A 48,105-nucleotide genomic window follows, 5' to 3' on the forward strand; every position below is an offset into this window, starting at 1 on the left:
GCGATCTACAGCTTCCGCGCGGCCGATCTGCACACGTATCTGGCGGCGCGCGCGCGGGCGAGCGCGTGCTATACGCTCGCGGTCAACCAGCGTTCGACGCCGGCGATCGTCGACGCCTGCAACCGCTTCTTCCTGTCGAACCCGCGCGCGTTCGTGCTCGACGGGCTCGACTATTACCCGGTGCGCGCGGGCACGCGCGTGCGCGCGCCGCTTGCCGACGAGACCGATGCCGGCCAGCCGGGCGACTTCCGGATCTGGACGCTGCCGGGCGGCGACGACGTGTTGAGCAAGCGCGATGCGCAATCGCAGGCCGCGCACGCGTGCGCGGCCGAGATCGCGCGATTGATGCGCGGCGCCCGCGACGGGCGCGCCCGGCTCGGCGACACGCCGCTGTCGCCGGGCGATATCGCGGTGCTCGTGCAGACGCACCGCCAGGGCAGTCTCGTGAAGCGCGTGCTGGCGATGTGGGGCATCGGCAGCGTCGAGCTCGCGCAGGCATCGGTGTTCTCGACCGGCGACGCCGAACAGCTCGAACGCGTGCTCGCGGCGATCGACGCGCCGGGCGACCTGCGGCGCCTGCGTGCGGCGCTCGCGTCCGACTGGTTCGGCCTCGACGCCGGCGCATTGTGGCGGATGGAGCAGGGCGACGGCGACGCGCGCGGCGCGCTTGCCGATGCTGCTGCCGACGGCGCCGATGCGATGAGCTGGGTCGAGCGTTTTTCGCGGTATCGACTGCTGTGGCGCGAACGCGGGTTCGCGGTGATGTGGCGCACGTTCGCGCGCGAGTTGCGGATCGCCGAGCGGTTGATGGCGGGCGCCGACGGTGAGCGCCGCGTGACGGACGTCAATCATCTCGCCGAGCTGACGCAGGCACGCGCATCGGCGCAGCCGGGCATCGCACCGACGCTGCGCTGGCTCGCCGCGCAGCGGCTCGACGGCGGCGGCGAGGAGGCGCAACTGCGCCTCGAATCGGATCGCAACCTCGTCCAGATCGTCACCGTGCACAAGTCGAAGGGCCTCGAATACGCGATCGTGTTCTGCCCGTTCCTGAACGACGGCGGGCTGCGCGAGCCGCCCGCGTCCGGCTTGCCCGATGCGCGCGAGTATCACGACGACGCGGGCGACGCGGTGCTGCACTACGGTTGCGACGACGAGGCTGCCGAGCATGCGGCGCGGCAGGTGATGCGCGAGCAGGCGGCGGAGCGCGCGCGGCTTGTATATGTCGCGCTCACGCGTGCGGTCTATCGGTGCTATCTCGTCGCGGGGCCGTACCAGTCGTCCCGCTCGACGCGCGAATCGCGGCGCAGCGTGCTCAACTGGCTCGTGGCCGGCGCCGGCCATGCATTCGACGCGTGGCTCGACGAGCCGCCCGACGATGCCGCGCTCGACGATGCATGGCGCGCGCTCGCGGACGGCCCGGTGAGCGTCGGGCCGTTGCCGGTGCCGACGCACCGCGAGCGGCTTGCCGCCGGGCATGACGCGACGCAGGCACTGGCGGCGCGTCATGCGTCGCGCGTGCTGCGCGATGCGTGGCGGATGGCGAGCTTCAGCTCGCTGACCGCGTCGATGGCGCGCGAGGAGGTCGGCGTCGCGGCCGTGCCGGACGAAGAGCTGCGGCCCGACCACGATGCGCTCGCCGCGTTCGCGCCCGACGGCGATCCGGGCGCCGAGTGGCCGGCTGCGGTGCCGCCCGACGACGACATCCTCGTGTTTCCGCGCGGCGCGGCGGCCGGCGAGTGCCTGCACCGCCTGTTCGAGCTGAGCGATTTCACCGAACCGTCGTCGTGGCATGCGGCGGCGCTCGGCGCCCTGCACGATCGGCCGGTCGAGGCCGAGCCCGAACTCGGCGAGCGGCTGCCGGCGATGATGGCGCGGCTCGTCGACGACGTCGTGCGCACGGAGCTCGTGCCCGGCTTGCGGCTTGCCGATCTCGATCCGGCGAAGCGGCTCGACGAAATGGGCTTCCTGTTCCCGGCGCCGTCGCTGGACCTCGCCGCGCTGCGCCGGCTGCTGGTCGCGCACGGCTATCCGGACGTCGCACTGGAGGCGGGCGTGCTCGCCGGTTTCATCAAGGGTTTCATCGACATGATCGTCGAGCATGACGGCCGGTTCTGGATCGTCGACTGGAAATCGAACCATCTCGGCAATACGCCGGATGCCTATGGCCCGCGCGCGCTCGACGCGGCGATGGCCGATCACGCGTATCACCTGCAGGCGCTGCTGTATACGGTCGCGCTGCATCGCTACCTGCGCGGCCGGCTGCGCGATTACGACTACGATACGCACATCGCGGGCTATCTATACCTGTTCATACGCGGCGTGCGGCCGGCGTGGCGCAGCGACGGCGCGCCGGCCGGGGTGCATGCGCGGCGGCCCGCGCGCGAACTCGTCGACGCGCTCGACCGGATGATGGAAGGAGCTCGCGCATGAGTACGCGTGACGATACGCTCGAATTTACCGGCGGCCTCGTCGCACGCCTGCCCGAACCGGCCGATTTCGGGATCGCGCTCGCGGAAGGGTTCGCGCGCCGGATCGGCGAACTCGCGCGCCGCGCGGGCGCGCCGGCCGCGGCCGCCCGCTGGGCTGCGCGGGCCGCGTTCGCGTCGAGCCGGGCGACCGCGGGCGGGCATGTCTGCGTGGCGCTCGCCGCGCTCGCGCAGCGATATGAAGAACCGCTCGCCGACGTGCGCGCGGCGCTCGCCGCGAGCGGCGTCGTCGCGTTCGGCGCGCTCGAACGCGGTGACGAGCGGCCGCTGATCGTCGACCGGCACGGCCACCTCTATCTCGCGCGCTATTTCGACTACGAACGGCGGCTCGCCGATGCGCTGGTCGCGCAGGCGGGCGAGGCCGTTGCCGACGACGCGCTGGCGCCCGACGCGCTGCGCGAACGCCTTGCCCGTTACTTCGGGCCGGCGACGGGCGAGCTGGACTGGCAGCGCGTCGCGGCGATCGTCGCGCTGACGGGCCGCGTGACGATCGTCAGCGGCGGCCCCGGCACCGGCAAGACGACGACGGTCGTCGGCGTGCTCGCGTGTCTGCTCGACGCGCATCCGGGCCTGCGCATCGCGCTCGCCGCCCCAACCGGCAAGGCCGCGCAGCGGATGCAGGAAGCGCTGCACGCGCGGGCGGGCGACCTGCCGCCCGAACTCGCCGCGCGCCTGCCGGACACGTCGTATACGCTGCATCGGCTGCTGGGCGGCGGCGGGGCGTCGGGCTTCCGCCATCATCGCGACAACCCGCTGCCTTATGACCTGATCGTCGTCGACGAAGCATCGATGATCGACGTCGCGCTCGCCGCGCACCTGCTCGATGCGCTCGCGCCGGGCGCGCGGCTCGTGTTGCTCGGCGACAAGGACCAGCTTGCCGCAGTCGAGGCCGGCGCCGTGTTCGCCGAACTGAGCGCGCGGCCGTCGTTCAGCGCCACCGCGCGCGCGCGCATCGCACAGGCGCTCGGCATCGACGAAGCGGCGTTCGCCGCGGCGCTGCCGGTGCCGGACCGTGCCGACGCCGCAGCGGCATCGTTTGCAGCGGCAGTTTCGCGGAAGCCGGCTGCGCCCGCGCGTGTGGATGACCGTCAGGCGTCGCTGTTCGACTTGCTGATCGACGACGACGCATCCACGGAGGCGGCCTTCGCAGGCGAAGCCGCGCGCGAGGAGGGCGACGGGGGCGACGCGCCTGCGTGGATCGAAGCCGACGAACTCGCGTGGCTCGATGCGGCCGCAGTTGCGCCGCTCGCTGCCGACGATGCGCAGCGTGCCGCCGCGGCGATTGCGCCGGCGGTCGATGCAACCGAGGCAACCGACGCGGCCGCGACCGCCGGCGCATCGGCGCCGGCGCCGCTTGCCGATTGCGTGGTGTGGCTCGAGCGCAATTACCGCTTCGGGCTCGATTCGCCGATCGGACGCCTGTCGCTGGCGATTCGCCGCGGCGACGTGCAGAACGCGCTCGACGCGTTGCCGGCGAGCGACACGGCCGCCGCGTCGTTCCACGAGGACACGGGCGACACGCTCGCAGCGCCGACGGTCGAACGTCTCGCGCGGCGATTCTCCGCTTATCTCGATGCGTTGCGCGATGCGCTTGCCGCGACCGAGCCGGATCCGCTGCCGCTGTTCGACGCGCTCAACCGTTTCCGGATCCTGTGCGCGACCCGCGGCGGGGCGCGCGGCGCCGAGCACGTGAACGCGCTCGTCGCGTCGCACGTGCGCCGCGCTGCGCGCGTGCCGCTGGCGGTCGGCGCGCACTGGTTCACCGGGCGGCCGATCATGGTGACGCGCAACGATTACGCGCTCGGGCTCTTCAACGGCGACATCGGCATCGCGTTGCCCGATGCGCATGGCGTGCTGCGCGTGTGGTTCAGGCGTGCGGACGGCACGGCGCGCGCGGTGTCGCCGGCAGCGTTGCCGCCGCACGAAACCGCGTTCGCGCTGACCGTCCACAAATCGCAAGGCTCCGAATTCGACGAGGCTGCGCTCGTGCTGCCGGCGACGTTCGGCCGCGTGCTGACGCGCGAGCTGGTGTATACGGCCGTGACGCGTGCGCGCACGCGCGTGCAGGTGATCGGCGCACGGCGCGTGCTCGCGCAGGCCGTCGCGACACGCACGCAGCGCGATTCGGGCCTGTCCGCGCGAATCGACGAGGCGCTTGCGCGGCGCCGCGCGGAGGTGCCGCGATGATGGTTCGCTATACGCTCGATCCGGCTGAAATCGAATGGACCGCGGTGCGCGCGCAGGGCGCGGGCGGGCAGAACGTCAACAAGGTGTCGAGCGCGATTCACCTGCGTTTCGACATCCGTGCGTCGTCGCTGCCCGAACTGCTCAAGGAGCGGCTGCTCGCGCTGTCCGACCAGCGCATCACGCGCGAGGGCATCGTCGTGATCAAGTCGCAGGAACATCGCACCCAGGAGAAGAATCTCGATGCCGCACTGGCGCGGCTCGACGCGTTGATCCGCAGCGTCGCCGTCACGCCGCGCGCACGCGTCGCGACGCGGCCGACCCGTGCATCGAAGGAGCGGCGGCTGGAGCACAAGGCGCGCCGCAGCGTGGTGAAATCCGGGCGCGGGAAGATCGTCGACTGACGCCGTCGCGTCCAACGCGTTCGCGCCGGACGCCGTGCGCGTATCAGCGCATGACCGTTCCCGCGCTGTCGAGCACGAAGTCGACGCAGAACACGACGAGCCGGTCGTTCGCGCGGGTGGCGACGGCGGCCGTGTAGCAGTCGCGGCCTTCCGTCAGCGAGAAGTGCGGCCCCATCAGCGCGACGCGGCCGGGTGCGGCGATCGCGCGCTGGAAATACGGGCGGCGCGACCAGTTGCTGTGCGTTTCCGGAAAGAGCGGCGCGAGGCGCGTGGGGACTGCGTTGTTGTTGTGGGTCGGTGCGCCGATCGACGGCAGGAACTGTTCGCCGATCTCGTCCGTGACGAACACGCGGCGTGCGGACGGTACGACGAGCACGCGCTGCGCGGCGTCCTGCAGGTTGCCGCTCGCCGCGAACGCGGCCGCGCCAGTGAGCACCAGCCGTTCGATTGCGTCGAAGCCCGGTTGCGCGCCATTCGCTGGTGCGGGATGGCGCGCGATGAAGCGCGCCCACGCGGCGTCGAGCATCGCAGGCACCGACGCGCTTGCGCGCGCGATCGACGGATCGGGCTGCCCGAACTGGAAACCCTGCACGAAATCGATGTCCGCTTCCATCAGCGCCTGCAGCGCGTCGTCGCTCTCGACGCCTTCGGCGAGGACCATCGCGCCGGCCTGATGCAGCATCGACACGAGGTGATGGATGATGCGGCGATCGTCGGCGGCCCACGTCGCGCGTTCGACGAGCGAACGATCGAGCTTCACGATGTCGGGCTTCGCACGCCACACGCGGTCGAAATTCGAGAACCCGGTGCCGAAATCGTCGATCGCGATCAGGAAGTCGCGATGCTGGATCATGTCGATCGTGCGGGCGAGCTCGGCTTCGTCGCGCGATGGCTGCTCGACGACTTCGAGCACGATCCGGTTCGGCGGCAGCGCGAAATGATGGCACAGCGACTCGACGAATTCGCGTTGCACGAGACCCGAATCGAGCACCCGCGGCGTCACGTTCAGGAACAGCCAGCCGTCGCCGATCCCTTGTGCGACGAAATTGGCCGTGTGCAGGCAACGGGCGAGCCGGTCGAGCAGGAGCGCTTCCTCTTCACCGCGCGTGCGATCGAACAGCGCACCGGGCGAGATTGCCTGACCGTTCGCGTCGATCACGCGCAGCAGCGCCTCGTAGCCGACGACGCGCTTGTGCGTGATCGACAGCACGGGCTGGAATACGCTGCGCAGCGCCGCGCCGCGAAAGTCGGCGAGCCAGCCGGCCGGCGTGGGCGTCAGGCGTTCGAGCAGGGATTCGAGCGAAAGGTCGAGAGTCTGCGACATGTCAGCAGCGCTCGCAGACGGACGGCAACGCGGCGTCGCGGTGCGTCGCAGCGGCGGCCGCACGCGCAGGCAGGCGCGGAAAAACGTGGCCCATCTTGACCGCCTCCTGCGGATATTTGTTTCGAGTGTAGCGAGATCCCGGTGGATCGCGTATCAGGGTAACTCCACACTCGCTCCGCGTACAGCCTGAACCAGGCGCCGGGCGTGCATCGACGTCAACGTGGATCGACATCGCGCAGACGCAAAAACGCGCCCAATCGGGCGCGTCCGGTTCACGAACAGGCGGGCGGCACGCGAAGCCGGCGTCCGCCGACGCCGTCAGGCTGCTTTGCCGCCGCGCGGCCGCATGCCCGGAATCCGCTTGATCACGCCCGTCGCGAGCGCAGTGCCGACGAGCACGATCGCGCAGCCTTCGATCATCACGGCCGACACGTGCTCGCTCAGGAACAGCGCGCCCCACAACAGGCCGAACACCGGAATCACGAACGTCACGGTGATCGCGCGCGCGGGTCCGATGTGGGCGATCAGGTAGAAGAAGATGAAATACGCGATCCCCGTGCACGCGATGCCCAGCGCGAGCACCGAGCCCCAGGCGTGCGCGCTGATCGGCGCCGCAGGCCACGTCGCGATCGCGAACGGCAGCAGCAGCACGGTCGAGCCGATCATGCTGCCGGTCGCGTTGACGAGCGGGTCGACGCCGGTCAGCTTGCGCTTCGTGTAGTTGGCTGCGATCCCGTACAGCAGCGTCGCGCCGAGCGCCGCGGCGGCGGCGAGCGCGGTCGCGCCGGCGCCCGTGCCGCCGGGCGCGCTCGCGATCTGGTCCCAGACAAGCGTCAGCACGCCCGCGAAGCCGATCACGAGACCGAGCGCACGCGGCAGCGACAGCTTGTCCTTCAGCCACAGGTACGCGACGAGCGCGCCCCACAGCGGCGTCGTCGCGTTGATCACCGACGTCACGCCGGCCGACAGCGTCAGCTCGGCGAACGCGAACAGGCAGAACGGCGCCCCGGAATTGAGCACGCCGACGACGAACAGCGGCCACGCATGACGGCGCAGTTGCGTGCCGAGATCGGCAGGTTTGAAACGGGTGAGCGCGAGACCGGTCAGGAACAGCGCGCCGATGCCGACGCGCAGCGCCATCAGCGGCGCAACGCCGAACTCGGCGACGCCGATGCGGATGAACAGGAACGACGCACCCCACAGGGCAGCGAGCACGGTCAGCAGGGAAGCGTTTTTCGGTGACATCGATCGTGGGCCGGAGGGCCGGGGAGGGGATGCGCTGAATCTTACACTGCGTTAACCGGCCGACGTTTCACGATCGGATGAAACGGCAAGAAACGGTAAGAAGCGGTAAGAAGCGGCAGAACCGCTTGCTGCCGGCGATGTCGGGGGCCATCGGCGACGGCTGGTCTGGCTGGGCGACGTTGCGACGGTGACAGCGATCAGTGATGATGCCAGCCGCCGCCGTGGCCGCCGAAACCGAAATTGAGCGACACAGACGGGCCCCACCAGCCGCCCCAGGCCGGCGCATAGTAGGCGGGTGCCGGATAGGTCGGATAGGCCGGATAGTAATAGGGGGCTGGCGCCACGTATGCCGGCGCCGCCGGAACGGGCGCGGCGGCGTAATAGTCGGACGGATAGTAGCCGTACGGGTAATAGCAGCCGGCAAGCGTCGCGCATGCGAGGGCCGCCGCGACGAGTGTTCTGTTCATGATGTCTCCCCGGCAAGGTGGGCGGTGAGCCGATTCTTAAGCTTACGCCGCGCTGTCGTGACACGATGTGCAAAACGGTAACGGATCATTTCGGGTACCGCTACGGGTACCGCATCCGGATTCCCGAAACGACATGCCGCGAGCGGCATGGCCCGCGGCGCGTCGCAAGCCCCCCGGCGAGCACGCAAAAACGGCGCTCTCCGCATGCGGAAAACGCCGTCTGTCAGAGTCAGGCTGCGCCCCGCACGGGGGCGGCCGGCTTATTTGCCGACCTGGTTGCCGATGATGCCGCCGACGGCTGCGCCGCCGATGGTCGACAGCGCATTGCCGCCGATCGCCGCGCCGGCGACGCCGCCGACGCCCGCGCCGATCGCCGTGTTGCGTTGGCGCGCAGTCATCGAATCGCACGCCGACAGGCTGGCCAGCGTCGCGACGAGCAGCGTGCACATCCCGATACGTCGGATCGTGTTCATGATCTTGTCCTTGATGTTGTGAACGGAGGACGCACGACCGATCGGTGGCCGCGCATGAACCCAATCTACGCGCCACCCCTCGCGGCTGCTGTAAGGACTTGTTAGAGCGTTCGTGCTTTCGTAATCATTTGTTTCCCGTGCGCTCGCGGGCACGCGGCAGGCAGAAAAAAAGCCCGCTCGAAAGCGGGCTTCGTGCATCGCGGAGCGATCCGGCGCTTATTGCCGGTGATGCTTACTGGCGGTGATAGATCTCGGCGCCGGTCTTCACGAACTCGACGGCCTTGACCTCCATGCCCTTCTTCAGCGCCTCGGTTTCGGACACGCCTTGCTGCGCCGCAAACTCGCGCACGTCCTGCGTGATCTTCATCGAGCAGAAGTGCGGGCCGCACATCGAGCAGAAGTGCGCGACCTTCGCCGAATCCTTCGGCAGCGTCTCGTCGTGGAATTCGCGCGCCTTGTCCGGATCGAGGCCGAGGTTGAACTGGTCTTCCCAGCGGAACTCGAAGCGCGCCTTCGACAGCGCGTTGTCGCGCACCTGCGCGCCCGGGTGGCCCTTCGCGAGGTCGGCTGCGTGCGCGGCGAGCTTGTACGTGATGATGCCTTCCTTCACGTCGTCCTTGTTCGGCAGGCCGAGGTGCTCCTTCGGCGTCACGTAGCACAGCATCGCGGTGCCGAACCAGCCGATCATCGCGGCGCCGATGCCCGACGTGATGTGGTCGTAGCCCGGTGCGATGTCGGTCGTCAGCGGCCCGAGCGTGTAGAACGGCGCTTCCTTGCACCAGTCGAGCTGCAGATCCATGTTTTCCTTGATCAGCTGCATCGGCACGTGGCCCGGGCCTTCGATCATCACCTGCACGTCGTGCTTCCACGCGATCTGGGTGAGCTCGCCGAGCGTCTTCAGCTCGCCGAGCTGCGCTTCGTCGTTCGCGTCGTAGATCGAGCCGGGGCGCAGGCCGTCGCCGAGCGAGAAGCTCACGTCGTACGCCTTCATGATCTCGCAGATCTCTTCGAAGTGTTCGTACAGGAAGCTTTCCTTGTGATGCGCGAGGCACCACTTCGCCATGATCGAGCCGCCGCGCGACACGATGCCCGTCATCCGGTTCGCGGTGAGCGGCACGTACTGCAGGCGCACGCCCGCATGGATCGTGAAGTAGTCGACGCCTTGCTCGGCCTGTTCGATCAGCGTGTCGCGGAAGATTTCCCAGGTCAGGTCCTCGGCCTTGCCGTTGACCTTCTCGAGCGCCTGGTAAATCGGCACCGTGCCGATCGGCACCGGGCTGTTGCGGATGATCCACTCGCGCGTTTCATGGATGTGCTTGCCGGTCGACAGGTCCATCACCGTGTCGCCGCCCCAGCGGATCGCCCACGTCATCTTGTCGACTTCCTCGCCGATCGACGACGTGACGGCGGAGTTGCCGATGTTCGCGTTGATCTTCACGAGGAAGTTGCGGCCGATGATCATCGGCTCCGATTCCGGGTGGTTGATGTTGGCGGGGATGATCGCGCGGCCGCACGCCACTTCCGAGCGCACGAATTCCGGCGTGATCTCGGTCAGCGCGTTCGGGCCGAACGCGGCGGCGCCGAATGCCTGGCCCGCGTGCTGGCGGCCCATCATCGCGGCGAGCTTCGCGCCGTTCGGGCCGCTCGCCTTCAGGCTCTCGAGGTACTCGGCGCGGCGCTGGTTCTCGCGGATCGCGATGTATTCCATCTCCGGCGTGATGATGCCCTGGCGCGCATAGTGCATCTGCGTGACGTTCTTGCCTGCCTGCGCGCGGCGCGGGTGGCGGTGCAGGCCCGGGAAGCGCAGGTCGGCCGTGGCCGGGTCGGCCGCGCGCTCGCGGCCGTAGTCGCTCGTGAGGCCCGACAGCGTCTCGGTGTCGCCGCGCGCTTCGATCCAGCGCTGGCGCAGGGCCGGCAGGCCCGCACGGATGTCGATCTTCGCGTCCGGGTCGGTGTACGGGCCCGACGTGTCGTACACGTAGATCGGCGGATTCTTTTCGCCACCGAAGCCGGTCGGCGTGTCGGACTGCGTGATCTCGCGCATCGGCACGCGGATGTCGGGCTGCGAGCCCGTCACGTAGATCTTGCGCGAATTCGGCAGCGGCGCGACGGCCGCGGCGTCGACGTGGGCGTCGGCGGACAGAAACTTCGGATTGGCGTTCATGCAATCTCCTGTATCGGCCCGAGTCGGTGCGTGGCGATGACTCGGGTCCCATGGCGAATGTGGGGCTCGAGCTAAGCAGGAGACGAGGTTCGTGAGGCGGCGGGTTTCGTCAGAAGGATGGCGGCGAAGCCCGTACGCTTCCCTGCGCTGGCATTACCCAGATCAGGTTCAAAGGGTATTTCTCACCCGCAATGCCGGTTTATTGACCGAACGCATTGCAGGACCCCCGCGTTAGCAAGCGCACACAATACACCGGCTTTGCGGCGGTTTCAACCGGGGGCAGATCAGGCGTGTGCCTCGGCGTGCGCGTGCGATGGCGACGTGCGTGCGGGCGGGTTGGCCGGGAGAACGTCGGGCGGGTGTTTCAGGCGGAAACGGCGGGGAAAACCCGGAGGCGTCGAGGCTTGCCCGGGAACGCAGCGGCGAGCGGCCGAGCCGGTCGCGATCATCCGCCGCGAAAACTAAAATGTTTTGTGACGGGGCTGTCATTTCACGTGGCCTCGTCCGACTATTCGACTCCTCAAACCCACCCTGAAGGAGTGATGTCATGAAGAAGAACGTATTGATCGCCGCCTGTCTCGCCGGTTTCGCCTTTGCAGCCACGGGCGCCTACGCACAGAACGATGCGATGTCGAAGGATCAGTCGTCGATGTCGAAGGACCAAGCGCCGATGTCGAAGGACGCGATGGGCCACGACGAGATGGCCAAGGACAGCGGGATGAAGAAAGGTGCCATGGCGAAGCACGACACGAAGAAGAAAGGCGCGATGTCGCACGATTCGATGGGCAAGCCGATGAACGACGACAAGTCGAACAAGATGTCGTACTGAACGCATCGTCCGCGCGCGTGCCGGGAGCGACCGGCCGCCGGCGCATCCGCCGCCGGCCGGGTACCGGTGCCGCACGCCGCGCGCTTCCCGGACGTCGTGCAGGCGGTCGGCCTGCCGTCGTGCGGTTAGCCGACACAATCGAGGAGGTGCGTGATGCCCGCCGTTCCTGTTCCCGAGCACGCGGCCGCCAGGCCGCCCGTGCAAACGATCCATCCGCTGTGGGTGCGCGTGAGCCACTGGCTCAACGCGCTCGCGGCGATCGTGATGGTGCTGTCCGGCTGGCGCATCTACGATGCGTCGCCGATCTATCCGCCGTTCATGTTCCCGCACGGCATCACGCTGGGCGGCTGGCTCGGCGGCGCGCTGCAATGGCATTTCGCGGGGATGTGGCTGCTCGCGGGCAACGGCCTTTTCTACCTGACGATGGCGATCGCGACCGGACGCATCACGCGCAAATTCCTTCCGGTCACGCCGCTGGCGGTGCTGCGCGACTTGGCAGCGGCGCTGCGCGGCAAGCTCGCGCACGATGACCTGAGCGTCTACAACGCGGTGCAGCGCGCCGCGTACCTGACGGCGATCGCTGATCTCGTCGTGCTCGTGCTGTCCGGTCTCGTGATCTGGAAATCGGTGCAGTTTCCGCTGCTGCGCACGCTGCTCGGCGGTTACGACAACGCGCGCGTCGTGCATTTCTGGGCGATGTCGGTGCTCGTCGCGTTCTTCGTCGTGCATGTCGCGATGGCGTTGCTGGTGCCGCGCTCGCTGCTCGCGATGCTGCGCGGGCGCTAGAGGAGATCATCATGTCCGAACCCGAAGACCGGCGCGTGCGCCAGCGCTGGACGCTCGACCGGCAGTCGCTCGCGCTCGATGTGCGGCGCGAGCTCGAGATGCCGTCGCGGCGGCTGTTCAACCGGCGCCTCCTGACGCTCGGCGGCCTGACGATGCTGACCGGCTGCACGCTGCAGGACGACGCATCGGTCAATGCGTTTCTCGAAAAGGTGTCGCGGATGAACGACCGCGTGCAGGCATGGCTGTTCAGCCCGCAGCGTCTCGCGCCGACCTACACGGAAGCCGACCTGACGCGTCCTTTCCCGTTCAACGCTTTCTACGCGATCGACGAGGTGCCGCATGTCGATGCGTCGACGTACAGGCTCGCGCTGTCCGGCCTCGTGACCGGCAAGCGCGTGTGGACGCTCGACGAACTGTACGCGCTGCCGCATGCGGAGCAGATCACGCGGCATATCTGCGTCGAAGGGTGGAGCGCGATCGGTCGCTGGGGCGGCACGCCGTTCGGCGCGTTCCTGCAGCGCGTCGGTGCCGATACGAGCGCGAAGTACGTCGGCTTCAAATGCGCGGACGATTACTACGAGAGCATCGACATGCCGACCGCGCTGCATCCGCAGACGCTGCTGACCTTCGAGTATGACGGGCAACGGCTGCCGGCGGAATTCGGCTTCCCGATGAAGCTGCGGATGCCGACCAAGCTCGGCTACAAGAACCCGAAGCACATCATGGAGATTTTCGTGACCAACACGTATCCGGGCGGGTATTGGGTCGACCAGGGCTACAACTGGTTCGGCGGGTCGTAAGCGGCCCGCACGCGGGCCGCTTGCGCGCGATCAGAACGCTTCCCAGTCATCGCGGCCCGATGAGCTCGCCGTGGCGAGCGCGAGTGCCGGCGCCGTCACTGCGCGCGGCGCGGGGACGCGTGCCGGGGCAGGGCGGCGCGCCGCCTTCGGTGCGCTGCGCGCGGGCGCGGCCGCACCTGCTTCGCCGGCGAGCTTGAATACCGCGACCGCGCGTTTCTGCTCGGCCGCCTGCTGTTCGAGCGATTGCGCGGCCGCCGACGCCTGTTCGACGAGCGCCGCGTTCTGCTGCGTGACTTCGTCCATCTGGCCGACCGCGACGTTGACCTGCTCGATGCCGCGGCTCTGCTCGTCGGACGCGGCCGAGATCTCGGCGTTGATGTCGGCGACGCGGCGGATCGCCTGGCGCACGTCGCCCATCGTGCGGCCGACCGCTTCCGCCTGCTCCGAGCCGTCGCGCACCGTCTCGACCGAGTGCTGGATCAGGTCCTTGATTTCCTTCGCGGCGCTCGACGCGCGCTGCGCGAGACTGCGCACCTCGCCCGCGACGACCGCGAAGCCGCGCCCTTGTTCACCGGCGCGCGCGGCTTCGACCGCCGGGTTCAGCGCGAGGATGTTGGTCTGGAACGCGATGCTCTCGATGAGACCGGTGATGTCGGCGATCTTCGTCGAACTCGTGGTGATGTCGTGCATCGTCGACAGCATCCGTTCGACGACTTCGCTGCCGGTGTCGGCGACGTCCGACGCGTTGGTCGCGAGCGTCGTCGCCTGGCGCGCGTTCTCCGAGTTCTGCTTGACCGTCGCGGTCAGCTCTTCCATGCTCGCGGCGGTTTCCTCGAGCGACGCGGCCTGTTCCTCGGTGCGCGACGACAGGTCCATGTTGCCTGCGGCAATTTCGCTCGATGCGGTCAGGATCGATTCGCTCGACGTCTTGATCCCGCGCACGACGCTCGCGAGCTGCGCGTCCATCTGGCGCAGCGTGTCCAGCAGGCGGCCGAACTCGTCGTTCGAGCGGACCTCGATCGTGTTCTCGAGGTGGCCGTCGGCGATGCGCTGCGCGGTGTTCATCGCGATGCCGAGCGGCTGCGTGATCGCGCGCTGCAGGTACCGCCATGCGCCGGTCGCGGCAGCCACGCCGATCGCGAGCGTGCCGAGCGATGCCCACAGCAGCGTATGGAACGTGTCGTTGCCCTGGTCGGCCGCGTCCTTGACCTGCTTCGCGTTGATCGCGATGTCCTCGTCGATGCTGTCGGCGAGCGTGCTGCCGAGCGGACGGATCTTGTCCAGCGCCGCCGCCGTCGCTTCGGCGTTGCCCGATTCCGCCGCGCCGAGCGCGGTCGACACGAGCGCGCGGAATTCGCCGAGCTGGCCGGCGATCCGGTCCGCGACCTTGCGCTCGTCGTCGGCCGTCACCTTCGCAGGGTAGTAGTCGTTCCACGCCGACAGCATCTTCTTCTCGCGGTCGCGGATGCGCTCGGCGTTGGTCTTTGCTTCGGCCGCGTCATGCGTCGTGACGAGCCGCTCCAGGTTGACGCGCATCTGCAGCGCATTCGCCTGGGTGCTCGCCAGATCCTCGATCGGCACCGTGCTGTCCGTGTACATCGAACCCATGTCGGAACTCAGCGTTGCAAGCCCCCGTATTCCTTCCAGCCCGATCGCGATCATCACGATCACGCATGCGCAGAATGCGACCGCGATCTTGAACTTGATGGTGCCTGTCAGCTTGTTCATACCCCGCTACCCATGTGAGAAAAAACGGTCACGTCCCGACCCGCATCGATGCATTCTTCAGATAAAAACCATCATGCAAGCAGGGTTGATGGCCGGGTATACGGCAGCGAGACTCGCGACATTAGGGAAAATGGACCAATCGGATCAAATATTCGATGCCGCGAGAAAACATCAGTGGACAGCCTTTCAGACAAGTCCCAAACGGCTTTCGAATAACGGGTTCGGCGGGTCGTGTCGCGCCATGGGGAAGGGCCGGGCTGGCGCGCGCGTCAGCCCGATTCCTGCACCCGCATCTCGATGCGCAAGCCGGCCGCCGTCGCCATGTTGACGAGCGTGTCGAGCGCGCATCGTTGGCCGAACGGCAGAGGTTGGAGTTCGGCGGTCGTCGTTCCGCGAGTGGGCGGTGCGGTTCCTGTCGTCCGGATTCCGGACGACGTTTCGGCGCGACCGGGATGAAACTGTCGCGCCGAAACGTCAGTCGGCCACCTTTCAGCCAGGTCTGAAGATCCTTTCGAATCCGTGATGCCATAATGCCGAGACGTGCGCGTCCGTTGCGGTTGCGCACGTTTTCATGTCCCTCTGCCGCCGGCCCTGCCGGTTCACCTCGTCGCCGTTCGCACTGTCATGTCGTTCCGCACGTTTGCTCTCGCCGTTCCGGCCCCATCCGGGCCGTTTGCCGGTTCTTCCGGCGTCTTTCAACGGGGCACGCGGCGCACCGTGCGGGCAGGCTGAACGATGACTCCGCTCGACCGGCTCCTCGATTTCTTCGCCCGTCATCCGATCCGCCTGCCGCAAAGCCGCGGCGGACGCGTTGCGCTGGCGCTCGTGTTCATCTATTTCGTCTGGGGCTCGACCTACAGCGGCCTGCACTTCGCGCTGCAGTCGTTCCCGCCGCTGCTGCTGTCGGGGCTGCGCAACCTGCTCGGCGGGATCGGCCTGTTCATCTTCGCGCTGCGGCGCAAGCCGGAATGGCCGTCGCTCGTCGAGATCCGCAATTCGGCAATCATCGGCACGATGCTCGTCGCGCTGTCGTCCGGCACGATCGCGCTCGGGATGCGGACCGTCAGCAGCGGCTCGGCCGCGGTGATGGTCGCGACGGTGCCGCTGTTCGCGACCGTGATCGCCGCCGTCGCGGGGCGGCCCGTGACCAAAGGCGAATGGGCGGCCGTCGCGCTCGGGATGGTCGGCATCATCGTGCTGAACGCGGGCGGCGCGGCCGCCGCGAATTCGGCGCTCGGCACGATTTCCGTGCTGGCGGGTGCGCTGTTCTGGGCGGGTGGCGCGCATCTGTCGACGCGGCTCAAGCTGCCGTCCGACCTGTTCCTGTCCACGTCGCTGCAGATCGGCCTCGGCGGCCTGATGTCGACGCTCGTCGCATGGCTGCTCGGCGAGCGCGTCGAGCATCTCGCGGTGGCGCCCGTGTTCGCGTTCGTGTACCTGATGGTGTTCTGCACGATGGCCGCCTACGTCGCGTACGGCTATCTGATCCGCCACACGAGCCCGATCATCTCGAGCAGCTGCATGTACGTGAACCCGATCGTCGCGGTCGCGCTCGGCGCACTGATGCTCGGCGAACCCGTGACGATGGCGACGGTGGTCGCGACGCTCGCGATCCTCGGCAGCGTCGGGCTGTCGTTCGTGTTCGATCCGGCGCGCAGGGGCGTGGCGCGGACGGCGGCCGCGAGCGTTTCGACGTCTGCGACTTCCGCTGGGGCGGCGTCCGCAGCGGCGTCGACGTCGGCGCTCGCAGCGTCGCCGGTGTCGGCGTCCGCGCCGACGCCGTCGACCACATCCATGTCGGAGTCGGCGCCGACGCTTGCCACGACGTCTGCGCCGGCATCCGTACCGACGCCGTCAACGTCGTCCATCCCGGCGGCAGCATCGACGTCGGCAGCGTCGTCCATCTCGGCGGCGGCATCGACGTCGTTAACGTCGTCCATCCCGGCGGCGGCATCGACGTCGGCAGCGTCGTCCATCTCGGTAGCCGCACCGACGCCGTCAACGTCACCCATTTCGGTGCCGCCCCCGGCGCCGACGATCACATCCGCGCCTGCGCCGATCTCCACGTCAGCCCCCGTTCCGACGCCTCCTGCGGCGTCCCCGTCGACATCCGCGTTCCCGACGACCGACGCCTGACCGCGCCACGCGCGGCGGACGCTCAGCCGCCGCGCTTCGCGCCGCGATAGTGGCACCACCCCGCGAGCGCGGAGAACACGAGTCCCGCCGCGCACATCCCGGTCCAGCCGAACATGCGCCACGCGGCGACGCCGACTGACGAGCCGAGCGCGCCGCCGATGAAATAGCACACCATGTACACCGTGTTCACGCGGCTGCGCGCCTCGGGCTTCAGCGCGTAGATGCGCGACTGGTTCGAGATCTGCGCGGCCTGCACGCCGACGTCGAGCACGATCACGCCGACCACGAGCCCCGCGATGCTCGCGCCGGACAGCGCGAAGATCACGAACGACAGCGCGAGCAGCACGATCGCGAGCGAGATGATCGCGCGCGGCCCGCGCTTGTCGGCGAAGCGGCCCGCGTACGGCGCCGCGAGCGCGCCGGCCGCGCCGACGATGCCGAACAGGCCGGCCGCCTGTGGCCCGAGATGGAACGGTGCGCCGGCGAGCAGCAGCGTCAGCACGGGCCAGAACGCGCTGAACGCCGCAAAGACCGCCGCGCCCGTGAGCGATGCCTCGCGCAGCCCGCGCAGTTCGACCGCGAGATGCCACATCGAGCCGAGCAGCTTGCCGTACGGCAGTGTCGACGTCGGCGAGCTCTTCGGCAGGCGCAGCACGATCACCGCGGCGAGCGCGACGAGTGCCGCGACCGACGCGCCGAACACTGCGCGCCAGCCGAAGTATTCGGCGACGAAACCGGCCGCCGTGCGCGCGAGCAGGATCCCGAGCAACAGGCCGCTCATCACGGTGCCGACCGCCTGCCCGCGCGCGGCGGGCGGCGCGATTTCGGCGGCGAACGGCACCGCCTGCTGCGCGATGGTCGCGAGCACGCCGATCGCGAGGCTCGCGGCCGCGAGTACGGCGAGCGACGGCGCGGCGGCCGCCGCGATCAGCGCAACCGACAGGCCGGCGATCTGCAGCAGGATCAGCAGGCGCCGGTCGAAGCGGTCGCCGAGCGGCGCGAGCAGGAACATGCCGGCCGCATAGCCGAGCTGCGTCGCGGTCGGCACGGCGCCGATCCACGATGCGTGGTCGGGAAACGCTTCGCGGAAGCTGTCGAGGAGCGGCTGGTTGTAGTAGATGTTCGCGACCGACACGCCTGCGATCGTCGCGAGCAGCAACAGCAGGCTGCGCGAGTAGTGCGGCGAGGTGGCGCCGTCGGTCGGACGGTTGGTGGAGGCGGTGGACATGGCGGTACCGGGCAGTCGGGAGCGGCGAGGCCCGCACGGGCGCGGCGGCTGGCGGCCGCGCGCGCCGGGCATCGTTCGAGGGTGCCGATCATACCGGAGCACCGTGAACCCTGCCGGGCGCACCCTGCTTCCGGCGCGCGGCCCCGTCAGTCGACGAGTTCGCCGGTCGGCTCGTAGAACGGATACGGTCCGTCGCCTTCGTCGACGTACACGTGATGCGTGATCACGCCCGCTTCGGGCGTGTATTGATGCACGGCGAACGCGGGCGGCTCGAGCCGGAACGCCGACGGCGCGCCGTCGCGCAGGTCGAACGCGACCTGGTGCGCGGGCGCCGGCACGGTCGATGCGATCGTGCCGCCGAAGCGCGCGAACATCGTCCGGTGCACGTGGCCGCACAGCACGCGCTCGACGTTCGGATGCCGGCGCAGCAGCGCGTCGAGCTTTGCCGCGGCGGCCGGCGCGAGCCGCAGCGCGTCCATGTGGCCGATCCCCGACGCGAACGGCGGGTGATGCAGCGCGACGATCACGGGCCGGTCGCGCGCCGCGTCGAGTTCGCGGGCGAGCCACGCGAGCCGCGCATCGCACAGGTCGCCCGCGCTCGCGCCCGGCACCTGCGAATCGAGCGCGAGCACGCGCACCGCGCCGATGTCGAGCGCGTACTGCACGAACGCGCCGTCCTGCCCGCCGTCCTGCCATTCGGGCCGGTCGGCGAACCCGCGGCGCAGCCCCGCGCGGTCGTCGTGGTTGCCGACCATCAGGTAGTACGGAATCTCGAGCGGTGCGAGCAGGTCGCGCAGATGGCGGTATTCGTCGTCGTTGCCGAAATCGGTCAGGTCGCCGGTGACGAGCACGGCGTCGGGGCGCGGCTCGAGTGCGTTCAGGCGTGCGATGCAGCGCGCGAGCGCGGCGGCCGTGTCGACGCGCCGGTACGCGAGCTGGCCCGGCCGCTTGATGTGGAGATCGCTGATTTGTGCAAGCAGCATCGTCGTTCCTCGGATCGAATGGTTATCGTGGGGCACATCACTTCACGTCACATCACGTGAAGTGAAGTGACCTGAAGTGACGTCACGCACCGAGCGCGATCAGCCCCTCGGGCGCGATCGCGATGCCGACGGCCGTGCCGCGCGCAAGCTCGACGCGGCCCGGCACGTCGATCACGAGCGCGTCGGGCGCCGCGTGCTCGATCGTGAGCCGGGTGCGCTCGCCGAGGAACGCGCACGCGCCGACCGCGCCGCGCAACGGCGCGTGCGCGGGGTCGGCGAGATGCGCGTCCTCGGGACGGAAGAACCATTCGTCGGCGGCGTGCGGCGTGACGAGCGCGCCGCCCGTCGTCACGAGCGCACCGTCTCTCCATTGTCCCGCAACCCGGTTCAGCGTGCCGATGAACTGCGCGACCGCGCGGTTCGCGGGCCGGTAGTAGATGTCGCGCGGCGTCCCGATCTGCTCGATGCGGCCCGCGCTCATCACGACGATGCGGTCGCCGAGCTCCATCGCCTCGGCCTGGTCGTGCGTCACGTAGACGGTCGTCACCCCCAGTTCGCGCAACAGCGCGTTCATTTCGCGGCGCAGCGCGTCACGCAGTTTCGCGTCGAGCGCGGTCAGCGGCTCGTCGAGCAGCAGCACGCGCGGCCGTACCGCCAGCGCGCGCGCGAGCGCGACCCGCTGGCGCTGGCCGCCCGACAGCTGGTCGATCGGCTTGTCCGCGTGGGCGTCGAGCCGCATCATTGCGAGCAGGTCGTCGACGCGCTCGCGCAGCACGCGTGGCTCGGTCTTGCGGATCTTCAGTCCGTAGCCGACGTTGCCGCGCACCGTCAGGTTCGGAAACAGCGCGTAGTTCTGGAACACCATGCCGACCTGCCTGCGTTCGATCGGAAGCGGGGTGACGTCGTCATCGCCGAACGCGATCGTGCCGCCGGCGTCCGGCGTGTCGAGGCCGGCGATCAGGCGCAGCGTGGTCGTCTTGCCGCAGCCCGACGGGCCGAGCAGCACGAGCGTTTCGCCCGCGCCGATCGACAGGTCGAGCGGCTCGAGTACGCGGGTGCCGCGGAACGTCTTCGCGCAGCGGGTCAGGGTGATCGGAATGGAATCGAGTTTCATCGAGAAGGCCGGAATCAGCGCTTGCCGCGCCTGGTCGCGCGCGTGCCGGTCGGATCGACGCCGAGCCATTGCATTGCGACGAGCAGCGGCAGCGTCATCAGCAGGAACAGGATCGTGTACGCGCTGCCGACTTCGAGGCGCAGCGACGCGTAGGTATCGGCGAGGCCGACGGGCAGCGTCTTCGTGTCGGGCGTGTGCAGCATCCACGTGAGGTTGAATTCGCCGATCGACAGCGTGAGCACCGCGAGCGCGCCCGCGACGATACCGGGGCGCAGGTTGGGCAGCACGATCGTGACGAAGCGCGTGACGAACGACGCACCGAGGCTTGCCGCGCCTTCCTCGAGCGTGCGCAGGTCGGCGCCCGCGGCGACTGCCGCGACCGCGCGCACCATGAACGGCAGCGTGAACACGACGTGGCCGGCGACGATGAACCACAGGCTCATCCGGAACGCGGTGAAGCCGCCGTAGACGACGAGCAGCGCGAGCGCCGATGCGAGCCCCGGCAGCGCGACCGGCAGCACGAGCGCTTCCTCGATCGCGCGTGCGACGCGGCTCTTGCTGCGCGCGAGCGCATAGCCTGCCGGCACGCCGACGGCGAGCACGATCGCGAGCGTCGCGAACGCGACGTAGAGCGACAGCGCGACCGAGCCGTGATACTGCTGCCACACTTGTTCGAGCCAGCGCAGCGTGAGGCCGCTCGACACGCCGCGGAAATAGTTGACCGTCAGCCCCGCGAGTACCGACATCACGACCGGCACGATCAGGAATGCGCACAGCAGCAGCGTGACGAGCCATTGCAGCGCGGCGATCGCACGCGCGCCGGTCACGCGCGGCGTGCGCCGCACGGCGCCGTTCGCGCGCGCGGGAGCGGGCGACGGCGCGGGAGAATCGGAAAGCGAATGCATCGGATGAACCTCAGGCGGCCGCAGCCGCGGTGTGGCCGGTGAACTGGCGCGCGAGCGCGAGCACGGCCCACGTGACGACGCCCAGCACGATCGACAGGCCGGCGGCCGTCGCGATGTTCGCGTTCAGCGTGAATTCGGTGTAGATCGTCATCGGCAGCACGTTCAGGTCGGTCGCGAGCGTGAACGCGGTGCCGAACGCGCCCATCGCGGTCGCGAAGCAGATCGCACCGGCCGCGATCAGGCCCGGCGCAAGGGCCGGCAGCACGATGTCGCACAGGATCCGCCACGGCGATGCGCCGAGCGAGCGCGCGGCTTCCTCGAGCGACGGGTCGAGCTTCGACGCCGCGGCGATCACGGTGACGATCACGCGCGGAATCGAGAAGTACAGGTAGCCCGCGAACAGACCCGCGACCGAATACGCGAACACCCACTTGTCGCCGGTGAGCTTCGCGGACAGCATCCCGATCAGCCCTTGCCGGCCCGCGAGCATGATCACCATGAAGCCGACGACGACGCCCGGAAACGCGAGCGGGAACGTGAGCAGCGCGAGCAGCACGCGCTTGCCGGCGAACTCGCGCCGCGCGAGCAAGAGGCCGGAGATCGTCGACAGCGCGAGCGTCGCGAGCGTGACGGCCGCCGACAGCGCGACCGTCTCGCCGAGACTTTTCATGTAGCGCGCGTTGCCGAGCAGCGATGCGTACTGCGCGAAGAACGCGCCGTTCGCCGACACCTGCGCGAGCGACGCCATCGGCAGCAGCCAGAACGCGGCGAACACCGCGAGCGCGGGCGCGACGAGCGCGATGCGCCAGCGCAGCGGAAAAGTCAGGTCGAGCATCGGTCGCGTCCTGCCGTCACTGCATCACTTGCAGGTATTGCTGGCCGAACGCCTGCTGGCCGGCCGCCATCTTGCCGAAGTCGACCGGCTTCGCACGCGCGTAGTCGCTCGCGGGCAGGAATTTCGACGCGACGTCGGCGCTCATCGTCTGCGCGCGCACCGGGCGCAGATACGCGTTCGCCCACAGCTTCTGGCCTTCGTCTGACAGCACGAAATCGAGCACCTTCTTGCCGTTCGCGTCGTGCGGCGCACCCTTCACGAGACTCATCACGTACGGCACCGCGATCGTCCCTTCCTTCGGGATCACGAACTCGACGTTCGCGTGATCCTTGTACTTCGCGCGATACGCGTCGAAGTCGTAGTCGAGCAGGATCGGGATCTCGCCCGACAGCACGCGCGCGTACGCGGTCTGCTTCGGCACGATCGGCGCATTCGCCTTCAGCTTGCTGAACCAGTCGAGCGCGGGCTTGAAGTTGTCGAGCGTGCCGCCGAGCGCCTGGTTGACGGCGACCGCGCCCGCGTAGCCGACGAACGCGCTCGACGGATCGAGGTAGCCGACCATGCCCTTGTATTCGGGTTTCAGCAGGTCCGCCCACGAACGCGGCACCGGCTTGCCTTCGAGCGCGTCCTTGTTGACGAAGAAGCCGAGCGTGCCCGAGTGGATCGCGAACCAGTAGCCCTGCGGGTCCTTCAGGTTCGCGGGGATGTCGTTCCAGTGCGCGGGCTTGTACGGCGCGATCACGCCCTTGTCCTTCGCCTGGAACGCCGACGACACGCCGAGGTACACGACGTCCGCGACGGGGCTCTTCTGCTCGGCGATCAGCTGCGCGATTGCCTGGCCCGAGTTCTTGTTGTCGAACGGCACGCGGATGCCGGTCTTCTGCTTGATCGCGGCGATCTGCGCGGCCCAGTCGGCCCATTCGGGCGGGCAGTTGTAGCAGATCGCGGTGTCTTCCGCGTACGCGGACGAGGCGCCGGCGATGAGCGCGGCGCAGGCGAGCGGCGCGGCGAGCATGCGCAGCAGGGACGGCAGGCGTTGGGTCACGGGGTGGTCTCCGGGTGAGCGGGTGGGGGAGCGTGTGGGTGAGCGTATGAATGAGCGTATGAATGAGCGGCGCGCGTGCCGCGCGGTCAGGCTTCGCGGACGTGCAGGCCGACCGGTGCGACCGTCGCGCCGTCGCGCACGGTGTGCGGCAGGATCAGCGACGCGCGTTCGACGCGTTTTCCGCCGATGCATTCGACGAGGCGCTGCCACGCTTGCCGGCCGATGTCGCGGTTCGGCGTCGCGACGCTCGCGAGCGGCGGCGCGAGCAGTTCGCCGATCGCGATGCCGTCGAAGCCGAGCACCGAGATGTCGTCCGGCACCGAGAAACCGGCGCGCCGGAGGCCGCGCATCACGACCATCGCGAGCAGGTCGTTGCTGCAGAACAGTGCGGTCGGGCGCGTCGCGCGCGCGGTCAGGTGCGCGAGCACCGCGTCGGGCAGCTCGGGCGCGTTGAAGTCGACCTCGACCGGCGGCAGCGGCGCGACGCCGCTTTCCTCGAGCGCCTGCGCATAGCCGAGATGGCGCTGCCGTGCGCGGTCCGACGCGGCGAGGCAGCCCGCGAGCATCAGCACGCGGCGATGGCCGCGCGCGGTCAGCAGCCGCACGCCGTCGTATGCGGCGCGGCGGTTGTCGACCGACACCGACGGGCGGCGCTGCGTGTCGTTGTGCATCAGCACGTAATGCGGGCCGTCGTGGTCGAGCATGTCGAGCAGCGGGTGCGTGTCCGCGTCGGCGACGGTCAGGATCAGCCCTTCGACGCGCTGCTCGCGCAGCGTCTCGATCGCGTGGCGCTCGCGCGCCGCGTCGTATTCGGTCGTCATCAGGATCAGCTTGAAGCCGGCCGCGGTCGCGAGTTCGTCGATCCCTTGCAGGCAGTCGGCGAACACGGGGTTCGCGAGGGTCGGCAGCACGACGCCGACGAGCCGCGTGCGTTCGCCGCGCAACTGGCGGCCGAGCGGGCTCGGGCGGAATTTCAGCGTGTCGATCGCCGTGCGGATCGCTTCGAGCGTCGCCGGGCTGACGGTATGCGGCGCGTTGATCGCGCGCGACACGGTAGCAATCGAGAAGCCGGCGAGTGCGGCGACATCCTTGATGGTCGGAGTCATGTGGGCAGTGCGATGTAAACGTTTTCGGCGAGACGATTATCGAAAACGATTGTGACCGTCCGATGACGTGTGATGGGGGCACATCGGATGTGCCGCGCGTGGAATCGTGTGACGAAAATGCCCGCGCTGCAACATGTCGATTGTAGCGGTGGAACCGGCAATCGTGCAGGATGCGCGGCATTCGCGGCGTAGCGGCGTGTAGCGCGCGCGTGGTCGCGACGGCTTGCGGATGGGGCGTTGCGCCGTTTTGCGCATCGTCTCGCGCGCCGTCCGTCGGCCGCGATGGCCGGCGAACGACGCGCGAGAGCGGGCACCTGCGTTACAGCGCGACGAACAGCATGCCGTGCGGATCCTGCAGCGCCGATGCGTTGCCGACGCTCGTCACGACCGGCGTCAGGTGACCGGTCTTCGTATCCAGTTTCATCACCTGGCCCTGGCCGGCGCTGTACGCGTCACCCTGGCTGAACGGCGCATCGACGCGGTACGTCGTGTTGCTCGCATCGGTGAACAGCATGAAGGTCTTGTTCTGCTGCCCCGGTGCCGGCACCCAGCGGGTATCGTCGACCGGGTACACGGGGCCGTCCTTGTCGTTGAAGAGCGTGAGCGTCAGCACGCTGACGGTCTGGCTCGCGCCCGGATTGTGGATGAACACGAGCTTGCCGTCGGCCTGGCTGTCGAGCATGAGGTCGCCGGCCGGATCGATCGCTTCGGAATCAGGGTCCGTCAGGCTCAGCGTGACCGCTTGGTTGTAGGTCGGGTTCGGCGAGCCGCCGACCGACGGCGTCAGGTCGGTTGCCTGCGCATTGCCGGCCAGCACGGGCGCGACGTCGAACGTCGTGCCGTTCTGGTTCAGCGTAAGCTGGACGACCGTCGGCGCGGCGCCGGGCGTCGTCGGGTTCGACGCGCTCACGTAAATGTTCCCGTTGAGCAGCTGCATGTCGTCGAAGCCGCCGCCGTGCGCGGTCGGATTGACGGTCGGCGCATAGGTCTTCTGCGTGCCGGCTTTCAGGTCGATGATCGTCAGTTCGGGATTGCCGTCTTCGTTGGCCATTGCCCACAGCGTGTTCGTATCGGTGCGCGCCATCAGCCCGTCGACGTGGCCCGGCACCGTGTATGTCTTGAGCACGTTGCCGCTCAGGTCGTACTGCACGACGTCGTTGGTCAGCCCGGGCACCGAACCGTCCTTCACGTCGCCGGCCTTCTGGTAGCCGATGAAGATCGTGTTGTTGTATTGGACGATCGAGTCGGGCTTGTCGGTGGAGGTTGGCGCTTTCGCGAACACGGACAGCGAGTAGCCGGTCGCGGTGGCGGTGTTCGGAACCGCGGCCGTATTGGCCGGCGCGACGCCGGGAGTAGAAGTTGCGTCGTCGCCGCCGCATGCGGCAAGAAAGACCGATGCTGACATCGCGATTAACAGGGGCTTTCTGAACATTATGTTTTCCTAACTGGATGACTCGCGCCTGACGAATCGGGTTGATTTATTACTGTCGATTACTTGGGCGCGGGTCAGGCTAAGCCGTGCGTATGTCGTTTCGGTGAAAAAGCGTATGAGTGCGTGGCTATGGAGCAGTAGTGCAGGCGGCCCCTATCATGGTGTGGCTTAAGGCGAGCTTAATGAAGCGCATCGGATCGCACCGTGCGTCGGAAATCCGGTGGTTTTCATTGCAGCGGACGCATCGAATGCGCTTGAACGCATCAAGCGAAATCGAATCGTTTCATTTTCCCAATGTAAGGCGAGAGGTGTTCAATCGATGTGAGATCGATTCGGCATCGACGCATGACCGCTGCATCGTGTATCGGCGTGTCGATCGCGTGCGATGGCCGGCAGGGAGCAACGGTGGCGCGGCGTCGATGCGGGGGCGGGCATCGATGCGGCCGTGTACGACAGGGTCAAATGAGGAGGGTTCGTGCGAGCAGTGGTAGAATCCCGTCCGCCCTTGCCGGGGTGATGAAATTGGTAAACATAGCGGACTTAAAAGTTTGAGTGCCCGGCCGGAAACGACCGGTGCAGAACCCTTCAAATTCGGCGAAACCCCTGATGCGATGCATCGAGGCAACGCCGAGCCAAGCCTCGCAGCACACGCGTGGAAGGTGTAGAGACTAGACGGGGGGCGCCTAAGGCGCACGGGCAGCGGCCCGCGCGCGATGGCGAAGGCATAGTCCAGCGCACGAACGGCATTGTTCAGACGATGCCGGCTTCGAAAGAAGCAGTGTGACGAAAATCCGCCGCCTTAACTGGCTTGCCGGTTCGAGTCCGGTCCCCGGCACCAAATACCATTCCGAGGGCATCCTTGGAAATCCATAAACCCGTGATAGCATAAGGCTTCACGGGTTTTTTTATTCCTGACTTGTCCAGTCTGGCCCGTGTGAATCCGGGGGCATGCGGGGGCACTTCTGGGGGGATTTTGGTTGATGGTTGATGCCCCTGACAAAAAATGCCCCCTTGGGGCTGTGAGGTGCACCATGCCGCTGACCGACGTCACTATCCGAAAGGCCTCTCCCCGTGAAAAGCCGTACCGCCTCGCCGATGGCGGCGGCATGTATCTCGAAGTGTCTCCAGCGGGAGGCAAATACTGGCGATTCAAGTATCGCTTTGCTGGTAAAGAGAAGCGTCTTGCTCTCGGCGTCTATCCCGATGTTCCGCTTGCCGCGGCGCGAGAGAAGCGAGACGAGGCGAGAAAGACGCTTGCTGGAGGTGTCGACCCTGGAGAGGCGAAGAAGGCCGATAAGCGAGCGGCGTTTCTTGCCGCGACCAACTCGTTCGAGGCTGTCGCGCTGGGCTGGATGGAAGAGCGTAAGCCCTACGTCACACCGGGCTCGTGGGAAAAGACCAAGGCGCGTTTCGTCAAGGATGTTTTCCCGTGGCTGGGCAAGCGTCCGATAGCGGAAATCGACGCTCCCGAAGTTTTGACTGTTCTCAAGCGCATCGACAGCCGAGGTGCTCGCTTTACTGCCCACCGGGTACGCAGCGAGATCAGCCGAGTATTCCGCTACGGAATTAAAGAGGGGTACTGCAAGGTCGACGCGGCTCGTGACCTCACCGATGCAATCCCGCCGGCTCAGACCACGCACTTTGCTTCGATTACCGACCCCGAGGAGGTTGGTGCCATGTTGCGGGCATTCGATGGCTTCTCGGGCACGTTCCCGGTTTTATGCGCACTCAAGCTGTCGCCTATGCTCTTCACTCGCCCCGGTGAACTCCGCAATGCTGAGTGGGCTCAGTTTGATCTGGATAAGGGCGAGTGGCGCTATCTCGTGACGAAGACCAACACGGAGCACTTAGTACCGCTTGCCCGCCAAGCTGTTCAGATTTTGCGAGAACTTCATGCGCTGACAGGCAGTGGGCGATACGTGTTTCCAGGGGCGCGTTCGGCACTACGTCCAATGAGTGATGCGGCGGTCAATGCAGCGCTTCGTCGACTGGGCTATGACACACGTACCGAAATCACGGGGCACGGCTTTCGAGCGATGGCGCGCACGATCCTTCATGAGGAATTGGAGCAAAAGCCGGAGGTGATCGAGCATCAGCTCGCACATGCGGTTCCAGACAATCTCGGCAAAGCGTACAACCGGACCAAATTCATCAAAGAGCGCCGCCTAATGATGCAGAAGTGGGCAGACTATCTGGAAACGCTCAAGGCCGATATCGGTGCGAAGGATGCTTGAGTCGTTCTGACAGGATTGAGTGCTAGCGAGCAGATCGACAGCTTGCGAAACAACGCAGGTGGTCGCCGGTTGATGAGGTAACGTGAAAAATGAAAATCAAGAAACCGTATTTTATCACTGAGACAACGAAGAAATTTAAACCGATTCGAGATCTTGTAAAAAAGAAAGGCGTTTTAAAATTCTCGACAAAGATGACGTTTTATTTAGAGGGCGTGTCTGAGCCACTTGTGATCGCGATGAACGGTGAGCGAACTGATAGTGACGAGTGGGATTTGCAGATGCCGCGAAGTTCAACTTTGGGGCAACTTGAGCCGGCTGGTGAGTTGTGTGAGAAATTGATAGCCGTTGAAGTGTCGGTGCGAAATTATATTTCTAAATATTCTCTCAAGACGAAATGGTTGGGTTGGGAGAGAGTAATTAGACGGGGGATGAGGTCGGGTCTTTCGACAGAATATCTTGAGTTTAGAAGTGTCTTATCCATGCAAGCAATCGCGGGGCGTGGATATGACGCGCATTTTTATGCGCCAATCATGGCTATAGCTCATGTCATAGAAGGTATCGAAGCGTTGAAGAGAAATGACCTGGATCACGCGTCACACTGTGCTCAACGGGGTCTTTATTGGTCAAGTCCAATTATGTTAATTCCGGACCCAGCGAAGCGCTTCGTTGCGCGCGCGAGGAAAGGCGGACAGGCAACGGGGCGTTCCCGCAATCCGGTTAAGGAAGAAACTGCCAGATTGATTAAGGCGCTGGCGCCGGCAGAGGGGTGGGAGTCGACCAAGATTGCTATTGATGCTGTTGCTCACTATTTAAATGATAACCATTATCAATTGGTCGAGTCGTGTAATTTGATGCTGGAGAATCTCCCTCGAACTATAGAGGGCTGGCTCGTCCTCGAGCCAGAAAGGTTTCCGCATCGCGTCAAGCCACGACAGAAGGCCTGACGCCTCATTTCACACCCGTCCAAGCCCCTCGCCGAGGGGCTTTTTTGTGCCCAAATTTTTATTTTAGTGGCTGTGAAGACCCGGCGAAGCTGCCTCTCTACCATCGCCTCATCGTTCAGTGCAGTGAAAGACAGCACAGGTCGATGCAGGCAGGTCAGGTGTGGCTCATGGATGGTAGCTGGGTCCCACCTTCGCTCTCTAACAATCGACGCAGCACTACTAACGCGCTCAAGCGCGATCTGCTGTCGTCCATGTGAATGAAAGGTGTCGTATGACGTTGGATGAAATTCCACCGGTTCTGAGTGTGAAGCAGTTTTGCTCAATCATTTCCAAATCGAAGTCGTGGGCATACGAAGAATGGAAGCGCGAGGGCAGCGATCTTCCCAAGCCGTTCAAGATTGGTAGCGCGACACGTATCCTAGGTGAAGCGACGGCCAATTATCTCAAGAAAAAATCCAATATTGAAAAGGAATAAGAGATGAGCGGCGATGTGAAATCAATGGCAGATGCCTTCCTCAATCGAGGGGGGCTTGCCCGGCAAGCGAATGCGGCTTCAGGGAAGGATAGTTCGGAAAGCCAGTTTGAAAAAGTTGTTGACGGTGGTTGGAGCGAACTTGGCTCAGGCGACAAGGCTCAAAAGGAAGCTATTCTGCAAGAACACTTTCTGAGAGCCCTGGAGCGCTTCAAAGCGGGCGTGAGCTTGGCCAAGATACGCCGGCATTACGAAAAACTCGGAGCAAAGTACTCGCCAGTCACGTTTCGGAAGAAATGGGACGAACTGGTGAGAGCACACGCGGAACACGGTTGACCAATGCCGGGCGTTCGGTGCGTCCCGAGCCAACGAAGAGTAGAGCATCACGCGGGTATGCGCGCCGGTATCGGCGCGCCGCAAAGATTGCCCTTTGTCGTGGAGAAAGTGCCGGAACGCCAACCGCAAACATTGGTCGGGACAAGTTGGCGTTCGTCAGCGACGCGTAGGGTGTTGTATTTCAGCAAATCTGAAAAAGATCGGTTGGGCCAGGTCGGATTGATTTGGACAAGCACGGAAACAGTTGTTTAGTTATCCGAATATTATCGACCATTGACCGTCAGCAGCGGTTCTATATAGCGTTCGAGATCAACGCCAGTACAGGAGCATCCCGACGATTGCTTTTTGAAGAGTTCTTACACGTCGAAGGAGGAATTGTTGGCGTCAGTGCCAAAGCCGGATGCGCGAGATTTGCCGAGAGGAGGCGTCATCCGGATCGAGAAATGTGCTCGGAAAGGTGAGGGTTTATAGCGTACGAATGAATGAAGAAAGTCTGCGGCGTGATGTGGCCGTGACGAATCTGTCACCGCACATTACGAGTACGGCGGACACGCGAGCGCGTCGTTCTGCGGCCAACAGATCGCTTGGTGGCAGACGATTAGCGCGATCGGGCAGCAGAGAGCTGTGAATCAAGAGAGGGAAATCGATACAAGCTGCGACCAATCGACACAAGCTACGACGAAATCCGAACAATTTGCGACCGAAGGCCAGTGCTACCCCTCCCGTAGGCGGCAGCAGGGGACCCTATTGAATGCTGAACGGACCAGGATGCTATGGCTGTCGGCAGGGTGTGTTTCGCCTTTTTGTAACGGTCATAAGTATGTATAGAGAAAAGGAGAACAATTTCCCGGTCAGTACCGGGCTTCGAATCGTCGAGATCACGTGAATCGCTGAGCTTTTGTAAGGTTGGATTTATGGGTCTTATGTAATGAAAGGCATTTGGCAGATCTATAGCTAAGATAGAACATAGTCTTCCCATAGAAGATCTATTGTCTTGCTTAGCTATCACCATCTATACGAGTACACATTCAACCCTCTATGTTGTACGGACGACAGAAAACATCAGACACATTTGATGTGGCAGTCAAGTAGTACCGAAAGGCGATGAGCATGATGCTCTCGCCGTGATCGAACATAACCATCAGTGAGCAGCACGCATGATGCACTCCTGTGATTTAGATGAAAGGTGGTCGAGCATGTCTTTCGAAGAAAACGACTTTGAAAAGGCTTACGAATATGGCGATTTGATAAGAAACACTGGGGTAGCTCTGATCGATGGGGTGGAGTGTGCAGCATTGCTTTCAGGCTTTGATGAAATCATGCCAATATTGGCTGATGTCGAAGCAATGATGCATGAGATCGAATTTGATAAAAGCAGTGCGGGTTTTGTTATCCAGCGGGATTCAAAAAACAGACTGATAATAAAGGCAATGCCCTTTGGCAAGCGTTATTGGACTTCCGTAATGCTGTTCTTTGAACGATGTGCCTTCGATGAGCGCTATGTTTTCAGTCCGCATGTGGAGGCATTGCGCGATGCGTTTATCGCACTCGATCTGCATCCCGCAGCGTATCCGTTTCATCCCTTACCGATTGAAGTCGCGTCAGGTAAAACACCCCATGAGTTGTTTAATGACGTACTTGCCAACGCTGGGGAAATCGTATCGACACCAGCGTTCCGTAGGGGCCTCGGGGTACGCATGCGTCGGGCCAAACGCAATGAAGAACAAGCGCTTGCAGTTGAACGCCAAGTGTTCGAGAACAAGTCGCGCCAGCTCGTGCTGATGCTGCACTTCGGTTACGGGGAGGAGTATCGCTCGAAAATCACGCTCAAGGAGATTCGGGCGCATCGAAAGAAGTTCTTCAACAACTGCCGTACGAACAAGTTGCTGCGTGGAATTATCGATTACATTTGGAAGATCGAGGAGGGTGACGAGTCCGGTCTGCACCTGCATGTGCTGATCTTCTATTCGGCTGAGTCGTGTCGTGACGTGCAGATCGCGAGGCTAATCGGCGAATACTGGAAAAACGTCGTAACGGGCGGCAAAGGGCAGTACTGGAACAGCAACGCCGACAAGGTCTTCCACGCGAAGTACGGGCACGGTGTCGGTACGGGAGAGATCAATTGGGACGATCACGAGACGCGTGAAGCACTGCGCACGAACATCCGTTACATGACGAAGGCCGATCAGTTCTTAAGGATGAAGTACGGCGACCATTGCCGCCTGTTCGGCACGAGCCAGGTCGAGGAAAAAAAGAAGTCGGGGCGTCCGCGTACCGTGAAGCCGAAGCTGGATTGCAATCCGGCTGGCAACTCGCTGACGGATTCGTACGATCCCGACTCGCTCGATAACGCGGGTGCGGATGCGACGGACCTCGATGCGGACCAGAACGAATCGATGTATCGAACGGCTTGGTGGGTGTGAATGACGGCTGGCGAAGGGCCGCCAGTGGGCTGTAATTGTAATTGGCTCCTGGCGGCCATTCACTCGGCACCTGACGATTCGACGCTGATGCACTTTGACGCAACAACACGTCTTCATCGTGCTTTTCTGGCGCGAGAAGGATCTGACCGATGGGCGACATCAATCTCAATCTGTCGGCTGGTGATCCGGCGACCAACAAAAACACCGCCGTCATGACGCCACGCGCGATGCAGTGGATCGCGTTGGCAGTGGCGCTGCTCACCTCTGCAATGTCGGTGGGGATTACTGTGTTCGGGGGGATGCAGCGTGCTGGTACGGTGACGGAGCAGGTCTGGAGCGTTGCCGTGTCTGTGGGTGCCGTGCTCTGCATGAATCTGGCGCCGATGCTTTGGCGCTACGTGCGACCGCACGCCCGCATGATCCTGCTCGCACTGTGGCTCGCCGCGCTGTACGTGGTACTGACAGGGCAGATGGATGTCCTCGCGCGGTCGCATCAACATGCTGCAGATCAGCGGGCGAAAACCGTACCAGTAGTCGCGACTCCTTCGATCGTAGAAGTGTCTCACGGTCGCAGCCTCACGACGATCACGCAGGACATCGCGAAGGTCAGTATCGATCTGGTGCACGTTGATGTTCGTCGCTGCATGGGGGAGTGCCCGAGCTTACGTGTTCGCAAGCCGGCGCTGTCGGCTGAGCTCGCGGCGCTCAATGCCGAGGCCAGTGAGGCGAGGCGTCGTGCGACTGAACAGGACTGGCTGCGCGACCAGACCAGTCGCGCTGAAGATCAGCGCGACTCGCGCCGTGCGGACCCCGGGATTTCGATGGTCGCGCACTGGCTCGGCACGACTGAAGCACGACTGAGTTTGCTGCGCGATTTCGCGTGTGTGGTCGTGCTCGAAGGTATGGCTTGCTTCGCCTGGTACTTTGTCGGACTCGGGGCAGTCGTGCCCCGTCGCAAGGCGATCGTGTCCTATCGAAATGCGACTGTATCGCAACCGGAAGAGGTCGCCCGGATACCCGAGACGACACCGGCTGGTCGCGTTGAGCAGACCGACAGTCACATGGCCACCATTGCCGAGGAAGAGTCCGTCGCGAACATCGTGAGCCCCGATCCTGTCATGTCAGAAGACGACCGACTGATCGAGAAGATCCACGAAGCGGTGGTCGCAGGTCGTGTGACGCGCAATCTGACATCGATCCGCAAGTTCCTCAAGTGCGGGCAACCCAAGGCGATCCGGTTGAACCGCCTGTACATCGATCGTTTCGGTAAGGCGCGCAGCCGATCCGTGTCGTATGAGGTTCATGAAGGCAATCAGTGAGCGTGCCCATATCCTGCCGATGAGAGGTGCGGCACAACTGCCGGATGGTCGGCCGAAGCTACCGGGGTGATCGTCACCTCGATGCAGATCGGCTACGCGCTGGGCCTGTTGCTGATCGTGCCGTTGGGCGATCTGGTCGAGAATCGCGACCTGACGGTGGCGCTGCTCACGCTGGCCGCTTTGGCGCTGTTGGGTGCCGCTTCCGCGTCTCTGCCGCTGCTGTTTCTGGTGGCAGCGCTGGGTATCGGCCTAGGCTCAGTCGCCGTGCAGGTGCTTGTGTCTTGCGCCGCTCATCTGGCACCTGCGTCCATCTGCCGCCAGGTCGTTGGCAACGTGACCAGCGGTCTGATGCTCGGCATCATGCTGGCGCGGCCGGTCGCCAGCTTCATCGCCGGACTCGCTTCGTGGCGCTCGGTGTTCTGGTTCTCATCAGGGGCGACGCTGGTACTGGCGGCCGTGCTGGCGCGGACCCTGCCGCTACGCCGACCGGCGGCGGATTTGCGCTATGGCGCGCTGCTGGCCTCAATGGGCCGGCTGATGCGTGATACCCCGCTACTGCGCCGACGCGCGGTCTACCACGCCGCGCTATTTGCGGTCTTCAGTACCTTTTGGATCACAGTGCCGCTACTGCTGGCTGGCCCAGTGTTCAGCCTGTCGCAAGGCGGCATCGCGCTATTTGCCCTGGCCGGCGCGGCTGTTGCCATCGCCACGCCAATTGCCGGACGCCTCGCCGACCGTGGTGCCAGTCGGCCAGCGACGGCGATGGCGATTGGGCTGGTGGCGCTGGCCTTCGTGCTCCCGCGTCTGGCTGTGCCTGGCTCGGACTGGGCGCTGGGCCTGTTGGTTTCCGCTGCCATCGTGCTGGACTTCGGCGTGGCAGCCAACCTGACGCTGGGTCAGCGCGCCATCTTCGCTCTCGGCCCCGACGTGCGTGCTCGGCTCAACGACCTGTACATGACCATCCTCTTCCTGGGCGATGCGTTGGGTTCGGCGGTGGGGCGGGCTGGACTTACGCGCGCGGAGGCTGGGCGTGGGCCTCCGGGCTTGGCTTCGCGCTACCGCTATCGGTACTGCCTTTTTGGATGACTGAACGAGGAGTCTGCAAATAGCAACTGACATTCTCTGTGGTACTGGCATTGTTTTGTTAGCGGCTCCTATACCACGTACCGCATCATGCCAGGTGGGCGCGCCTGTCGTCGCCCCTCGCATTCATCGAAAAATCGACAACTTTTTTCTATCAAAGCCACAAAAATAAGTCGAATTTTAAAAAAATAAGTTCAGATATATTGATTTCAACAAACCGTGCGAACCGAAGTGCTGGAGGGTTCATTTCATAGCCCTCGACGAGGCAATCCGTGAATCTTCACGACCGACGATCGGACATGATCTCTTGGTTGATGCGGATTTATCATGCTCGATAATTTATCGACTCGCACTAGCGTAATTGATTGTTTGTTTTCAATAAATTGATTGAAGCTTATATGAACTCTGAATGGTTATCCGAGCGTGTGAACTCCATCAAGGCTTCTCCCAGCGTGGCTGCGAATGCTCTCGTTGGAAAATTGCGCGAAGCGGGACGGGATATCGCAAACCTCACCGTCGGCGAGCCGGACTTCGATACGCCCGATCATATTATCGAGGCCGCGATCGACGCTCTGCGGTCGGGCGATACGCACTATACGGCCACCGCGGGCACACTTGCGCTACGTCGGGCGATCGTGACTAAGTTGGCGCGGGACAACGGGCTCCAATACACGCCCGATGAAATCGTCGCCGGATGTGGCGGCAAGCACATCATCGCGCACGCATTCAACGCGACGCTGAATTCTGGCGACGAAGTCATTGTCCACGCGCCGTATTGGGTGTCGTATCCGGATCTTGCGATATTGAACGGCGGCGTGCCGGTAGTGATCAACGGCAACGATGCAACAGCCTTCAAACTCCAGCCCGACGAACTCGAAGCGGCAATTACGCCAAGGACGAAGTGGGTGGTGCTGAACTCACCCAACAACCCGAGCGGCGCGGTGTACAGCGCCGACGAGCTCGCAGCGCTTGCGGTTGTGCTCAAGCGGCATCCGCATGTGCTGATCATGGCGGATGAAATTTACGAACACTATGTCTACGACGGTACGCGTCACGTGTCGCTGTTGAAGGTTGCGCCCGATCTGAAGGATCGTACGCTGACCGTAAATGGTGCGTCAAAGGGCTATGCGATGACGGGCTGGCGTCTCGGATATGGCGCCGGGCCGGTCACCCTGATCTCTGCGATTGCGAAGCTGCTGTCCCAGACGACGACATGCGCGACTGCGGTGAGCCAAGCCGCTGCCGTCGCGGCTTTCGCCGGTGAGCAGGAGCCGGTCGAGGTCATGCGCCGCGCGTACGAAGGACGTCGCGCGCTAATTGCGGATGCGCTGTCGGGCATTCCGGGCATGGCATTCGCGAAGCCGGAAGGTGCGTTCTATGTATTCGCGAACGTATCCGGCCTGATTGGCAAGCGGACACCAGCGGGGCAGATGATCCGTTCGGACATCGAACTTGCGGAATACCTGTTGGTAGACGGCGGCGTCGCGACGGTGTGTGGCGCGGCATATGGGCTGTCGCCCTATCTCCGAATCTCGTTTGCGAGCTCGGAAGAGGAAATCGTCGAGGGCTGCCAGCGGATCAGGGCAGCGTGCTCGGCTTTGCTCTGAATTTTCCTAGTTTGCCGGCTGATCCGCACGTGACGATACGGGCGACGTTGGTGAATATATCCGCAAATCGTGTGAAAAACGATGAAATCCACACAAGCGATCATCGATATGCCCCAGTCGTCGTTTCCCGCGTCGGCGGATCGATACGCCCCAGTCGTTAGCCGTGTTGGCGTGGGCGGACTGTTATTCGATCTCAAATGCGATACGTTCGACCTAGCTGTACAAAACCGGCTTTTGACATTGGGGAAGCGATTATCCAGCAAGAAGCGGCAAGGTATCACTGAGGTAGTGCCGGGCGTCAATAACCTGCTCGTGCTGTTCGATCCGATCGCATTGCATCCTGACGTAGCACGCGAGATGGTGCTGACGTGCTGGCCGGAGACTGCAGGTGTCCATTATTGCGGGCGCGAATTCAAAATTCCGGTTGTCTATGGTGGTCGTGCTGGCGAAGACCTGTGCTGGTTAGCCGAACGTGCCGGACTCGATATCGAGGAGTGGGTCAATCTGCATAGCAGCGCGATCTATACCGTCGCTTGTATCGGCGCGATGCCAGGCTTCGGTTATCTGATGGGGATGTCCGCAAGGCTCGCGGCACCGCGTCGCCCCGAACCGCGCCTGCAAATACCCAAGGGCTCTGTGATCATCGGCGGCAGTCAGGCTGGCGTTCAGCCGTGCGCGGCGCCGTCGGGATGGCATCTGGTCGGGATGACTGACGCGGAGTTCTTCGATCCAGAAGCAGAGACACCGTGCTTGCTTGCGCCTGGCGACACCGTCCGATTTGTCACGGTTGCGATAGAAGCATGAACGAATCATCGATCAAGGTGTTGTCGTCCGGCGCTTTGAATCTTGTACAAGACCGCGGACGCCACGGTTATATGGCTGCTGGCGTCAGTCGTAGCGGTGCGATGGACGAGCCCGCATTGGCCGTCGCTAATCTGCTTGTTCGCAATGACATCGATGCCGCTGCAATCGAGATCAATATATTTCCGAAGCGGCTATGCGCGGTCGGCGACGTGACTTTCGCGTGCACCGGAGCGCAATGCCGTGTGACGCTCGATGGCGTGCCGGTGCCATCGTGGTCGCCAATCGACGCACGGGACGGCCAGGTGCTCGTGGTCGAGCCGCCTACGCTCGGAACGCGCGCATATCTTGCATTTGCCGGCGGAATCCGCGTGGACAAGGTGATGGGATCTCGCGCGACTGACCTGAAAGCGGGTTTTGGTGGCTACGAAGGACGCGGACTGAAGCGAGGCGACCTGTTGCCATTGGGCGCCAAGCAGCCGGGTCCATGCAGTTCGTTTGGCGTGGCTTCTCCGGAGCGTGGCGCCTTTCTAGATGAATTGAAGCAAGGATCGATTCGGGTCAGGGTGCTGCCCGCAGCAGAATACGACCTCTTCACGTCCGAATCGATTGCCGATTTCGCCGGGTGTCCATACGAAGTCACCGACGACTTCAATCGTGTCGGTTACAGACTGAAGGGCAAGCAATTGCAACTGATGCGGCCGATCGAGTTGCTATCGCACGGCATTGCTCCCGGAACGGTTCAAGTACCGCCGAGTGGCCAGCCGATCGTGCAGATGTCGGAGGCAAACACATGCGGTGGCTATCCGAAGATCGCGACCGTCGTCGAGTCGGACCTCTGGCGACTTGCCCAAGCCCCCAGCGGTTGCAAAGTGCAATTCGACGTGGTGACCATCGACGAAGCGCTGGTAGCCTTGCAGGAGCAGGAAGCACGACGCGAACGCTATCGCATCCTGCTTCGGTCGGCTGGATTCCGGCTCGACGAAGCGACGAAAGGAGAGACAGAACATGACTAAGCAGAACAACCGAATCGACCTCAACGCTGATATGGGTGAAGGGTTTGGGTCGTGGAAGCGCGGAGATGACATCGCGATTCTGGATGTCGTGAGTTCTGCCAACGTCGCCTGCGGATTTCATGGGGGAGATCCAGAGATCATGGCGCAAACCTTCGATGAAGCGAGGAAGCGCGGCGTGGCGGTAGGCGCACACCCCGGCTTCCCGGACTTGTGGGGTTTCGGGCGCCGCGTTATCCCATTCAGCCCAGGCGAGATTGAGCGCCTCATCGCATATCAGATCGGCGCTGCGATGGCGGTATCGACGTACGCGGGGAACCCGATTGCCTACGTGAAGCCGCATGGTGCGCTCGGTAATCTGACGCAGACGGACGCCGACGTTGCCAAGGCAATTGCAAGAGCCGTGAAGGCGGTCAATCCCGAACTGATATGCGTTACGTTTGCCAACGGCATCATGGTTCCGATTGCTCAGGAACTTGGGCTGGTTACGAAGACCGAGGTGTTCGCCGATCGCGCGTATACGGAACAGGGCCATCTGGTGAATCGCAAGGAGCCCGGTGCGGTACTGCACGATGCGCGGTGGGCGGCCGAACGGATGCTGAGGATGGTTCAGCAGGGTGGGATCGAGACGACGTCCGGCAAATTCATTCCCGCGACGTTCGACACGATTTGCGTGCACAGTGACACGCCAGGCGCAATCGAATTTGCACGGCTCGTCAGGACGACGCTGGAATCGGCCGACATCGAGATCCGGCCGTTTGACGCGGAGCGCGGCAATGAATAGCGATCTGATCGACCGCCTCATCGATCTCTTCGAGTCAAAGTCGCTGCTCGAAATCCGATACGATTACGAAGGTACGTCCATTCGTCTGTCACGTTCTGCGCCGGGAACCGTCGCGACCGATCACGACATGCACGGGCCTGCCGACACGCCCGTGTCGGGTTCTCAGTCGAATTCTTCGGATGGAACGACAAGAACCGAGTCAATTGAGTCCGGGATGGCCGGTACGTTTTATCGCGGGCAATCTCCGGATGCGCCACCGTTCGTCAACGTTGGCGATATCGTCAGCGAGGGCCAGCAGGTCGGTATCGTCGAAGCGATGAAAATGTTGAACGTCGTGGAGGCTGACAGAAGTGGACGCATTGCTGCTATTCGCGTTAGCGATGGAGCGGCTGTTAGGAGCGGGACCGTTCTGTTCGAGCTCGAGATGAACGGAGATGCCCATGTTTGAAAAGGTCCTGATTGCGAATCGCGGTGAAATCGCATTACGAATTCTTCGAGCGTGTCGTTCACTGGGGCTGCGTACGCTCGCCGTCCATTCGCAGGCCGACAGCGGTTTGCGGCACGTTCAGCTTGCTGACGAATCACTCTGTATCGGTCCGGCGTCGGCCGGTCCCAGCTATTTGAATCAGGAAGAAATCATCACGGCGGCAAGGCTATCGGGTGCCGGCGCGATTCACCCCGGGTACGGCTTCCTTTCCGAAAGCGCGGATTTCGCCGAAGCTGTTGAGCGAGCGGGCCTCGTCTTCATCGGCCCCGATTCCCGCACGATCCGGATGATGGGCGACAAGGTCAGCGCAAAACGCGCGATGCGAGAGGCCGGTGTGCCTTGCGTACCGGGATCCGATGGTGTGCTGCCGGCCGCCCCGGCTGCCATCCGGAAAATTGCTGACGAAGTCGGTTATCCATTGATCGTGAAGGCTGCCGGTGGAGGTGGTGGACGCGGCATGCGCATCGTCCGCAAGCCGGGTGAGTTGGCGACCGCGGTGGCGACGACCCGTGAAGAGGCGCAGCGGGCTTTCGGCAACCCGAGTCTTTACATCGAGCGTTTTCTCGAGAATCCGAGACACATCGAGATTCAAGTCCTTGCGGATGGACAGGGCAACGCCGTTTGGCTTGGCGAGCGCGACTGCTCGATGCAACGACGGCATCAGAAGATTATCGAGGAATCGCCCGCGCCAGGCATCTCTCGCGAAGCGGTTACCCGTATTGGCGAGAGGTGCGTTGCGGCGTGCAACCAGATCGGATATCGAGGTGCAGGGACGTTCGAATTCCTGTACGAATCGAACGAGTTTTTCTTCATCGAGATGAACACGCGTATACAGGTGGAGCATGGCGTGACGGAGTGGGTGACGGGCATCGATCTGGTGGCGGAGCAACTGCGTGTCGCCCGCCGGGAAACCTTGTCCTGCAAACAGGAGGACATTGTCTTCGCCGGACATGCAATCGAGTGTCGGATCAACGCGGAACACCCGTGGACCTTCGCACCAGCACCTGGAATCGTGGAACGGTGGCTAGCGCCCGGGGGCATCGGAGTGAGGGTCGATTCTCATCTATATTCGGGCTATGAGGTGCCCTCCCACTATGATTCGCTGGTCGCGAAGCTGATCACCCATGGCCCGACGCGCGAGACGGCGATTGCGCGGATGTTGGGCGCGCTGCGTGAAATCGTGATCGAAGGCATCGACTCGACCGTTGACTTGCACCGGGCGCTGCTCGAGGATTCCGGATTTGTGAAAGGAGGATTCAACATTCACTATCTCGAGTCGCTGCTAGTCACCGGCGCCTTTTCCCATCACGAACGGGGAGCGATGACGAGCCCGGAGGAAGCCTGATGAACGTTGATACACTTGCATGGTTGGTCCGCCGATTGGCGACAACGTCGATCGAGACGTTCGAGTACAAGGATGACTCGGGCCATATTCTGCTGCGCTTTGGTTCGCCGTCCTCGTCATCGGCGACGGCGTTGCCTGACGTGCCGCCGTCGCGTGCACAGGAAACAGCGATCGTTGCGCCGCGTGTGGGGCATTTCTTTTCGACGCATCCGCTCGAGGCGCGGCCGCTTGTGGTCGCCGGTGATCGTGTCGCCAAGGGCCAACACGTCGCATTTGTTCTCGTCGAAGATCGCGTCAGCCCGATTTTCGCGTCGCACGATGGCGTGATCGGAGCGGCCTGCGTCGAGGAGGGAACGCTGGTCGGCTACGGCACGATGCTTTTCCCTCTCGAAGCCGACGAAGGCCGGCAATAGGTGATTGGGAGGGTTTTCCTGCTGCGGTCTATGGACGAGTGCCGCCAGCGGCAGGGCAAGACGTGGCGAGAGGAGTTGCATGTCCGTCGGCGCAGGATTGCGTTGGGAGATAGGTGTGAACACACGATTCATAGAAGCTTTTCTACAGATCGCCCGGCTGCGGAGTTTCAGAGCGGCAGCGGATCAGATGCATCTCACGCAGGCGGCCATTTCCAGTCGAATCGCCTCGCTTGAGGAGGAGGTTGGCGCCAAGTTGATCGAACGGGAGGCGCGTGAGCTGAGGTTGACCGCAGCAGGCATCCGGTTGCTTGAATACGGCGAGCAGATGCTCGGGCTCGAGGAGAAGATCAAACGCCTGGGCAGTCCGAGTCATAACTTGATCGGCCTCGTCAGACTCGGCGCGGTCGAAAGCATTATTCATACGTGGCTGATCGATTTCCTCAAGAGCCTGCAGCGCACCTATCCCGGTGTCACGATCCAACTCACCTCGGAAAATACGGAAGGAATACAAAAGTCGCTTCGGGAAGGACGCGTCGACATCGCACTTCATACTCACGCAACCGACGGCGAAGGCTTGACCAGTATGGCGTGCCTGCCAATCGCGCTCGGATGGATCGCCGAAGCCGGCCGTAAGATCGATCCGAAGTCGGCGCTCGAAGAGATGCTGGGTGCGCCGGCTATTACCATGGGCCGAGGCTCCCATCCCGACCACGTGCTCGGCGAACTTTATCGCCGCACCGGCCTCGCGCCACTGAAGGTGCACCACGTCAGCTCGATAGCGGCGATACTGCAGCTCGTGTCGGCCGGATTCGGCAGTGCCTTGTTGCCGCTGGCCGCCGTCCGCAGCGCAATCGAAGACGGCCAGGTACAAGTGGTCGATTGCGGAATATTACTTCCACATCAGCCCCTGATGGTCAGCTACAGCGCAGTGAATGAGGTGGGGGCGAACCGGGCGATCGCCGAACTCGCGTGTCAGGAGTGTGATCGATTTGTCAGGATGCTGCCGGCCAGGTACGTTGCGAGATGAGTCGCCGATGCCCCGGCGTTCGCACGTGCATATTCCGGTCGCCCCCCTCCCCCGTAGACGTGACCCTGCGGCTTGCGCGTCCGCGATATGGCGTAAGAGGCATGACGATCGGGACTCGTCCTCAGTTAGCCTCTACGACGCATCCGGACCGGGCCAGCGCCGCATCGACCCATGATGTATCCAGGCTGCCGTTGGCGATGTCCTCAACGGTTTTGATCTCCTGCCGGTGTTTCTCTACCGCGGCGGCGAGAACCGTGTGAACATCCTCGAGCGCGATGCATAGCAGACCGTCAGCATCGCCAACAATGAGATCTCCTGGCCGGATCACCATGCCGTCGATTGCGATCGGTACATTAATCTGCCCCGGACCGTCCTTGTACGGGCCCCGGTGCGTGACGCCTGCCGCATAGACGGGGAAGCTCGATTTGCGTAGACCATCCGCATCGCGCACTGCGCCATTGATTACGATTCCGCCAATTCCCCGGCTTGCCGCGTAGCCCGACATCAGTTCTCCGATGATCGCATTCGTGAGATCTCCGCCTGCATCCACCACGATTACGTCGCCCGGGCTCGCGAGATCGATCGCCTTGTGAACCAGCAGGTTGTCGCCTGGCCGTGTCTTGACCGTATAGGCAGGGCCGCAGAGATAGGCGCCGTCGTGCATCGGGCGCAATCGAGCGCCGGCGGCCGTGAGACGCATCATGACATCGCTGATGTTCGCGACCGGAACGTCATGGAACGCATCGACGATGTCTTTCGTAACTTCGTGGGTCCGGCGATAAATATGGCTCAAGCTCATTTGTCTAATGTTTTGACACGTTGATCATTGGGAGCGCGCCCCGAATTAATTCGGTACATTTTTAGTCTACGGCACAAAATCAGAATGTACTCGTGCATGATATGCGATGGGTTATGCCTTGATGACATACGTGAATACAGGGGCTCATACGCTGCGTGGCGGTACAAAAAAAGTGATCGCGATGATAGAAAAAATCTCGGTTTTTCAAAAAAAACTTGCGATAAGGTTTTCTCGAGCCAAAACCGAATTGCGAGGTTACGAAATGGGGAACCGACTTGAAATGCCCAACAATCAGATTGCAGTGTTCGATGGGCGTGCGACCGAAGCCGCTGCGCAGATGACCATATCGAAGTCGGAGGGCGAAATTGCCGCCCGGCTTGACCGCCTGAAAATCGGCAGGTTCCATTACCGGACCTTCGGGCTCATCGGAGCCGGCCTGTTCATCGATTCATTCGAACTCCAGATGGCGGGTGCTGTCCTGGGCGCCCTGCTGGCGAACCATTGGAGCACGACGCAACTGAACGCATGGTTCATCTCTGCGACTTTCGTCGGTTTCCTTATCGGTGCGTGTTTTTCTGGCGTGCTGGGTGACAAGTACGGCCGCCGCTTCTGCTATCAGATCAATCTCGCGATATTCGGCCTGAGCTCTCTCGCCGCGGCACTCGCACCGAACATGTACGTGTTGATCGGACTCCGTCTCCTGATGGGAATCGGGTTGAGCGGCGAACTGGTACTCGGCTACGCGACCTTGAGCGAATTCATGCCACCTGCCAAGCGTGGCAATTTAGTCGCATTGCTGTCATTCACCACGCAATGCGCGCTGTTCGTCGCCGCTCTCTCCGCATATTGGGTCATTCCAAATCTCGGATGGCGCTGGATGTTCGGCATCGCGGGCGTAGCCGCGGTAATCCTTTGCCTGATTCGCAAGACGATGCCGGAATCCCCGCGTTGGCTTGCATACAAAGGGCGTTTCGAAGAAGCCAGCGCGATCGTGACGCACGCCGAGTACGAGTGTGGCATCGACGAGACGGCGCCGGATCGCACGAACCAGCAAATCGAATCAGTCGAGGGCAAGCTCAGCGACCTGTTCCGGAAAACCGAGGTCGCCAAACTGGTGATCGGCATCTCGATCATGATCACAATTCAGATCTGCCTTTACGGCCTGATCAGCTGGTTGCCGTCGTTCTTCGTCCAGCAAGGCTTCAGTATCGGAAAATCGCTCCAGTGGAACATGATCATGACGCTCGGCGGTCCGACCGGCGCATTCATAAGTCTGCTGCTTGTCGACCGAATCGGCCGGAAACCCATTATCGTCACTTCGGCAATTAGCGCGTCTATTTTCGCAGTCGTGTATGTCTGCCAGTCCAGCGAGATCGGTTTCATGATATCCGGATTCCTGATGATCGCATCCATCTATGGGATCCTTGTTGTCGGGCAGGCGGTATACATGCCGGAGCTTTTTCCGACGCGCCTGCGCATGCGAGGGAATGGGCTGTGCAGTGCGGTAGCACGGATCGTTGCGGCAGCGATTCCGTTCGCCATTCCGGTTATTTTCAATGCCGGCGGGATCCGTCTGGTGATCGGCATCGTGGGCTGCGAGCTGGTGCTGTTCGCGCTGGTCATTGCAGTGCTCGGGCGCGAGACGTTCCACAAGTCACTCGAAGAGTCGTCTGTCGCCGTTTGATTATTCCATTCGCGACATCGGGAGATGGTCATTCAAGCCAGGTTGCTCCCGTCTCTCGGTCGAGATTTAATGCTAGCCGCTATCGAATCAGTGAAAATTTCCTATTCCTGTTTCTGCTGAAATTATTTTGGTAGGGCGGGGTATTTTGCAATATATGTTTCAAATAAATCTCTGTGATTGTTTATCGGAGAATTAGATTTTCAAATTTACTTAATTTTTAGATTATTTAAAGAAGATGAAGAAATTTATTGGGTTTGGGGTAATGGTGCTCGCCTGCACCGCACACGCGCAGTCTTCCGTTACGCTTTATGGCATTGTCGACGCGGGGTTGACATATACCTCGAGTTCCGGAGGCCGTCCTCTGTTGGCGATGACGTCCGGCAATCAAGGTTCGGATCGATGGGGGTTGAGGGGCACGGACGACCTGGGGGACGGGTTCAGGACGATCTTCACCCTGGAGGGCGGTTTCAGTATCGTTAATGGCGCGATCGGTCAGGGCAGCACCTTTTTCGGACGCCAGGCATTTGTGGGAATCGCGAGCGATTCATGGGGCACGTTGACGCTCGGTCGACAATATGCGTCGGCGAATACCGCGGTGGGGCCATTCGAGTCAGGTGGCGACTGGGCCGCGCCAGGCGCCACGTTTGGCTCGCATCCGGGCGACCTCGACAATCTGGACAATACCAACCGTGTGAATAATTCAATCAAGTTCCAAAGTCCGAATTATGGCGGCGCCGCATTTTCGGGGTTTTACAGCTTCGGTGGACAGGCTGGCCAGTTTTCGCGCAATCAGGTCTACTCGCTGTCTGCAACCTACGCGAGTGGTCCGATAGCTGTCGCGGTTGGCTATCTGAATGCCAGAGATCCCAATTTTTCGCTCTGGGGAACGAAGAGTACTGACAGTGCCACCGCCAGCAACATGAAGAATCCGGTATTCTCAGGCTACGCATCGGCGGCGACGCAGGAGGTCATTGCTGCGGCAGGATCGTACACGATCGACAAGCTGAAGGTCGCGCTGGTCTACAGCAATACGCGCTTCGACAATCTCGGCGCGAACGCCATCTCCGGTTTGGCCGCGAAACAGACGGCGTATCGCGGCAACGCCGCATTCAACACCGGCGAACTCAATCTTAAGTATCAGCTCACACCGGCCTTGTTGCTTGGCGCGGCGTATTTTTATACGAGAGGAAATGGTCCCGATGGGAAGGCGAGCGTGCACTACCAGCAAGTCAACCTCGGAATCGACTATTTCCTGTCGAAGTTGACAGATCTGTACCTGATCGGTGTCCGCCAATACGCGTCTGGTACCGATTCGACAGGCGCATCGGCAGTTGCCGCGATCAGCGGCACGACAGCATCTCGTTCAAACACGCAAACGCTGGTGACGGCGGGTATTCGGCACTCGTTCTGACCGTTGCTTCGTCGCCTGACATTTGGTGCCGGCGTCGCTGTGGGGAATCGTCACGGAATCGTCGTGGGCCGGGCGTCATCGTCGGGCAGTAAATTGCTTTTGGGGGGGCAGAATGACCACGTGGGGGCCGCCCTCCGGGAATGAGCGCAAATTCTCGGAGCAGCTTCGCGATCATCGCCCAGCAACTCGGCATGACTGATCCCTTGTGCGAAAGCCGTTGAGGCGTAGAATTTCCGGCGGACACATCATTGCTAAGGGATTCACGATGAATTTCCGTCTGCGGCAGATGGAGGTATTTCGCGCCGTAATGCTGACAGGATCGATCAACGGTGCCGCAAAATTGCTGTTCGCTTCTCAGCCCGCCGTCAGCAGAATCATTTCCCATACGGAGCAGACCCTCGGCCTGACGCTCTTTAACCGGGTAAAAGGCAAGCTTTTACCGACGCCGGAGGCGGAGGCGCTGTTCCGCGAAGTTGACGACTTCTATCAGCATGCCGTTCGTATCAACGAATTCGCACAGGGACTGACGCGCGGACCAGCGGGCGTGCTGAACCTTTGCTCGAGTCCGTGCCTGAGCCGAGGAATGATGCCGCGCGTGATCACACGCTTCGTGCAACGATATCCCGAGATTCGGGTCAATTACCGTACCACGCTGCTGAACGGAATGGCGCACGAAGTGCTGAGCAACGCCGCGGACCTGGCGGTCTCGGTTCTGCCGCTCGATCATCCGAATCTCAAGGTCCAGCCCTTTACGTCCGGGCGCATGGTTGTCGTTGTTCCGCGTGGCCATGAATTGACGCAATTCTGTAGCATCAGCATCGCGGATCTGTCTCGTCATCCGCTGATCGCCCATCACCCAGGCATTCCGTTCGGACAACTGGTCGGCGCGGCGTTCAGGAAGGCGGGGGTAACCCGGCTTTCGCGAATCGACGTTCACCAGACGGACGTTGCCTGCTCTCTGGTCAGGGCGGGCGCCGGCATCGCGCTCGTGGACCAATTCACTGTGGAAGACATCGGTTGGCCTGATCTCCAGGTTCTCCCGTTGTCGGAGGACATAACGCTCACGCCCAGTATTGTGCGTTCAGTTTTCGATACGAGAGCCACGCACGCCGATAAATTCATTGAATTGCTGATCGAGGACGCGCGAGCCCGCGAGCCTTCGCTCGCGGCCTGATAGTTCGCCCGTGGTGGAAACTGTGTCGTGCGTGGATGGGTCATTAACGTGAAGCTATAACCCATCCCAGAAACAGAATTTTCCAACGAGGTCGCATGCGACCTACGATGCACGGATCGCGGGACTGTCAACGCTCCGGCCTGCGTCAACCAGAGCATCACGATTCGGAGAGTCATACATTATGAAAGTCGGTCTGATCGGCTTGGGCAACATCGGCTTTCACTTCGCAACACGTCTCCTTGACGCAGGCCATGAACTGGTGGTGCACGATCGCAATGAACAAGCACAGAGCGCGGTAGTCGTAAAAGGCGCGCAGGGCGCGCGAAGCGCATTGGAGATCGCGAGCCTTTGCGATGTCGTGTTGCTTTCGCTGCCGGTGCCGGCGGTCGTCGCACAAGTCGCTGCCGAGCTTGCAGATGCGCCCGGTCGCAAAGTCCGTATTGTCGTCGACCTGTCAACCACCGGGCCGTCGGTCACACACCAGGTCGATGCAATGCTCGACGCAAAGGAAATCGCGCTGGTGGGTGCCCCTGTGAGCGGTGGAACCGTCGCCGCCGAACATGGCACGCTGGCCGTCATGGCTGCGGGTAGCGACAGCGCCTATCGTATCGTTGAACCGCTCCTGCACGTCATCGGCAAGAAAATCTTCTATCTCGGCGCCGATTCGAGCCTCGGGCAGACGATGAAGATCATCAACAATACGTTGTACGCGGCCAGCCTGATTGCGAGTAGCGAAGCACTGGTCTATGGCGTCAAGGCCGGCCTCGATGCGAAGACGATGCTCGAGGTCCTGAACGTATCGAGCGGTCGCTCGTTCGCGACACTCGAGCGAATCCCGCAATGCGTTCTGGACCGCAGCTTTCCCGTCCGGTTCACGACTGAATTGCTGCACAAGGACGTCAAGATGTGCCTCGACGAGGCGGAAAAGCTTGGCGTGCCGATGCGAGTCGCTCCCGCCGCGCGCCAGTTTCTTGCGTTCGCGATTTCGCAGGGTGACGGCGCGAAGGATAACGCCTGTGTGATCACTTATATCGAGCGCTGGGCGGGCGTGCAGTTCGGGCAGCAACCGGCTTGA

General features: G+C 63.4%; 41 protein-coding genes and 1 riboswitch (1 of these 42 cut by a window edge). Of the genes, 26 read left to right on the forward strand and 15 right to left on the reverse strand.

Going from position 1 to position 48,105, the window contains the following annotated elements; genetic code table 11:
* The 3 genes in view from recB to arfB are tightly spaced (each overlapping or abutting the next) and all read left to right on the forward strand, a layout consistent with a single transcriptional unit that may run on beyond the window.
* Nucleotides 1-2,430, forward strand: the 3' portion of a protein-coding gene (recB, locus tag ACV229_RS20485; protein WP_448084918.1) for an exodeoxyribonuclease V subunit beta. The gene continues 1,284 nt to the left of window position 1, outside the view; 2,430 of the gene's 3,714 nt are visible here — the last part of the coding sequence; the start codon falls outside the window, past its left edge; the stop codon is at nucleotides 2,428-2,430.
* Nucleotides 2,427-4,673, forward strand: coding sequence for an AAA family ATPase (locus ACV229_RS20490; protein ID WP_448084919.1), 2,247 nt, complete (start codon nucleotides 2,427-2,429; stop codon nucleotides 4,671-4,673). Before recB ends, ACV229_RS20490 begins: the two co-directional genes overlap by 4 nt.
* Entirely contained in the window at nucleotides 4,670-5,074 is a 405-nt protein-coding gene (gene arfB / locus ACV229_RS20495; protein ID WP_448084920.1) for an alternative ribosome rescue aminoacyl-tRNA hydrolase ArfB, read from the forward strand. The genes ACV229_RS20490 and arfB overlap by 4 nt, the downstream gene beginning before the upstream one ends.
* A gap of 43 nt (nucleotides 5,075-5,117) precedes the next feature.
* Here the strand turns inward: arfB and ACV229_RS20500 are convergent, their stop codons facing one another.
* From ACV229_RS20500 to thiC, 5 genes are all read right to left on the reverse strand, one after another.
* Nucleotides 5,118-6,398 (reverse strand): EAL domain-containing protein, encoded by a 1,281-nt coding sequence (locus ACV229_RS20500; RefSeq protein WP_448084921.1) that lies wholly within the window; start codon nucleotides 6,396-6,398, stop codon nucleotides 5,118-5,120.
* 318 nt (nucleotides 6,399-6,716) lie between these two features.
* Complete coding sequence (locus ACV229_RS20505; protein WP_448084922.1) at nucleotides 6,717-7,643, reverse strand: DMT family transporter; 927 nt, start codon at nucleotides 7,641-7,643, stop codon at nucleotides 6,717-6,719.
* A 197-nt stretch (nucleotides 7,644-7,840) separates the two neighbouring features.
* Complete coding sequence (locus ACV229_RS20510; protein WP_448084923.1) at nucleotides 7,841-8,110, reverse strand: hypothetical protein; 270 nt, start codon at nucleotides 8,108-8,110, stop codon at nucleotides 7,841-7,843.
* 260 nt (nucleotides 8,111-8,370) lie between these two features.
* Complete coding sequence (locus ACV229_RS20515; RefSeq protein WP_448084924.1) at nucleotides 8,371-8,583, reverse strand: glycine zipper 2TM domain-containing protein; 213 nt, start codon at nucleotides 8,581-8,583, stop codon at nucleotides 8,371-8,373.
* Nucleotides 8,584-8,815: 232 nt separating this feature from the next.
* Complete coding sequence (thiC, locus tag ACV229_RS20520) at nucleotides 8,816-10,747, reverse strand: phosphomethylpyrimidine synthase ThiC (protein WP_448084925.1); 1,932 nt, start codon at nucleotides 10,745-10,747, stop codon at nucleotides 8,816-8,818.
* A gap of 121 nt (nucleotides 10,748-10,868) precedes the next feature.
* Nucleotides 10,869-10,985: riboswitch (TPP riboswitch) on the reverse strand.
* A gap of 309 nt (nucleotides 10,986-11,294) precedes the next feature.
* On the opposite strand from thiC, the gene ACV229_RS20525 reads away from it, so the two are divergent.
* The 3 genes from ACV229_RS20525 to ACV229_RS20535 all read left to right on the forward strand — a co-directional run bounded on the left by ACV229_RS20525 (nucleotide 11,295) and on the right by ACV229_RS20535 (nucleotide 13,162).
* Complete coding sequence (locus ACV229_RS20525; RefSeq protein ID WP_448084926.1) at nucleotides 11,295-11,576, forward strand: pentapeptide MXKDX repeat protein; 282 nt, start codon at nucleotides 11,295-11,297, stop codon at nucleotides 11,574-11,576.
* Nucleotides 11,577-11,729: 153 nt separating this feature from the next.
* Nucleotides 11,730-12,362: a cytochrome b/b6 domain-containing protein gene (locus ACV229_RS20530; RefSeq protein WP_448084927.1), complete on the forward strand. Its 633-nt coding sequence runs from the start codon at nucleotides 11,730-11,732 to the stop codon at nucleotides 12,360-12,362.
* A gap of 11 nt (nucleotides 12,363-12,373) precedes the next feature.
* Nucleotides 12,374-13,162, forward strand: coding sequence for a molybdopterin-dependent oxidoreductase (locus ACV229_RS20535; protein ID WP_448084928.1), 789 nt, complete (start codon nucleotides 12,374-12,376; stop codon nucleotides 13,160-13,162).
* A gap of 30 nt (nucleotides 13,163-13,192) precedes the next feature.
* Here the strand turns inward: ACV229_RS20535 and ACV229_RS20540 are convergent, their stop codons facing one another.
* Entirely contained in the window at nucleotides 13,193-14,890 is a 1,698-nt protein-coding gene (locus ACV229_RS20540; protein WP_448084929.1) for a methyl-accepting chemotaxis protein, read from the reverse strand.
* A gap of 735 nt (nucleotides 14,891-15,625) precedes the next feature.
* On the opposite strand from ACV229_RS20540, the gene ACV229_RS20545 reads away from it, so the two are divergent.
* A complete protein-coding gene (locus tag ACV229_RS20545; protein WP_448084930.1) occupies nucleotides 15,626-17,026 on the forward strand; it encodes an EamA family transporter in 1,401 nt (466 codons plus the stop codon).
* Between the two features lie 22 nt (nucleotides 17,027-17,048).
* Here ACV229_RS20545 and ACV229_RS20550 read toward each other — a convergent pair whose 3' ends face one another.
* The 8 genes from ACV229_RS20550 to ACV229_RS20585 form a co-directional block, all read right to left on the reverse strand.
* Nucleotides 17,049-18,254, reverse strand: coding sequence for an MFS transporter (locus ACV229_RS20550; RefSeq protein ID WP_448084931.1), 1,206 nt, complete (start codon nucleotides 18,252-18,254; stop codon nucleotides 17,049-17,051).
* Between the two features lie 146 nt (nucleotides 18,255-18,400).
* Nucleotides 18,401-19,237 carry a phosphodiesterase gene (locus ACV229_RS20555; RefSeq protein WP_448084932.1) on the reverse strand — a complete coding sequence of 279 codons (837 nt, stop codon included), beginning with the start codon at nucleotides 19,235-19,237 and terminating at the stop codon, nucleotides 18,401-18,403.
* Between the two features lie 82 nt (nucleotides 19,238-19,319).
* Nucleotides 19,320-20,351 (reverse strand): ABC transporter ATP-binding protein, encoded by a 1,032-nt coding sequence (locus ACV229_RS20560; RefSeq protein ID WP_448084933.1) that lies wholly within the window; start codon nucleotides 20,349-20,351, stop codon nucleotides 19,320-19,322.
* 14 nt (nucleotides 20,352-20,365) lie between these two features.
* The gene (locus ACV229_RS20565) at nucleotides 20,366-21,256 is read right to left on the reverse strand and encodes an ABC transporter permease (RefSeq protein ID WP_448084934.1); all 891 of its coding nucleotides are present in this window, start codon (nucleotides 21,254-21,256) and stop codon (nucleotides 20,366-20,368) included.
* Nucleotides 21,257-21,266: 10 nt separating this feature from the next.
* Complete coding sequence (locus ACV229_RS20570; RefSeq protein ID WP_448084935.1) at nucleotides 21,267-22,091, reverse strand: ABC transporter permease; 825 nt, start codon at nucleotides 22,089-22,091, stop codon at nucleotides 21,267-21,269.
* Between the two features lie 16 nt (nucleotides 22,092-22,107).
* Complete coding sequence (locus ACV229_RS20575; protein ID WP_448084936.1) at nucleotides 22,108-23,136, reverse strand: ABC transporter substrate-binding protein; 1,029 nt, start codon at nucleotides 23,134-23,136, stop codon at nucleotides 22,108-22,110.
* Between the two features lie 86 nt (nucleotides 23,137-23,222).
* On the reverse strand, nucleotides 23,223-24,242 hold the full coding sequence (locus ACV229_RS20580) for a LacI family DNA-binding transcriptional regulator (protein WP_448084937.1): 1,020 nt from the start codon (nucleotides 24,240-24,242) through the stop codon (nucleotides 23,223-23,225).
* A gap of 319 nt (nucleotides 24,243-24,561) precedes the next feature.
* Nucleotides 24,562-25,674, reverse strand: coding sequence for a hypothetical protein (locus ACV229_RS20585; RefSeq protein WP_448084938.1), 1,113 nt, complete (start codon nucleotides 25,672-25,674; stop codon nucleotides 24,562-24,564).
* Nucleotides 25,675-26,705: 1,031 nt separating this feature from the next.
* Here ACV229_RS20585 and ACV229_RS20590 point away from each other — a divergent pair.
* From ACV229_RS20590 to ACV229_RS20660, 15 genes are all read left to right on the forward strand, one after another.
* Complete coding sequence (locus tag ACV229_RS20590) at nucleotides 26,706-27,908, forward strand: tyrosine-type recombinase/integrase (protein ID WP_448084939.1); 1,203 nt, start codon at nucleotides 26,706-26,708, stop codon at nucleotides 27,906-27,908.
* 89 nt (nucleotides 27,909-27,997) lie between these two features.
* Complete coding sequence (locus ACV229_RS20595; RefSeq protein ID WP_448084940.1) at nucleotides 27,998-28,852, forward strand: hypothetical protein; 855 nt, start codon at nucleotides 27,998-28,000, stop codon at nucleotides 28,850-28,852.
* A gap of 271 nt (nucleotides 28,853-29,123) precedes the next feature.
* Nucleotides 29,124-29,327 (forward strand): hypothetical protein, encoded by a 204-nt coding sequence (locus ACV229_RS20600; RefSeq protein ID WP_448084941.1) that lies wholly within the window; start codon nucleotides 29,124-29,126, stop codon nucleotides 29,325-29,327.
* Nucleotides 29,328-29,330: 3 nt separating this feature from the next.
* Entirely contained in the window at nucleotides 29,331-29,660 is a 330-nt protein-coding gene (locus ACV229_RS20605) for a hypothetical protein (RefSeq protein WP_448084942.1), read from the forward strand.
* A gap of 1,196 nt (nucleotides 29,661-30,856) precedes the next feature.
* Nucleotides 30,857-32,083 (forward strand): hypothetical protein, encoded by a 1,227-nt coding sequence (locus ACV229_RS20610; protein WP_448084943.1) that lies wholly within the window; start codon nucleotides 30,857-30,859, stop codon nucleotides 32,081-32,083.
* Between the two features lie 149 nt (nucleotides 32,084-32,232).
* Nucleotides 32,233-33,402 carry a hypothetical protein gene (locus ACV229_RS20615; RefSeq protein ID WP_448084944.1) on the forward strand — a complete coding sequence of 390 codons (1,170 nt, stop codon included), beginning with the start codon at nucleotides 32,233-32,235 and terminating at the stop codon, nucleotides 33,400-33,402.
* Nucleotides 33,403-33,468: 66 nt separating this feature from the next.
* On the forward strand, nucleotides 33,469-34,488 hold the full coding sequence (locus ACV229_RS20620) for an MFS transporter (protein ID WP_448084945.1): 1,020 nt from the start codon (nucleotides 33,469-33,471) through the stop codon (nucleotides 34,486-34,488).
* A 362-nt stretch (nucleotides 34,489-34,850) separates the two neighbouring features.
* Nucleotides 34,851-36,092: a pyridoxal phosphate-dependent aminotransferase gene (locus tag ACV229_RS20625; protein ID WP_448084946.1), complete on the forward strand. Its 1,242-nt coding sequence runs from the start codon at nucleotides 34,851-34,853 to the stop codon at nucleotides 36,090-36,092.
* 81 nt (nucleotides 36,093-36,173) lie between these two features.
* Nucleotides 36,174-36,896: a 5-oxoprolinase subunit PxpB gene (gene pxpB / locus ACV229_RS20630; RefSeq protein WP_448084947.1), complete on the forward strand. Its 723-nt coding sequence runs from the start codon at nucleotides 36,174-36,176 to the stop codon at nucleotides 36,894-36,896.
* Nucleotides 36,893-37,909, forward strand: a complete 1,017-nt coding sequence (locus tag ACV229_RS20635) for a 5-oxoprolinase subunit C family protein (RefSeq protein WP_448084948.1) — start codon at nucleotides 36,893-36,895, stop codon at nucleotides 37,907-37,909. The genes pxpB and ACV229_RS20635 overlap by 4 nt, the downstream gene beginning before the upstream one ends.
* A complete protein-coding gene (locus ACV229_RS20640; RefSeq protein ID WP_448084949.1) occupies nucleotides 37,902-38,690 on the forward strand; it encodes a LamB/YcsF family protein in 789 nt (262 codons plus the stop codon). The genes ACV229_RS20635 and ACV229_RS20640 overlap by 8 nt, the downstream gene beginning before the upstream one ends.
* Complete coding sequence (locus tag ACV229_RS20645; RefSeq protein WP_448084950.1) at nucleotides 38,683-39,138, forward strand: acetyl-CoA carboxylase biotin carboxyl carrier protein; 456 nt, start codon at nucleotides 38,683-38,685, stop codon at nucleotides 39,136-39,138. The genes ACV229_RS20640 and ACV229_RS20645 overlap by 8 nt, the downstream gene beginning before the upstream one ends.
* Complete coding sequence (gene accC / locus ACV229_RS20650; protein WP_448084951.1) at nucleotides 39,131-40,522, forward strand: acetyl-CoA carboxylase biotin carboxylase subunit; 1,392 nt, start codon at nucleotides 39,131-39,133, stop codon at nucleotides 40,520-40,522. The genes ACV229_RS20645 and accC overlap by 8 nt, the downstream gene beginning before the upstream one ends.
* Complete coding sequence (locus tag ACV229_RS20655) at nucleotides 40,522-40,935, forward strand: acetyl-CoA carboxylase biotin carboxyl carrier protein (protein ID WP_448084952.1); 414 nt, start codon at nucleotides 40,522-40,524, stop codon at nucleotides 40,933-40,935. Before accC ends, ACV229_RS20655 begins: the two co-directional genes overlap by 1 nt.
* Before the next feature lie 115 nt (nucleotides 40,936-41,050).
* A complete protein-coding gene (locus ACV229_RS20660) occupies nucleotides 41,051-41,962 on the forward strand; it encodes a LysR family transcriptional regulator (protein WP_448084953.1) in 912 nt (303 codons plus the stop codon).
* A gap of 121 nt (nucleotides 41,963-42,083) precedes the next feature.
* On the opposite strand, the gene ACV229_RS20665 is transcribed toward ACV229_RS20660, so the two are convergent.
* Nucleotides 42,084-42,761, reverse strand: a complete 678-nt coding sequence (locus ACV229_RS20665) for an RraA family protein (protein WP_448084954.1) — start codon at nucleotides 42,759-42,761, stop codon at nucleotides 42,084-42,086.
* A 106-nt stretch (nucleotides 42,762-42,867) separates the two neighbouring features.
* Between ACV229_RS20665 and ACV229_RS20670 the strand changes: the two genes are divergently transcribed.
* From ACV229_RS20670 to ACV229_RS20685, 4 genes are all read left to right on the forward strand, one after another.
* Nucleotides 42,868-44,445 carry an MFS transporter gene (locus ACV229_RS20670; protein ID WP_448084955.1) on the forward strand — a complete coding sequence of 526 codons (1,578 nt, stop codon included), beginning with the start codon at nucleotides 42,868-42,870 and terminating at the stop codon, nucleotides 44,443-44,445.
* A gap of 235 nt (nucleotides 44,446-44,680) precedes the next feature.
* Nucleotides 44,681-45,856: a porin gene (locus tag ACV229_RS20675; RefSeq protein WP_448084956.1), complete on the forward strand. Its 1,176-nt coding sequence runs from the start codon at nucleotides 44,681-44,683 to the stop codon at nucleotides 45,854-45,856.
* A gap of 265 nt (nucleotides 45,857-46,121) precedes the next feature.
* Complete coding sequence (locus tag ACV229_RS20680) at nucleotides 46,122-47,030, forward strand: LysR family transcriptional regulator (protein WP_448084957.1); 909 nt, start codon at nucleotides 46,122-46,124, stop codon at nucleotides 47,028-47,030.
* A 181-nt stretch (nucleotides 47,031-47,211) separates the two neighbouring features.
* Entirely contained in the window at nucleotides 47,212-48,105 is an 894-nt protein-coding gene (locus ACV229_RS20685; protein ID WP_448084958.1) for an NAD(P)-dependent oxidoreductase, read from the forward strand.

This window comes from Burkholderia sp. MR1-5-21 (assembly GCF_053427715.1).

Bases quoted from the DNA above. Each gene is read 5' to 3' on its own strand.
- ACV229_RS20535 (WP_448084928.1), top strand. From the start codon at position 12,374: ATGTCCGAACCCGAAGACCGGCGCGTGCGCCAGCGCTGGACGCTCGAC.
- pxpB (WP_448084947.1), top strand. From the start codon at position 36,174: ATGAAATCCACACAAGCGATCATCGATATGCCCCAGTCGTCGTTTCCC.
- ACV229_RS20505 (WP_448084922.1), bottom strand. From the start codon at position 7,643: ATGTCACCGAAAAACGCTTCCCTGCTGACCGTGCTCGCTGCCCTGTGG.
- ACV229_RS20570 (WP_448084935.1), bottom strand. From the start codon at position 22,091: ATGCTCGACCTGACTTTTCCGCTGCGCTGGCGCATCGCGCTCGTCGCG.
- ACV229_RS20655 (WP_448084952.1), top strand. From the start codon at position 40,522: ATGAACGTTGATACACTTGCATGGTTGGTCCGCCGATTGGCGACAACG.
- ACV229_RS20555 (WP_448084932.1), bottom strand. From the start codon at position 19,237: ATGCTGCTTGCACAAATCAGCGATCTCCACATCAAGCGGCCGGGCCAG.
- thiC (WP_448084925.1), bottom strand. From the start codon at position 10,747: ATGAACGCCAATCCGAAGTTTCTGTCCGCCGACGCCCACGTCGACGCC.
- ACV229_RS20590 (WP_448084939.1), top strand. From the start codon at position 26,706: ATGCCGCTGACCGACGTCACTATCCGAAAGGCCTCTCCCCGTGAAAAG.
- ACV229_RS20615 (WP_448084944.1), top strand. From the start codon at position 32,233: ATGGGCGACATCAATCTCAATCTGTCGGCTGGTGATCCGGCGACCAAC.
- ACV229_RS20675 (WP_448084956.1), top strand. From the start codon at position 44,681: ATGAAGAAATTTATTGGGTTTGGGGTAATGGTGCTCGCCTGCACCGCA.
- ACV229_RS20665 (WP_448084954.1), bottom strand. From the start codon at position 42,761: ATGAGCTTGAGCCATATTTATCGCCGGACCCACGAAGTTACGAAAGAC.
- ACV229_RS20685 (WP_448084958.1), top strand. From the start codon at position 47,212: ATGAAAGTCGGTCTGATCGGCTTGGGCAACATCGGCTTTCACTTCGCA.
- ACV229_RS20640 (WP_448084949.1), top strand. From the start codon at position 37,902: ATGACTAAGCAGAACAACCGAATCGACCTCAACGCTGATATGGGTGAA.
- ACV229_RS20545 (WP_448084930.1), top strand. From the start codon at position 15,626: ATGACTCCGCTCGACCGGCTCCTCGATTTCTTCGCCCGTCATCCGATC.
- ACV229_RS20560 (WP_448084933.1), bottom strand. From the start codon at position 20,351: ATGAAACTCGATTCCATTCCGATCACCCTGACCCGCTGCGCGAAGACG.
- ACV229_RS20600 (WP_448084941.1), top strand. From the start codon at position 29,124: ATGACGTTGGATGAAATTCCACCGGTTCTGAGTGTGAAGCAGTTTTGC.
- ACV229_RS20565 (WP_448084934.1), bottom strand. From the start codon at position 21,256: ATGCATTCGCTTTCCGATTCTCCCGCGCCGTCGCCCGCTCCCGCGCGC.
- ACV229_RS20645 (WP_448084950.1), top strand. From the start codon at position 38,683: ATGAATAGCGATCTGATCGACCGCCTCATCGATCTCTTCGAGTCAAAG.
- arfB (WP_448084920.1), top strand. From the start codon at position 4,670: ATGATGGTTCGCTATACGCTCGATCCGGCTGAAATCGAATGGACCGCG.
- ACV229_RS20585 (WP_448084938.1), bottom strand. From the start codon at position 25,674: ATGTTCAGAAAGCCCCTGTTAATCGCGATGTCAGCATCGGTCTTTCTT.
- ACV229_RS20610 (WP_448084943.1), top strand. From the start codon at position 30,857: ATGTCTTTCGAAGAAAACGACTTTGAAAAGGCTTACGAATATGGCGAT.
- ACV229_RS20515 (WP_448084924.1), bottom strand. From the start codon at position 8,583: ATGAACACGATCCGACGTATCGGGATGTGCACGCTGCTCGTCGCGACG.
- accC (WP_448084951.1), top strand. From the start codon at position 39,131: ATGTTTGAAAAGGTCCTGATTGCGAATCGCGGTGAAATCGCATTACGA.
- ACV229_RS20500 (WP_448084921.1), bottom strand. From the start codon at position 6,398: ATGTCGCAGACTCTCGACCTTTCGCTCGAATCCCTGCTCGAACGCCTG.
- ACV229_RS20605 (WP_448084942.1), top strand. From the start codon at position 29,331: ATGAGCGGCGATGTGAAATCAATGGCAGATGCCTTCCTCAATCGAGGG.
- ACV229_RS20510 (WP_448084923.1), bottom strand. From the start codon at position 8,110: ATGAACAGAACACTCGTCGCGGCGGCCCTCGCATGCGCGACGCTTGCC.
- ACV229_RS20525 (WP_448084926.1), top strand. From the start codon at position 11,295: ATGAAGAAGAACGTATTGATCGCCGCCTGTCTCGCCGGTTTCGCCTTT.
- ACV229_RS20530 (WP_448084927.1), top strand. From the start codon at position 11,730: ATGCCCGCCGTTCCTGTTCCCGAGCACGCGGCCGCCAGGCCGCCCGTG.
- ACV229_RS20540 (WP_448084929.1), bottom strand. From the start codon at position 14,890: ATGAACAAGCTGACAGGCACCATCAAGTTCAAGATCGCGGTCGCATTC.
- ACV229_RS20550 (WP_448084931.1), bottom strand. From the start codon at position 18,254: ATGTCCACCGCCTCCACCAACCGTCCGACCGACGGCGCCACCTCGCCG.
- ACV229_RS20635 (WP_448084948.1), top strand. From the start codon at position 36,893: ATGAACGAATCATCGATCAAGGTGTTGTCGTCCGGCGCTTTGAATCTT.
- ACV229_RS20670 (WP_448084955.1), top strand. From the start codon at position 42,868: ATGGGTTATGCCTTGATGACATACGTGAATACAGGGGCTCATACGCTG.
- ACV229_RS20580 (WP_448084937.1), bottom strand. From the start codon at position 24,242: ATGACTCCGACCATCAAGGATGTCGCCGCACTCGCCGGCTTCTCGATT.
- ACV229_RS20680 (WP_448084957.1), top strand. From the start codon at position 46,122: ATGAATTTCCGTCTGCGGCAGATGGAGGTATTTCGCGCCGTAATGCTG.
- ACV229_RS20490 (WP_448084919.1), top strand. From the start codon at position 2,427: ATGAGTACGCGTGACGATACGCTCGAATTTACCGGCGGCCTCGTCGCA.
- ACV229_RS20595 (WP_448084940.1), top strand. From the start codon at position 27,998: ATGAAAATCAAGAAACCGTATTTTATCACTGAGACAACGAAGAAATTT.